The sequence below is a fragment of the Mycobacterium sp. SMC-8 genome, from assembly GCF_025263565.1.
Lineage (GTDB): Bacteria > Actinomycetota > Actinomycetes > Mycobacteriales > Mycobacteriaceae > Mycobacterium.
The window spans coordinates 6,134,168-6,190,001 of record NZ_CP079865.1 but is presented as its reverse complement, the minus strand read 5'-3'; the positions used below and the strand labels follow the sequence as shown (position 1 = coordinate 6,190,001).

Annotated in this window: 55 protein-coding genes, 1 tRNA gene and 4 pseudogenes (2 of these 60 cut by a window edge); 33 read left to right on the top strand and 27 right to left on the bottom strand. The window is 68.2% G+C overall.

The window, feature by feature from the left end; all coding sequences use genetic code 11:
- The 3 genes from KXD97_RS29725 to KXD97_RS29715 all read right to left on the bottom strand — a co-directional run.
- Positions 1–1,076, bottom strand: the 5' portion of a protein-coding gene (locus tag KXD97_RS29725; protein ID WP_260754601.1) for a neutral zinc metallopeptidase. It extends 382 nt beyond the left edge of the window; only the first 1,076 of its 1,458 coding nucleotides appear in the window; the start codon lies at positions 1,074–1,076; the stop codon falls past the left edge of the window.
- 102 nt (positions 1,077–1,178) lie between these two features.
- Positions 1,179–3,179 carry an ATP-dependent DNA helicase gene (locus KXD97_RS29720; RefSeq protein ID WP_260754600.1) on the bottom strand — a complete coding sequence of 667 codons (2,001 nt, stop codon included), beginning with the start codon at positions 3,177–3,179 and terminating at the stop codon, positions 1,179–1,181.
- 6 nt (positions 3,180–3,185) lie between these two features.
- Positions 3,186–4,586, bottom strand: a complete 1,401-nt coding sequence (locus KXD97_RS29715; protein WP_396884601.1) for a nicotinate phosphoribosyltransferase — start codon at positions 4,584–4,586, stop codon at positions 3,186–3,188.
- Here KXD97_RS29715 and clpS point away from each other — a divergent pair.
- From clpS to rdgB, 11 genes are read left to right on the top strand one after another with little or no spacing between them, the layout of a single operon-like run.
- Positions 4,585–4,899 (top strand): ATP-dependent Clp protease adapter ClpS, encoded by a 315-nt coding sequence (gene clpS, locus KXD97_RS29710; RefSeq protein ID WP_260754599.1) that lies wholly within the window; start codon positions 4,585–4,587, stop codon positions 4,897–4,899. The genes KXD97_RS29715 and clpS overlap by 2 nt on opposite strands.
- A 7-nt stretch (positions 4,900–4,906) precedes the next feature.
- Positions 4,907–5,491, top strand: a complete 585-nt coding sequence (locus KXD97_RS29705) for a DUF2017 domain-containing protein (RefSeq protein WP_260754598.1) — start codon at positions 4,907–4,909, stop codon at positions 5,489–5,491.
- Entirely contained in the window at positions 5,492–6,514 is a 1,023-nt protein-coding gene (locus tag KXD97_RS29700; protein WP_260754597.1) for a P1 family peptidase, read from the top strand.
- The gene (locus KXD97_RS29695) at positions 6,489–6,959 is read left to right on the top strand and encodes a Mov34/MPN/PAD-1 family protein (RefSeq protein WP_396884600.1); all 471 of its coding nucleotides are present in this window, start codon (positions 6,489–6,491) and stop codon (positions 6,957–6,959) included. The genes KXD97_RS29700 and KXD97_RS29695 overlap by 26 nt, the downstream gene beginning before the upstream one ends.
- A gap of 23 nt (positions 6,960–6,982) precedes the next feature.
- Positions 6,983–7,255, top strand: a complete 273-nt coding sequence (locus KXD97_RS29690) for a MoaD/ThiS family protein (RefSeq protein WP_260754596.1) — start codon at positions 6,983–6,985, stop codon at positions 7,253–7,255.
- Between the two features lie 9 nt (positions 7,256–7,264).
- Complete coding sequence (locus KXD97_RS29685; RefSeq protein ID WP_260754595.1) at positions 7,265–8,227, top strand: PLP-dependent cysteine synthase family protein; 963 nt, start codon at positions 7,265–7,267, stop codon at positions 8,225–8,227.
- A complete protein-coding gene (locus tag KXD97_RS29680; protein ID WP_260754594.1) occupies positions 8,218–8,904 on the top strand; it encodes a rhomboid family intramembrane serine protease in 687 nt (228 codons plus the stop codon). The genes KXD97_RS29685 and KXD97_RS29680 overlap by 10 nt, the downstream gene beginning before the upstream one ends.
- On the top strand, positions 8,901–9,734 hold the full coding sequence (murI, locus tag KXD97_RS29675; protein WP_260754593.1) for a glutamate racemase: 834 nt from the start codon (positions 8,901–8,903) through the stop codon (positions 9,732–9,734). The genes KXD97_RS29680 and murI overlap by 4 nt, the downstream gene beginning before the upstream one ends.
- Before the next feature lie 58 nt (positions 9,735–9,792).
- Positions 9,793–10,566 (top strand): cyclic nucleotide-degrading phosphodiesterase, encoded by a 774-nt coding sequence (locus tag KXD97_RS29670; protein WP_260754592.1) that lies wholly within the window; start codon positions 9,793–9,795, stop codon positions 10,564–10,566.
- A gap of 26 nt (positions 10,567–10,592) precedes the next feature.
- On the top strand, positions 10,593–11,372 hold the full coding sequence (gene rph / locus KXD97_RS29665; protein WP_260754591.1) for a ribonuclease PH: 780 nt from the start codon (positions 10,593–10,595) through the stop codon (positions 11,370–11,372).
- Between the two features lie 5 nt (positions 11,373–11,377).
- Positions 11,378–11,983: an RdgB/HAM1 family non-canonical purine NTP pyrophosphatase gene (gene rdgB, locus KXD97_RS29660; protein ID WP_396884599.1), complete on the top strand. Its 606-nt coding sequence runs from the start codon at positions 11,378–11,380 to the stop codon at positions 11,981–11,983.
- On the opposite strand, the pseudogene KXD97_RS29655 reads toward rdgB, so the two are convergent.
- The 5 genes and pseudogenes from KXD97_RS29655 to KXD97_RS33420 form a co-directional block, all read right to left on the bottom strand.
- Positions 11,980–13,116, bottom strand: a pseudogene (locus KXD97_RS29655) (acyltransferase family protein); the annotation flags it as partial. The gene rdgB and the pseudogene KXD97_RS29655 overlap by 4 nt on opposite strands.
- Positions 13,117–13,155: 39 nt before the next feature.
- Positions 13,156–13,500, bottom strand: a complete 345-nt coding sequence (locus tag KXD97_RS29650) for a DUF3817 domain-containing protein (RefSeq protein WP_260754590.1) — start codon at positions 13,498–13,500, stop codon at positions 13,156–13,158.
- Positions 13,497–13,889: a hypothetical protein gene (locus KXD97_RS29645; RefSeq protein ID WP_260754589.1), complete on the bottom strand. Its 393-nt coding sequence runs from the start codon at positions 13,887–13,889 to the stop codon at positions 13,497–13,499. Before KXD97_RS29645 ends, KXD97_RS29650 begins: the two co-directional genes overlap by 4 nt.
- The gene (locus KXD97_RS29640; protein WP_260754588.1) at positions 13,870–14,172 is read right to left on the bottom strand and encodes a hypothetical protein; all 303 of its coding nucleotides are present in this window, start codon (positions 14,170–14,172) and stop codon (positions 13,870–13,872) included. The genes KXD97_RS29645 and KXD97_RS29640 overlap by 20 nt, the downstream gene beginning before the upstream one ends.
- Positions 14,121–14,645 carry a helix-turn-helix domain-containing protein gene (locus KXD97_RS33420; RefSeq protein ID WP_396884598.1) on the bottom strand — a complete coding sequence of 175 codons (525 nt, stop codon included), beginning with the start codon at positions 14,643–14,645 and terminating at the stop codon, positions 14,121–14,123. The genes KXD97_RS29640 and KXD97_RS33420 overlap by 52 nt, the downstream gene beginning before the upstream one ends.
- 87 nt (positions 14,646–14,732) lie before the next feature.
- On the opposite strand from KXD97_RS33420, the gene KXD97_RS29635 reads away from it, so the two are divergent.
- Positions 14,733–14,815 (top strand) — tRNA-Leu (locus KXD97_RS29635).
- A 296-nt stretch (positions 14,816–15,111) separates the two neighbouring features.
- Here KXD97_RS29635 and KXD97_RS29630 read toward each other — a convergent pair.
- Positions 15,112–15,363 (bottom strand): hypothetical protein, encoded by a 252-nt coding sequence (locus KXD97_RS29630; RefSeq protein WP_260754587.1) that lies wholly within the window; start codon positions 15,361–15,363, stop codon positions 15,112–15,114.
- A 207-nt stretch (positions 15,364–15,570) separates the two neighbouring features.
- Between KXD97_RS29630 and KXD97_RS29625 the strand changes: the two genes are divergently transcribed.
- Positions 15,571–16,443, top strand: a complete 873-nt coding sequence (locus KXD97_RS29625) for an alpha/beta fold hydrolase (RefSeq protein WP_260758210.1) — start codon at positions 15,571–15,573, stop codon at positions 16,441–16,443.
- Here the strand turns inward: KXD97_RS29625 and KXD97_RS29620 are convergent, their stop codons facing one another.
- Positions 16,444–16,716: a WhiB family transcriptional regulator gene (locus KXD97_RS29620; protein ID WP_260754586.1), complete on the bottom strand. Its 273-nt coding sequence runs from the start codon at positions 16,714–16,716 to the stop codon at positions 16,444–16,446.
- A 210-nt stretch (positions 16,717–16,926) separates the two neighbouring features.
- On the opposite strand from KXD97_RS29620, the gene KXD97_RS29615 reads away from it, so the two are divergent.
- Entirely contained in the window at positions 16,927–17,445 is a 519-nt protein-coding gene (locus KXD97_RS29615; protein WP_396884597.1) for a TetR/AcrR family transcriptional regulator, read from the top strand.
- A gap of 3 nt (positions 17,446–17,448) precedes the next feature.
- On the opposite strand, the gene KXD97_RS29610 is transcribed toward KXD97_RS29615, so the two are convergent.
- Positions 17,449–18,300, bottom strand: coding sequence for a helix-turn-helix transcriptional regulator (locus tag KXD97_RS29610; RefSeq protein ID WP_260754585.1), 852 nt, complete (start codon positions 18,298–18,300; stop codon positions 17,449–17,451).
- Positions 18,301–18,350: 50 nt separating this feature from the next.
- On the opposite strand from KXD97_RS29610, the gene KXD97_RS29605 reads away from it, so the two are divergent.
- Positions 18,351–19,613, top strand: a complete 1,263-nt coding sequence (locus KXD97_RS29605) for an amidohydrolase family protein (RefSeq protein WP_260754584.1) — start codon at positions 18,351–18,353, stop codon at positions 19,611–19,613.
- Position 19,614: 1 nt separating this feature from the next.
- Here the strand turns inward: KXD97_RS29605 and KXD97_RS29600 are convergent, their stop codons facing one another.
- Positions 19,615–21,438, bottom strand: a complete 1,824-nt coding sequence (locus KXD97_RS29600; RefSeq protein ID WP_260754583.1) for a sulfatase-like hydrolase/transferase — start codon at positions 21,436–21,438, stop codon at positions 19,615–19,617.
- A complete protein-coding gene (locus tag KXD97_RS29595; RefSeq protein ID WP_260754582.1) occupies positions 21,435–21,881 on the bottom strand; it encodes an SRPBCC family protein in 447 nt (148 codons plus the stop codon). Before KXD97_RS29595 ends, KXD97_RS29600 begins: the two co-directional genes overlap by 4 nt.
- Positions 21,882–21,985: 104 nt before the next feature.
- Here KXD97_RS29595 and KXD97_RS29590 point away from each other — a divergent pair, with 104 nt between their 5' ends.
- Entirely contained in the window at positions 21,986–23,242 is a 1,257-nt protein-coding gene (locus KXD97_RS29590; RefSeq protein WP_260754581.1) for a trans-acting enoyl reductase family protein, read from the top strand.
- A gap of 3 nt (positions 23,243–23,245) precedes the next feature.
- Here KXD97_RS29590 and KXD97_RS29585 read toward each other — a convergent pair whose 3' ends face one another.
- The 4 genes from KXD97_RS29585 to KXD97_RS29570 are packed head-to-tail and all read right to left on the bottom strand — an operon-like array spanning position 23,246 to position 30,412.
- Positions 23,246–25,291 carry an FAD-dependent oxidoreductase gene (locus tag KXD97_RS29585; RefSeq protein ID WP_313901331.1) on the bottom strand — a complete coding sequence of 682 codons (2,046 nt, stop codon included), beginning with the start codon at positions 25,289–25,291 and terminating at the stop codon, positions 23,246–23,248.
- Complete coding sequence (locus KXD97_RS29580) at positions 25,288–28,476, bottom strand: adenylate/guanylate cyclase domain-containing protein (protein ID WP_260754579.1); 3,189 nt, start codon at positions 28,474–28,476, stop codon at positions 25,288–25,290. The genes KXD97_RS29585 and KXD97_RS29580 overlap by 4 nt, the downstream gene beginning before the upstream one ends.
- Entirely contained in the window at positions 28,473–29,012 is a 540-nt protein-coding gene (locus tag KXD97_RS29575) for a hypothetical protein (RefSeq protein WP_260754577.1), read from the bottom strand. Before KXD97_RS29575 ends, KXD97_RS29580 begins: the two co-directional genes overlap by 4 nt.
- Positions 29,009–30,412 (bottom strand): hypothetical protein, encoded by a 1,404-nt coding sequence (locus KXD97_RS29570; protein ID WP_260754576.1) that lies wholly within the window; start codon positions 30,410–30,412, stop codon positions 29,009–29,011. Before KXD97_RS29570 ends, KXD97_RS29575 begins: the two co-directional genes overlap by 4 nt.
- Positions 30,413–30,494: 82 nt before the next feature.
- Between KXD97_RS29570 and KXD97_RS29565 the strand changes: the two genes are divergently transcribed.
- Entirely contained in the window at positions 30,495–31,184 is a 690-nt protein-coding gene (locus tag KXD97_RS29565; RefSeq protein WP_260754574.1) for a hypothetical protein, read from the top strand.
- Positions 31,181–32,233 carry a polyprenyl synthetase family protein gene (locus tag KXD97_RS29560; protein WP_260754573.1) on the top strand — a complete coding sequence of 351 codons (1,053 nt, stop codon included), beginning with the start codon at positions 31,181–31,183 and terminating at the stop codon, positions 32,231–32,233. Before KXD97_RS29565 ends, KXD97_RS29560 begins: the two co-directional genes overlap by 4 nt.
- A 10-nt stretch (positions 32,234–32,243) precedes the next feature.
- Here KXD97_RS29560 and KXD97_RS29555 read toward each other — a convergent pair whose 3' ends face one another.
- Positions 32,244–32,807 (bottom strand): TetR/AcrR family transcriptional regulator, encoded by a 564-nt coding sequence (locus KXD97_RS29555; protein WP_260754572.1) that lies wholly within the window; start codon positions 32,805–32,807, stop codon positions 32,244–32,246.
- A 100-nt stretch (positions 32,808–32,907) separates the two neighbouring features.
- Here KXD97_RS29555 and KXD97_RS33415 point away from each other — a divergent pair.
- The 4 genes and pseudogenes from KXD97_RS33415 to KXD97_RS29535 all read left to right on the top strand — a co-directional run.
- A pseudogene (locus KXD97_RS33415) lies at positions 32,908–33,039 on the top strand (NAD-dependent epimerase/dehydratase family protein); the annotation flags it as partial.
- Positions 33,040–33,212: 173 nt separating this feature from the next.
- Positions 33,213–35,435 carry an acyl-CoA dehydrogenase gene (locus KXD97_RS29545; protein WP_260754571.1) on the top strand — a complete coding sequence of 741 codons (2,223 nt, stop codon included), beginning with the start codon at positions 33,213–33,215 and terminating at the stop codon, positions 35,433–35,435.
- A gap of 36 nt (positions 35,436–35,471) precedes the next feature.
- Complete coding sequence (locus tag KXD97_RS29540; protein WP_260754569.1) at positions 35,472–36,680, top strand: thiolase family protein; 1,209 nt, start codon at positions 35,472–35,474, stop codon at positions 36,678–36,680.
- A 2-nt stretch (positions 36,681–36,682) separates the two neighbouring features.
- Entirely contained in the window at positions 36,683–37,105 is a 423-nt protein-coding gene (locus KXD97_RS29535) for a Zn-ribbon domain-containing OB-fold protein (protein WP_260754568.1), read from the top strand.
- A gap of 62 nt (positions 37,106–37,167) precedes the next feature.
- On the opposite strand, the gene KXD97_RS29530 is transcribed toward KXD97_RS29535, so the two are convergent.
- The 4 genes from KXD97_RS29530 to KXD97_RS29515 all read right to left on the bottom strand — a co-directional run bounded on the left by KXD97_RS29530 (position 37,168) and on the right by KXD97_RS29515 (position 41,422).
- Positions 37,168–38,634 carry an adenylate/guanylate cyclase domain-containing protein gene (locus tag KXD97_RS29530; protein WP_260754567.1) on the bottom strand — a complete coding sequence of 489 codons (1,467 nt, stop codon included), beginning with the start codon at positions 38,632–38,634 and terminating at the stop codon, positions 37,168–37,170.
- A 96-nt stretch (positions 38,635–38,730) separates the two neighbouring features.
- Complete coding sequence (locus KXD97_RS29525; RefSeq protein ID WP_260754566.1) at positions 38,731–39,033, bottom strand: hypothetical protein; 303 nt, start codon at positions 39,031–39,033, stop codon at positions 38,731–38,733.
- 11 nt (positions 39,034–39,044) lie between these two features.
- On the bottom strand, positions 39,045–40,556 hold the full coding sequence (locus KXD97_RS29520) for a class I adenylate-forming enzyme family protein (protein ID WP_260754565.1): 1,512 nt from the start codon (positions 40,554–40,556) through the stop codon (positions 39,045–39,047).
- The gene (locus KXD97_RS29515) at positions 40,553–41,422 is read right to left on the bottom strand and encodes an NAD(P)-dependent oxidoreductase (protein WP_260754563.1); all 870 of its coding nucleotides are present in this window, start codon (positions 41,420–41,422) and stop codon (positions 40,553–40,555) included. Before KXD97_RS29515 ends, KXD97_RS29520 begins: the two co-directional genes overlap by 4 nt.
- 172 nt (positions 41,423–41,594) lie before the next feature.
- On the opposite strand from KXD97_RS29515, the gene KXD97_RS29510 reads away from it, so the two are divergent.
- The 4 genes from KXD97_RS29510 to KXD97_RS29495 all read left to right on the top strand — a co-directional run bounded on the left by KXD97_RS29510 (position 41,595) and on the right by KXD97_RS29495 (position 45,768).
- The gene (locus KXD97_RS29510) at positions 41,595–43,184 is read left to right on the top strand and encodes a methylmalonyl-CoA mutase family protein (RefSeq protein ID WP_260754562.1); all 1,590 of its coding nucleotides are present in this window, start codon (positions 41,595–41,597) and stop codon (positions 43,182–43,184) included.
- Positions 43,184–43,585 carry a cobalamin B12-binding domain-containing protein gene (locus tag KXD97_RS29505; RefSeq protein WP_260754560.1) on the top strand — a complete coding sequence of 134 codons (402 nt, stop codon included), beginning with the start codon at positions 43,184–43,186 and terminating at the stop codon, positions 43,583–43,585. The genes KXD97_RS29510 and KXD97_RS29505 overlap by 1 nt, the downstream gene beginning before the upstream one ends.
- 118 nt (positions 43,586–43,703) lie before the next feature.
- Positions 43,704–44,660 (top strand): LLM class F420-dependent oxidoreductase, encoded by a 957-nt coding sequence (locus tag KXD97_RS29500; RefSeq protein ID WP_260754559.1) that lies wholly within the window; start codon positions 43,704–43,706, stop codon positions 44,658–44,660.
- A 28-nt stretch (positions 44,661–44,688) separates the two neighbouring features.
- Positions 44,689–45,768, top strand: coding sequence for a CaiB/BaiF CoA-transferase family protein (locus tag KXD97_RS29495; protein ID WP_260754558.1), 1,080 nt, complete (start codon positions 44,689–44,691; stop codon positions 45,766–45,768).
- On the opposite strand, the gene KXD97_RS29490 is transcribed toward KXD97_RS29495, so the two are convergent.
- Positions 45,756–46,076, bottom strand: coding sequence for a 2Fe-2S iron-sulfur cluster-binding protein (locus KXD97_RS29490; protein ID WP_260754556.1), 321 nt, complete (start codon positions 46,074–46,076; stop codon positions 45,756–45,758). The two genes, KXD97_RS29495 and KXD97_RS29490, sit on opposite strands and share 13 nt — an antisense overlap.
- A gap of 114 nt (positions 46,077–46,190) precedes the next feature.
- Between KXD97_RS29490 and KXD97_RS29485 the strand changes: the two genes are divergently transcribed.
- The 4 genes from KXD97_RS29485 to KXD97_RS29470 are packed head-to-tail and all read left to right on the top strand — an operon-like array spanning position 46,191 to position 50,294.
- Positions 46,191–47,624 (top strand): class I adenylate-forming enzyme family protein, encoded by a 1,434-nt coding sequence (locus KXD97_RS29485; RefSeq protein WP_260754555.1) that lies wholly within the window; start codon positions 46,191–46,193, stop codon positions 47,622–47,624.
- Positions 47,602–48,417, top strand: coding sequence for an acyl-CoA dehydrogenase family protein (locus KXD97_RS29480; RefSeq protein WP_260754554.1), 816 nt, complete (start codon positions 47,602–47,604; stop codon positions 48,415–48,417). The genes KXD97_RS29485 and KXD97_RS29480 overlap by 23 nt, the downstream gene beginning before the upstream one ends.
- On the top strand, positions 48,404–49,498 hold the full coding sequence (locus KXD97_RS29475; protein ID WP_260754553.1) for an acyl-CoA dehydrogenase family protein: 1,095 nt from the start codon (positions 48,404–48,406) through the stop codon (positions 49,496–49,498). Before KXD97_RS29480 ends, KXD97_RS29475 begins: the two co-directional genes overlap by 14 nt.
- Positions 49,499–49,529: 31 nt before the next feature.
- Entirely contained in the window at positions 49,530–50,294 is a 765-nt protein-coding gene (locus tag KXD97_RS29470; protein WP_260754552.1) for an enoyl-CoA hydratase/isomerase family protein, read from the top strand.
- A 320-nt stretch (positions 50,295–50,614) separates the two neighbouring features.
- On the opposite strand, the gene KXD97_RS29465 is transcribed toward KXD97_RS29470, so the two are convergent.
- On the bottom strand, positions 50,615–51,355 hold the full coding sequence (locus tag KXD97_RS29465) for an SDR family oxidoreductase (RefSeq protein WP_260754551.1): 741 nt from the start codon (positions 51,353–51,355) through the stop codon (positions 50,615–50,617).
- Between the two features lie 19 nt (positions 51,356–51,374).
- Complete coding sequence (locus KXD97_RS29460) at positions 51,375–52,139, bottom strand: SDR family NAD(P)-dependent oxidoreductase (protein ID WP_260754550.1); 765 nt, start codon at positions 52,137–52,139, stop codon at positions 51,375–51,377.
- Between the two features lie 104 nt (positions 52,140–52,243).
- On the opposite strand from KXD97_RS29460, the pseudogene KXD97_RS29455 reads away from it, so the two are divergent.
- The 3 genes and pseudogenes from KXD97_RS29455 to KXD97_RS29445 all read left to right on the top strand — a co-directional run.
- Positions 52,244–52,771: pseudogene (locus KXD97_RS29455) on the top strand (AAA family ATPase); the annotation flags it as partial.
- 119 nt (positions 52,772–52,890) lie between these two features.
- Positions 52,891–54,285 carry an IS1380 family transposase gene (locus KXD97_RS29450; protein WP_260753034.1) on the top strand — a complete coding sequence of 465 codons (1,395 nt, stop codon included), beginning with the start codon at positions 52,891–52,893 and terminating at the stop codon, positions 54,283–54,285.
- Positions 54,286–54,441: 156 nt separating this feature from the next.
- Positions 54,442–54,795 (top strand): annotated as a pseudogene (locus tag KXD97_RS29445) (methylmalonyl Co-A mutase-associated GTPase MeaB); the annotation flags it as partial.
- Between the two features lie 18 nt (positions 54,796–54,813).
- Here the strand turns inward: KXD97_RS29445 and KXD97_RS29440 are convergent.
- Positions 54,814–55,026, bottom strand: coding sequence for a hypothetical protein (locus KXD97_RS29440; RefSeq protein WP_260754549.1), 213 nt, complete (start codon positions 55,024–55,026; stop codon positions 54,814–54,816).
- 44 nt (positions 55,027–55,070) lie between these two features.
- Positions 55,071–55,834: the final stretch of an FAD-dependent oxidoreductase gene (locus tag KXD97_RS29435; RefSeq protein WP_260754548.1), read on the bottom strand. The gene runs 850 nt beyond the window's last position; 764 of the gene's 1,614 nt are visible here — the last part of the coding sequence; its start codon lies off the right edge, out of view — the gene reads right to left on this strand; its stop codon occupies positions 55,071–55,073.

Genomic DNA, 55,834 nt, shown 5'->3' with positions numbered 1-55,834 from the left:
CCCATCTCCTCGAGCGCGGGCAGATCGACGACGATCGTGTTGGTCGCCGGGCAGAAGGACGCGGGCGGGCTCGGCCGGGCGTCCGGACAGCTGCGCGCGGCCTCGGCGTCGAAGCTCAGCGTGGGAGGGTTCTTGGGCGAGAACAGGATTCCCATCGCATCGACGATCGAGCGGGCAGAATCCTCGGTGACCGGCAACTCGCCCGTCTGGTCCTCGGGCAGCAGCACCGGCAGGTCTCCGCGCCGCTGGTCGATCTCGGCCAGATCGATGCCCGCGCACGCCGACGGGCCGTCGGTGAAGCCGAACTGGAACGCCGACAACCGCTCGAATGCCGAACCGTGCTCGTCGACACCGGCATCGGGATCGCCCTCGGTCAGCAGCGGATCGCGGACGGAGATGACGCCGGCGAGTACGTTGTTGAGGCCCTCGCCGGTGCTCAGCGTGAACCGCGGTGAGGAGTCCTCGGCGACCCAGCGCATATAGGCGCCGGAGAAGCAGTCGGCCTGTTGCTCGGCGACCAGCGTCGGCGTGTCCTTCTTCGTCAGGCCGGCCAACCGCGAGACGGCGTGCCCGTACTCGTGCGCGAGAACCATCAGCACGCCGATGTCCCCGTGTGCGCGCTGCAGTCCGGGCAGCAACTCGCCACGGTCCCAACCGATGGTCCGGTCGGCGTAGCAGTAGCCGGCGTTGACCAGACCGTAGGTGTCCTCGCCGCAGAACTCGCCGTCAAACCCGTTGGCGTCCCACGAGATCAGTTCGGCGACCGGGCGGAACCTCTCGTCGAAGGTCTCCTCGTAGGCCCTCGCCCAGTAGTCTTCGATGTCGCTGATCGCGTTCGCGGCGAGCTCATCCATCGCGCCACCGTCAGTGTCGCGGACATCGCGTGCGGGGCCTTCGGCGCCGGGGCGCAACCCGGTCGGGCCGTCGGTGGCCGGCATCCCCGCCACCCGGAACGGGTCGTCGAACACGGACACCGGGCTGCCCGCCAGCGTGGTGGAGCAGGCGACGGCGGCCAGGACCGCGCAGCCGGTGACCGCGATGCCGAACAGTGCGCGCGGCCTTCTCGACGGGCTCATGGACGCCGCCTTTCCCTCGTGGCCGCAGCGGCGTGACTCCGGCGGCCGAACGTTGTCGACAGGATAGTGAATTCGCGCCGCCGACTGCGGGTATCGCGGAGGTCAGCGCGGGCCGCGAAGACGCTGCAGCGCCGCCCGCACCGCTGCGCCGTCGGTCGTCGCCCAGAACGGCGGCAGCGATGCGCGCAGGAATCCGCTGTAGCGGGCGGTGGCCATCCGGGAATCCAGCACGGCCACCACGCCGCGGTCGTCCATGCCGCGCAGCAATCTTCCGGCGCCCTGGGCGAGCAGCAGCGCCGCATGGCTGGCCGCGACCGCCATGAAACCGTTGCCGCCGCGCGCGGCCACCCTGCGCTGCCTCGCGGTGAGCAGCGGATCGTCTGGGCGGGGAAACGGGATGCGGTCGATGAGCACCAGCGACAACGAGGGCCCCGGCACGTCGACGCCCTGCCAGAGCGACAGCGTGCCGAACAGTGAGGTCTGCTCGTCGTCGGCGAAACGCTGGACCAGTGCCGACGTGTTGTCATCGCCCTGGCACAGCACGGGGGTGTCGAGTCGCTCGCGCATCACCTCCGCCGCCGACTTGGCGGCGCGCATCGACGAGAACAACCCCAACGTGCGGCCGTCGGCGGCCTCGATCAGCGCGCAGATCTCGTCGAGTTGTTCCGCGGATCCGGCGCCGTCACGGCCGGGCGGCGGCAGGTGCGCGGCGACGTAGAGGATGCCCGACTTCGCATGGTCGAACGGCGACCCGACGTCCAGACCGCGCCAGCGCACGGCGCTGCTCTGCTGACCGGGCTCGCGGTCGGCGCCGCCGGACAGACCCCATGCGGCGGCCATCGCATCGAAACTGCCCCCGATGGTCAGCGTCGCGGAGGTCAACACCGCTGTCGAATGCCCGAACAGCCTGCTTCGCAACAGCCCGGCCACCGAGAGCGGCGCAACCCGCAGCACCGCGCGGCTGCCGGACCTGGCGTCGTCGATGTGGTCGAGCCACACCACGTCGGTGCGGTCGGAAATGGCCGGCACGAACGAGTCGAGGATCCGGGCGGCGGTGTCGCTGACATCCGACAGCGCGGTGGCCGCCTCGGCGCGCGCCGACGCCGTCTTCGGATCGTTGGGCGCGGTGTCGACCGCGGTGCGTGCCGCGTGCGCGGCGTCGCGCAGAGCGGCCAGGTAGCTTCCCAACTCCTCGTCGAGAACGTCGATCCGGCCGGGACGGGCCTCGAAAACCGCCGACGAGAACGTCGTCGACGCGGCCTCCAGCCGTTCGGCGAGTTCGGGCGTCACCACCCGCGCGGCCCGCCGGTGCGCGATTCCCAGCAGCGTGGCCGACAGTTCGGCGGTGGCGACCCCGGTGACGCGGTCGACCAGTTCGTGCGCCTCGTCGATGACGAGCAACTCGTGTTCGGGCAGCACGTTGGCATCACCGATGGCGTCGATGGCCAGCAGCGCGTGGTTGGTCACCACGACGTCGGCCTCACCGGCCCGGCCGCGCGCCCGTTCGGCGAAACAGTCTGTGCCGAACGGGCACCGCGACACCCCGATGCATTCGCGTGCCGACACGCTGACGTGCGACCAGGACCGGTCCGCAACACCGGGTTTGAGTTCGTCACGGTCCCCGGTGTCCGTCGTCTCCGACCACTCGGTGAGCCGTTTCACGTCGCGGCCCAGCGCGCTGCTCGCCACCGGGGAGAACAGTTCCTCCTGCGGGATGTCGTCCGGTTCGCTGCCCGTGGATCCGTTGTGAATCTTGTTCAGGCACAGGTAGTTTCCGCGACCTTTTAACAGCGCGAAGGTCGGCCGGCGGGGCAGCGCCGCGGCCAGCGAGTCGACGAGCCGGGGGAGGTCGCGGTCGACCAGCTGGCGCTGCAGCGCGATCGTGGCCGTCGAGACCACCACAGGGCGGTTCTCCGCCACCGCGTGCGCGACGGAAGGCACCAGATACGCCAGCGACTTACCCGTGCCGGTGCCGGCCTGGACGGCGAGATGCTCCCCGGTGTCGAACGCACGCGCGACCGCTTCGGCCATCGCGATCTGGCCGTCGCGGGTGGCGCCGCCCAGCGCGGCGACGGCCGTGGCCAGCAGACCGGTGACCTCCACCGGGGTCTACTTCCGTCCGGGCGGGGGAGCGACCATCCGGGTCGGGATCGCGGGATCGCCGCTCGACAGGCTCAGACCGTCCCACGGCAGGCTGAGCAGGCCGTCGGCGACGCGGGCGCGGGCGGCGTCCAGCCCCAGGTCGGCGACCGGCTCGCCGTGGCGCACCAGCGGCACTGTCAGCTCGCGGATGTGCAGGTCTTCCGGGTCCGGAGGGGCACCGCCGGCGGGATAGACCACCTCTTCGACGATGGTGCCCGACCTCTTGACGAGCCGGCACGCCCGCTTGCGCCCGCCGTGGGACTCCTTGTGGCTGCTGCGCTTCTCGACCGGGATCCCGTCGACTTCGACAAGCTTGTAGACCATGCCGGCAGTCGGGGCGCCCGACCCGGTGACCACCGAGGTTCCCACGCCGTAGACGTCCACCGGTTCGGCGCGCAGCGCGGCGATCGCGAATTCGTCGAGATCACCCGACACCACGATGCGCGTCTCGGCCGCTCCGAGGCCGTCCAGCTGATCGCGGACCTGACGGGCCAGCACGCCGAGGTCGCCGGAGTCGATGCGCACCGCGCCCAGACGGGTGCCCGCGACCTCGATCGCGTGCGCCACACCTGCGGTGATGTCGTAGGTGTCGACGAGCAGGGTGGTACCCGCGCCCAGCGCCTCGATCTGCGCGCGGAACGCGGCCTTCTCCCAGTCCGCCGGGGTCCCGTCCCTGGTGGTGTGCAGCAGGGTGAAGGCGTGCGCGCTGGTGCCCAGCGCCGGCACGCTGTGGCGCCGCTGGGCCTCCAGGTTCGACGACCCGGCGAACCCCGCCAGGTAGGCCGCGCGCGCGGCGGCGACGGCGCCCTGTTCGTGGGTGCGTCGCGAGCCCATCTCGATCAGCGGCCGACCCGCCGCGGCGCTGACCATCCGCGCCGCCGCGGACGCCACCGCGCTGTCGTAGTTGAAGATCGACAAGGCGAGCGTCTCGAGCAGCACGCATTCGCCGAAGGTGCCGTGCACCGACAGCACCGGTGAGCCGGGGAAGTACAGTTCACCCTCCGGGTAGCCGTCCACGTCGCCGGTGAAGCGGTAACCGGCGAGATAGTCCAGGGTGGTGTCGTCGACGACGTCCTGCAGGAGACTCAACGCCGCTGTGTCGAACCTGAACGCCTGCAACGCATCCACGAACCGCGCCGTACCGGCGTTGACGCCGTAGCGTCGCCCGCCGGGAAGGCGGCGGGCGAACACCTCGAAGGTGCTGTGCCTGCCCGCCGTCCCGTCCCGCAACGCGGCCGCGAGCATCGTCAGTTCGTATTTGTCCGTGAGCAGCGCCGTAGACGTGTGCGACAGGTCCGTGGGCGAGAAGGTCACCGGCTCACCGTATCGGTTCGAGGCCGGTCCGGAGCCCCGGTATCCTGGCCCCATGGTGACTCCGGCGAAGGCACGACCGGGTACCCGCGAAGACCGTGACGCACGCGTGGACCGGGAGACGGACGCGGCCGCCGACGTGCCGTGGGTGACCATCGTCTGGGACGACCCGGTGAACCTGATGACCTACGTGACCTACGTCTTCCAGAAACTCTTCGGCTACAGCGAGCCGCACGCCACCAAGTTGATGCTGCAGGTGCACAACGAGGGCAGGGCCGTGGTGTCGGCAGGCAGCCGGGAATCCATGGAAGCCGATGTGACCAGGCTCCACGCCGCCGGGCTGTGGGCGACACTGCAACAGGACCGCTGAAGACACTGTGCGTAAATGGAAGCGGGTCGAGGGCGCCGACGGCCCGCGGTTCCGGTCGGCGCTGGCCGCACACGAGGCCGAGCTGCTGAGTAGTCTGGTCACCTCGCTGCTGGGCATGCTCGACACCCGGGAAGCGTCCGCCCCGGTCGACGAACTCGCCGAGATCACCGGAATCAGGACCGGCAATTCCGTTCCGCCGCAAGACGATACGCTCAAGAGGCTGCTGCCGGACTTCTACCGGCCGGCCACCGACCACCCGGCCGGATCGGGTGCCGCGGAAAGCCTCAACAGCGCACTGCGCAGCCTGCACGAGCCCGCCATCATCGAGGCCAAACGCGAAGCGGCGCAACGCCTGCTGGACACCGTTCCCGCCGGTGGCGGCAAACTCGAGTTGTCCGAGGCCGACGCGCAGGCGTGGGCGTCGGCGGTCAACGACGTGCGGCTGGCGCTCGGAACCATGCTCGACGTCGGTTCCGACATCCCCGACCGGTTGCCCGCCGACCATCCGATGGCCGGTCACCTCGACGTGTACCAGTGGCTGACGGTGTTGCAGGAGTACCTGGTGATCTGCCTGATGGATCGGTCCCGCTAGATGAGCGGATCGATCACCGACGTCGGGGGTATCCGCGTGGGGCACCATCACCGGATCGACGAGGACGCGCAGCTGGGCTCGGGCTGGGCGACCGGCACCACCGTGGTGCTCACCCCGCCGGGCACGGTCGGCGCCGTCGACGGCCGGGGTGGGGCGCCGGGTACCCGAGAGACCGATCTGCTCGATCCGAGCAACTCGGTGCGGCACGTCGACGCGGTGGTGCTGACCGGAGGGAGTGCGTTCGGACTCGCCGCCGCCGACGGCGTGATGACCTGGCTGGAGGAGCAGAACCGCGGTGTGGCTCTCGACGGCGGCGTGGTCCCGATCGTGCCGTCCGCGGTGATCTTCGACCTCCCGGTCGGAGGTTGGCGGTGCCGACCCGACGCGGGCTTCGGCTATCGGGCCGCCGCCGCGGCGGGCACCGAGGTGGGGATCGGAACCGTGGGCGCCGGCGTCGGTGCGCGCGCCGGAGTCCTCAAGGGTGGCGTCGGTACGGCGTCGGTCACCCTGGAATCCGGCGTGACCGTCGGCGCGCTCGTCGTGGTCAACTCCGCGGGCGATGTCGTCGACCCCGCCACCGGGCTGCCCTGGCTGGCCGCCCACGTCGAGCACTTCGGGCTCGTCGCCCCGCCCGAGAACGAACTGGCGGCCTACGCCGACCGCCACGGCGAGCTGAGTCCGCTCAACACCACCATCGCCGTGGTCGCGACCGACGCGGCGCTGAGCAAGGCGGCCTGCCGCCGGGTTGCGGTGGCGGCTCAGGACGGGCTGGCCCGCACCATCAACCCGTGCCACACCCCGCTGGACGGTGACACGGTGTTCGCGCTGGCCACCGGCGCGGTGGAGGTGAATCCCGACCCGACGACGCCGGCGTCGATGACCCCGGAGCTCCCGCTGGTCACTGCGGTCGGCGCCGCCGCGGCCGAGGTGCTGGCCCGCGCGGTGTTGGTCGGGGTGCTGGCCGCCGACGCGCTCGCCGGAATACCGACCTACCGTCATGTGTTGCCGGGAGCGTTCGAGTGACCGGGAGCGTTCGAGTGAAAGGAAGAGCCGCGTGCTGACGATCCGTGCTGACCTGGTCGAGGCCATGGTCAGCCACGCCCGCGCCGATCATCCCGACGAAGCCTGCGGCGTCATCGCGGGCCCCGAGGGTTCCGATCGTCCTGAGCGGTTCATCGCGATGGTCAACGCGGAGCGCTCGCCGACGTTCTACCGGTTCGACTCCGGTGAGCAACTCAAGGTGTGGCGCGCCATGGAGCAGGCGGACGAGGTTCCCGTGGTGATTTACCACTCGCACACCGCCACCGAGGCCTACCCGAGCCGGACCGACATCTCCTACGCGTCCGAACCCGACGCCCACTACGTCCTGGTGTCCACCCGCGACCCCGACCGCCACGAGTTGCGCAGCTACCGCATTGTGGACGGCGTCGTCGCCGAAGAGCCCGTCACCATCGTCGAGCAGTACTGAAGACAACCCGAAGGAGTCCTTCCATGGCCATCTCTGTGTCCATCCCCACGATCCTGCGCACCCACACCGGCGGCGAGAAGCGCGTCTCCGCCTCAGGGGACACCCTGCAGGCCGTGATCGCCGACCTCGAGGCGAACTACTCCGGCATCTCGGAACGGCTCGTCGATAACGGCAAGCTGCACCGCTTCGTCAACATCTACGTCAACGACGAGGACGTGCGTTTCTCCGGCGGTCTGGACACGGCGATCTCCGACGGTGACTCGGTCACCATCCTGCCCGCCGTCGCGGGAGGTTGAGCCGGCCCGATGACCCGTTACAACTCGCTGCTCGAAGCGCTGGGGGGCACGCCGCTGGTCGGGCTGCAGCGGCTCTCGCCGGCCTGGGACGGTTCGCCCCACGTGCGGCTGTGGGCCAAACTTGAGGACCGCAACCCGACAGGTTCGATCAAAGACCGGCCGGCGCTGCGGATGATCGAGGACGCCGAACGCGAAGGCCGGCTCACGCCCGGGGCCACGATCCTGGAACCGACGAGCGGCAACACCGGGATCTCACTGGCCATGGCGGCGTTGCTGAAGGGCTACCAGATGGTCTGCGTGATGCCGGAGAACACGTCGATCGAGCGGCGGCAACTGCTCGAGCTCTACGGCGCACGGATCATCTACTCGCCGGCCGAGGGTGGCTCCAACACCGCGGTGGCGCACGCCAAAGAGCTTGCGGCCGAACACCCTTCGTGGGTGATGCTCTACCAGTACGGCAACCCGTCCAACGCGGCCGCGCACTACGACGGCACCGGGCCTGAGCTGCTGGCCGATCTGCCCGAGATCACCCACTTCGTCGGTGGCCTGGGCACGACGGGCACGCTGATGGGCACCGGCCGGTTCCTTCGTGAACACGTGCCAGGGGTGCAGATCGTCGCCGCCGAACCCCGCTACGGCGAAGGTGTGTACGCGCTGCGCAACATCGACGAGGGCTTCATCCCGGAACTGTACGACCCCGATGTGCTGACCACCCGCTTCGCGGTGGGCGCCTATGACGCCGTGCGCCGCACCCGGGAACTGGTGCAGACCGAGGGAATCTTCGCCGGCATCTCCACCGGTGCGATCCTGCACGCGGCGCTGGGCATGGCGGCCACGGCGGTCAAGGCCGGGGAGCGCGCCGACATCGCATTCACCGTCTGTGACGCCGGCTGGAAGTATCTGTCCACCGGTGCCTACGCCGGTAGCCTGGACGACGCGGAGGACGCGTTGGAAGGGCAGCTTTGGGCGTGACGGGAACCGGTGGATACCCCGCTCTCCCCGCGGAGCCGAAGAAGCGGCCCGCGTGGGTGGTCGGCGGGCTCACCGTCGTGTCGTTCGTCGTGCTGCTCTGGGTCATCGAGCTGTTCGATTCGTTGACCGGACACCGCTTGGACAGCAACGGGATTCGCCCGCTGGAGACCGACGGGTTGACCGGCATCCTGTTCGCCCCGCTGCTGCACTCCAACTGGGAGCATCTGATGGCCAACACCGGCCCGGCGCTGGTGCTCGGCTTCCTGATGACCCTGGCCGGTCTGTCGCGGTTTGTGTATGCCACCGCGATCGTCTGGATCGTCGGCGGTATCGGCACCTGGCTGATCGGCAACGTCGGCGCCCCCACCTACAACGGAATGGTCGTCGAGACCAACCACATCGGCGCGTCCGGCCTGATCTTCGGATGGCTGACCTTTCTGATCGTGTTCGGCTTCTTCACGCGCAACGTGTGGGAGATCGTGGTCGGGGTGGTGGTGCTGTTCATCTACGGCAGCATCCTGCTCGGCGTGCTGCCCGGCACCTTCGGCGTCTCCTGGCAGGGGCACCTGTGCGGCGCGGCCGCCGGCGTGCTGGCGGCCTACCTGCTGTCCGGTCCCGAACGCCGGGCGCGTCAGTCCCGCAGGCCCGGCCCGGCTCCGCTGTATCCGACCCGATGACGTCACAGCAGGCGCCGATAGGGATCTTCGACTCCGGGGTGGGAGGCCTCACGGTCGCCCGCGCGGTGATCGACCAGCTGCCCGACGAGGACATCATCTACATCGGCGACACCGGCAACGGACCGTACGGACCGCTGACCATCCCCGAGATCCGCGCCCATGCGCTGGCCGTCGGCGACGACCTCGCCGCGCGGGGCGTCAAGGCGCTGGTGATCGCCTGCAACTCGGCGTCCTCGGCGTGCCTGCGTGACGCACGGGAACGCTACGCGCCGATCCCGGTGGTCGAGGTGATCCTGCCCGCGGTGCGGCGCGCGGTCGCCACCACCCGCAACGGCCGGATCGGAGTCATCGGCACGGCAGCGACCATCGCGTCGGGCGCCTACCAGGACACCTTCGCGGCGGCCCGCGACATCGAGGTGTTCGGGGTGGCCTGCCCCCGCTTCGTCGACTTCGTCGAGCGGGGGGTGACCAGCGGACGTCAGGTGCTCGGTCTCGCCGAGGGATACCTGGAGCCGCTGCAGCGGGCCGGGGTCGACACGCTGGTGCTCGGCTGCACGCACTATCCGATGCTGTCGGGTCTGATCCAGCTGGCGATGGGCGACCACGTCACGCTGGTGTCCAGCGCCGAGGAGACCGCCAAGGATCTGCTGCGCGTGCTGACCGAGCAGGAGTTGCTGAAACCGCATCCGGTCGACCCGGCGGTGGGTCCGCGCCGGCAATTCGAAGCGACCGGGGACCCGGGCGCGTTCACCGCGCTGGCGACACGGTTCCTCGGTCCCAGCCTTGACGGGGTCCGGCCTGTTCAGCGTCACGCCGGCGCCCGAACATGACGTTCGTCGCCCAAAGCGGCGATGTTTTCGTCATGGCGATCCCGGGCATGGCAAGCTAGTGAGCGTGCGAATCACCGTACTCGGTTGCTCCGGCAGTGTGGTCGGTCCTGATTCGCCCGCGTCGGGATATCTCGTCACCGCGCCCGACACGCCGCCGTTGGTTCTCGATTTCGGTGGCGGTGTCCTCGGAGCGCTGCAGCGTCACGCGGATCCGAACGCCGTCCACGTGTTGCTGTCACATCTGCATGCCGACCACTGTCTGGATTTGCCCGGATTGTTCGTCTGGCGGCGCTATCACCCGACGCCGGCGCAGGAACGCGGCTTCGTCTACGGCCCCGCCAACACCTGGGCCCGCCTCGGTGCGGCGTCGTCGCCCGAGGACGGCGAGATCGACGACTTCAGCGACATCTTCGAGATCCGGCACTGGGTCGACAACCAGGCCGTGGATATCGGCGCGCTGACCGTGCTGCCGCGCCTGGTCTGCCACCCGACGGAGTCCTACGGCATGCGTATCACTGATCTGTCCGGTGCGACGCTGGTCTACAGCGGCGACACCGGTTACTGCGATGCGCTGATCGACCTGGCCCGCGGCGCCGACGTGTTCCTGTGCGAGGCGTCCTGGACCGACTCGCCGGACCGTCCGCCGCGGCTGCACCTGTCCGGCGCCGAAGCCGGCCGCGCGGCGGCCCGCGCCGGTGTGTCCGAACTCCTGCTCACCCACATTCCGCCGTGGACGTCGCGCGAGGACGTGATCAGCGAGGCCAAGGCGGAGTTCGACGGCCCAGTGCACGCGGTGGTCTCCAACGAGACCTTCGAGGTCGCGCGCTCCTGATCGGAGCGTCCGGCTAGGGTTGGCCCGTGTCCAGACGAGAAGACGGTCGACTCGACGACGAATTGCGCCCGGTCACCATCACCCGGGGTTTCACCAACCATCCCGCCGGTTCGGTGCTGGTCGAGTTCGGAGACACCCGAGTGATGTGCACGGCCAGCGTCACCGAGGGGGTGCCGCGCTGGCGCAAGGGTTCCGGGCAGGGCTGGCTGACCGCCGAGTACGCCATGCTGCCCGCCGCGACGCATGAGCGTTCCGATCGCGAGTCGGTGAAGGGACGAGTGGGTGGCCGCACGCAGGAGATCAGCCGGCTGGTCGGCCGATCCCTGCGCGCCTGCATCGACCTGGCCGCGCTCGGCGAGAACACCATCGCGATCGACTGCGACGTGTTGCAGGCCGACGGCGGCACCCGCACCGCAGCCATCACCGGCGCATACGTCGCGCTGTCGGATGCCGTCACCTACCTGGCCGCCGCAGGCAAGCTGCCCGATCCGCGGCCGCTGTCCTGCGCGATCGCCGCGGTCAGTGTCGGGGTGGTGGACGGCCGCATCCGCGTCGACCTGCCCTACACCGAGGATTCGCGCGCCGAGGTCGACATGAATGTCGTCGCCACCGACACCGGCACGCTTGTGGAGATCCAGGGCACAGGTGAGGGCGCGACGTTCCCGCGGTCGACGCTGGACAAGATGCTCGATGTCGCGATGGTGGCCTGCGATCAGCTGTTCGCGATCCAGCGCAGCGCGCTCGAGCAGCCCTATCCGGGAGTGCTGCCGGAGTCCGGTCCCTCGAAGAAGGCGTTCGGAAGCTGACCCGGGTGCCTCGGGTCCTGGTCGCCTCCCGCAACCCCAAGAAGCTCGCCGAGCTGCGCCGCGTGCTCGACGGCGCCGGTGTGGAGCTGACTCTGTTGTCGCTCGATGATGTCGTGCCGTTCGACGAGGCACCAGAAACCGGGGCGACGTTCGAGGAGAACGCGTTGGCCAAGGCGCGGGACGCATTCGCCGCGACCGGCATACCCGCGGTCGCCGACGATTCCGGGCTGGAGGTCGACGCGCTCAACGGGATGCCGGGCGTGCTCAGCGCGCGCTGGTCGGGACGACACGGCGACGATCCGGCCAATACTGCACTGCTGCTCGGTCAGCTCGCCGACGTACCCGAGGAGCGCCGTGGCGCGGCGTTCGTGTCGGCGTGCGCGCTGGTCTCCGGTCCCGGGAAGAACGAGTCGGTAGTGGTGCGCGGCGAGTGGCGCGGCAGCATCGTCCGGGAGCCGCGCGGCGACGGAGGGTTCGGTTACGACCCGGTATTCCTTCCCGCCGGTTCGGCGAGGACCGCGGCCGAGCTGAGCCCCGCGGAGAAGGACGCGGCGTCGCACCGCGGCCGTGCACTGGCCGCGCTGCTGCCGTCGCTGCGTTCTCTGGTCTGAGGCCGGGTGACCCGGTGCAGCAGCCAGGCCACCGGGATGGTCAGCGCCAGCGTCGCCGCGAACAAGCCGGGCATCGACCCGGTGAACAGCGGCCAGCCCAGCACCAGATGCATTGTCAGTGCCATCACCACGACGTGGACCAGGAAGATCTCGTAGGAGATCTCACCGAGCCACACCATCGGCCTGCCGGCCAGCACCCGCGCGTAGGAGTCATGATGGCCGAGCGCGACCGGCGCCACGACCAGCGTCGCGATCACCGCGTACAGCATGGACCTCACGATCGGCGCCGAGGCCGGATCAGGTCCCGACAGCGTGCCCCCGAGTGACGTCGACACCAGCAGGAACAACACGAACGCGACAGGTATCGCGACGATCGCGGCGCAGCGCGCGCCGATCGCCTCCAGCACCGCCAGCGCCATTCCTCCGGCGAACCAGGCCAGATGCGCCGGCAACCACATCCCCGCCGAGTTCGGCAGGACGTCGGTGACCGTGACCACCGCCAGCCACACCGGTGTCACCGCCGCGAGCAGTGCGAGTCCGGCGAGCGTCCGCGCGGGTCGCCACTGCCCGCGGCCGAGGATCCGCAGCACCAGGTACGCCAGCGCCGGGAGCGCGAGGTAGAACGACGCCTCGACGGCCAGACTCCACATTTGCGACAGCCCGGGATGCAGCAGCGTCACCAGATAGTCATCGCTGTAGATCTGGGTGAAGGTCACATAGCGCAGCAACCCCTGCCAGGTCTGCCCGGGGTTGGGGCCCGGCGCGAACACGGTATAGATCTCGAAGACCGCGACCACCGTGACCACGTAGGCGGGCACGATGCGGCGCCACCGGTTTCGGGTGTAGCGGCGCAGCGAGGGCGGGGGCCGACGGTCGGCGGCCGCGCGCACCCAGGGCCGGAACAGCAGGAAACCCGACAGCACGAAGAAGATCGCGACGCCGATCTCCAGGCGCCCGTACATGGCGCCGAGGTAGCCGTGCGTGAGGTAGCCGGTCGCGAACGCCGCGTGCGTGCTGACGACCAGCAATGCCGCGACCGCACGCAGACCGGTGAGGGCAGGATCGCGGGACGACGCGTGGTGATGCCGGCCCGCCGGGGCGGCGCCACAGCGCACGCCGGGGCTGGCTGACACCGCATCGAGTGTAGCTATCGATGCGTGGGCAAACGCCGGTCAGAGACCGAACTGTGCCTTGATGTTCTGGGTCTGGAAGTGCTCGACAATGATGCCGACGAGCGGGACGGTGCCGGCGAGCAGGATGCCGACGGTCTTGGCGATCGGCCAGCGCACCTTCACGGCGAGGTTCGCGGTGAACAGCAGGTAGACGAAGTACACCCAGCCGTGGACCACCGCGATCCAGCCCAGCGAGTCGTCGTTGAATGCGTACTTCATCACCATCTCGTAGCAGAGCGCGATCAGCCAGAGACCGGTGGCCCAGGCCAGGACACGGTATCCGGTGAGGGCCTTACGGATGGCCTCGACGGGGACGATGGGCGTGGGGGATTCGGGTGCGGTCACGTACCGGTTCCTCTTGTCTGCTGCGTCTGGTCTTCGGCATCGGCTTTCGCCAACTCTGCCAGGTAGGCGTTGTACTCGCGCAATGTCGCGTCGTCATCTGCCCCGCTCGACGCCTTCGGACGCTCGGGCAGCAGGCCGGCGGGAATCTCGGTGACGGTATCGCTCGGGTGCGGCTCGGGTGGGGCCTGCTCGTAGCGGACGAATTTGAAGTATGCGTACACGCAGAACCCCGCGAACAACGGCCACTGCAACGCGTAGCCGAGATTCTGGAAGCTGCCCGATGTCGACTCGTAGCGGGTCCATTGCCACCACGCCAGGGCGAGGCAGCCCGCGGCGGCGGCGACCATCAACAGGATGAGCGCCGGCCTCCTACGCCGTGTAGTGGACACCGTTCAACGGTACCGCGACATCCTTGGGTCCGATGAACTCGTCCATGCGGGCCGTCGCGGCTTTGCGGTAAATCGAGACGGTGTACTTGTCCGACCGCCGCCAGGTGATGCCCAGTCTGTCGAGCGCAGCAGTGAAGAGTCCGATGATGTCCTCGGACCGGTTGCTGAAGTGGTACCGGACACTGAGCACGCCGCGGTCGTTGGCGACGACGCGGCAGCCGTCGCTGTGGATCAGCCCCATGACGAACTCCTCGGTCTCGCGGTCGACGATCTCCTGCTGCACCGCTCGAGCGCGATCTTCCGGTGGTGCTTGCGGCCGGGGCCGTGTTGAGGAAACAGGCACGGCCAATGTTTGGAGCACTGATACACGTCCGCACAGCCGCTTCTCCGCCAATAGACTCCGGCACGCTGCCGGGGAAACAACGCGTCGATCGCTTGGCGGCACCGGTCGATGATGCTCGGATATCGCTTGTCGCATGTGACGCGCAGGGTGTAGCTGCGTGCCGCTTTGGAAATGCACCCATCGCCCAAATAAAGACCTAGGAGATAGGCGTAGGGCTTGCCCGGCAGACTTGGCAGGTCGTGCTCGACTCCGCACGCCGACCGTCCCGCCCGTGGCCGGTCGCTGGATGGCGGTCTACGACGCCACTCCCACACGGTTTTTCGCGGGATGCCGGTCAGTCTTGCTATCTCGCAATCGTTCTTGCCCGTCGCGATCAGTCGCTGGACTTCTTCGAATTCTTCCCTTGATCTCATGTCGCCCCCTGGTCTTGCTGTTTGAGGTCAAGGTAGGGACGTTGTCCGACAGGTTCCCTTACACGGCGCGCTAGACTCGGCGGGCTTGCGCGAGTGTCGGAACTGGCAGACGAGATGGATTTAGGTTCCATTGCCCTACGGGCGTGGGGGTTCGAGTCCCCCCTCGCGCACTCAAGTCCCCTCTCGCGCCCTCAACTCGCCACCGCGTGTTGCGCGAGCGACAAGAGGGCGTCATGAAGCATCGGGGGAGACGTCGCCGTGGTTGAGAACGACGAACGGCCCGCCTACTGGTGAGGACGGGCCGTCGCATGTGATCGATGGTCCGGAAATACGCTGCGAGGATCGCCTCGTCCCGGCTCTGCGCAACTGCCGGTCTATGGCCAAAACGCGCCGCTTCGCGGGTTCGCTGCAGGTGTACCCCGCGGCCGCCAAAGAGGGCCCGGAACGTTCGCCGACCGGAGGAAGATCAGGCAGACGCTTCGACCGCGGCCGGCGCGGCGTCGCCCGCCTGATTCTTGAAGCACAGGATGCTCGCGGTGAAGCTGACGACCGCGATGGCCCCGGCGAAGACCGCGATCACGGTCTCCGAGAGTCCCCAGCTGGCGACGGCAAAGGCCAGCGAGATGATCGCGGTGATGATCAGGAAGAGGCCCGTGGTGGCGACGGTCTCGTTGAATGGATCGTCCGAACTGGGGGTGCCTCCGGCCCTGTCGGCCATGACTTCTCCTTCTCGACCTCGACGCGCTCGACTGGGCCGATAATTACCCCGCCGCGAGGCCGCGAAACCTCTTTCGCTTCGCCACCACTCTGGTGATGCTGCTCACCTTCTGATGCCGCGGGTCGGGATGCGCACGACAGGGCGTGCCGGCGCGGATCCTCTGCGACCATGGCGAGTATTACGTCACGGATGGGGGACATACGCCTGATGACCGATTTGAAGTACCTGGATCTGCACGGTGATCGCGTCGCGTACCGGGACGTCGGTCGCGGCGAGGAGACCTTGCTGCTGCTGCACGGCATGGCCGGCAGCTCCGACACCTGGCGCGCGGTCCTGCCCCAGCTCGCGAAGCGGTACCGCGTGATCGCCCCGGATCTTCTCGGTCACGGTCAGTCCGCCAAGCCGCGCAGCGACTACTCCTTGGGCGCGTTCGCCGTGGGGCTTCGGGACCTGCTCGACGAACTCGGCGTCACGCAGGTCACCGTCGTGGGTCAGTCACTTGGCGGCGGGGTGGCCATGCAGTTCGTCTACCAGCACCCCGACTACTGCCGACGGCTGGTGCTCATCAGCAGCGGCGGCCTCGGCCAGGACGTGGGCTGGACGTTGCGCCTGCTGTCGGCGCCGGGCGCCGAACTGCTCCTGCCGGTCATCGCCCCCTCGCCCGTGGTGCGACTCGGCAACAAGGTCCGTAGCTGGTTCTCCGCCGCGAACATCCAGTCACCCCGGGGAGCTGAGATGTGGAGCGCCTACTCGTCTCTGTCTGATCCACAGACCCGGCAGGCGTTCCTGCGCACGCTGCGGTCCGTCGTGGATTACCGCGGTCAAGCCGTGAGCGCGTTGAACCGCCTGCACCTGACCTCGGAACTGCCGCTGATGGTGATCTGGGGCGATCAGGACCACATCATTCCCGTCGAACACGGCTATGAGCTCGACCGGCTGCGGCCGGGCTGTCGACTGGAGGTCCTCCCCGGCGTCGGTCACTTTCCCCACGTCGAGAAACCGACCGACGTGGTGGATCTGCTGGAGGACTTCATCTCGTCGTCGGGGCAGTCCTCGGCCGTCGCCACGCAGAACCGCTGATCACCGCTTCGTGGCCGAGAACCCGTTGCGTTCGGCCAGCGAACGCAGTTGTCTGAGGGCGAATTGCCGGTTCCGGCCGCCCTCCGGGAGCACGATCCCCGCCCACAGGCCCACGGCCCCCGGCGTCACACACGCGTCGCGCGCACACTGCCAGCGTCGCGGGCAAGCGCGGCACAACGACTTGGCCCCTTCGTCCGCGGTGACCATCCATCGGTCCGGATCGCGCGTGCAGGGCGCGGTCCACGCTTCCTCGTCGACTCGTATCGAGCTCATGGACACCTGCCCTTCCTTTCCGTTCTCACTCAATACGTTTGTACCGTAAAAGCAATACCGCCGTATTGTCGAGTTCGCTGGTGACGGTGTTGTCTACGGTGAACACTGTGGTGTCAGAGGTGGGTCGGACCGGCGCAGACGAGCCGCGCAACGTGGAGAAGATCCGCGCCGCGGCGCAGTCTCGCAGCAAACGGCGCCGCCGGGACCACGATGCGGGGTGTGGCTGCGGCGGCCGGAGTGTCGCTGGGCCTGGTGCAGCATCATTTCGCCACGAAAGCCGGCTTGATCAGCGCTGTCGACGATTACGTGCTGGCGCTGATCGGGGAGACCTTCAGCCGGCCCCTATCGGAGCCGCCCGCGGACTCCGTCGCCGAGATTGGCAGCAGAATCAGCTCGCTCTTCAGTGGGAACCCCGAGGTCGCCGCCTACCTCGGGCGTGCCCTCGTCGACGGAAGCCCCGTCGGCGCGAAGATCTTCGACACACTCTTCAGCGCCGGCGTGGCGCGGTGGCAGCAACGCAAGGATCGCGGTGAGCTTCGTCCGGATGTCGACGTCACGTGGGCGGCGATCAACGGCCTGGTACTCGCCCTCGGCGCGATCAGCCTCCACTCACATCTCGACCGGCATCTGGCGGAACCGCTGATCTCGCCGAACCAGCTTCTGCGGTGGCAGGCCGCCGTGGACTCGCTGTTGCGCGAAGGACTGTTCCGACGTCCCGAGGCCGACTGATCTTCAGGAGGTGTCGGCGACTCTCCGGCGGTATGCCGACGGCGTTTCTCCGCAGAACTGGGTGAAGGCGCGGGTGAAGGAGCTGACGCTGTCGAAGCCGACCGCGGTCGCCGTCTCCTGCACGCTCTGCGCCGGCCCGGCCAGCAGAGCCATCGCGCGCAGCATTCGGGCATGTAAAAGATAAGTGCGCCAAGGTAATCCGAGCGAGTCTGCGAACAGCCGACGCAGGGTGCGCTCCGAGACCGACACTGCGCGGCTGACGTCTTCGCTCGTCGCGGTGTCGAGGTGGTTCTTGGTGTACTCCATGGCCGCCGCGACGATCGGATGGTCCGACGTGGGCAGGCTCAGTGGCGCCTCGTGGTCGAGCGCCTCGCCGACCAACGCCGCCAGGGTCCGGAAGAAGCCGTCGGAAACGGCTTCGTCTTCTGCGGCCCCTCCGCGCCTGTCGATGGGCCAGCGCAGCCCGTAGATCATCATCTCGCGGATCAACGGCGACACCGCCAGGATCCGGGCCCGGTCGCCGCCGTCAGGGATCAGGGTGCGGTCGAACATCACCGCCACCGTCTTCACGTCGGGGTTCATCACCGCCTGGTGCTCCAGCCCGGCCGGGATCCAGGCCGCCTGCTGAGGCGGAAGCAGGTAATGCGCCGAGTCGGTCTCCACCTCGACGACGCCATGCAACGCGTACTCGATCTGGTGCACGTCATGGGAGTGCCACCCGGTGATCAGGGCATCGCCCTCGTACAGATAGCTGCCACCCAGTGCCCGGCCGCCACGACGGAGATCGATCACGCGGCGCCGCACCACATTGGCCGATTCGGGCAAGAGTCTGTCCGAAGACGCAGAGACGGTCACGCCTTCAGACGGTACTACTGGAGCTATACGCGCAGATGTGAGGAGCGACAGTGCACAAAGACGACCTGATACTGGTGAGCATCGACGACCACGTGGTGGAGCCGCCGGACATGTTTCTGCGTCACGTGCCGGAGAAGTACAAGCAGGAGGCGCCGATCGTCGTCACCGACGAGAAGGGCGTCGATCAGTGGATGTACCAGGGCAGGCCACAGGGAGTCAGCGGCCTCAACGCTGTGGTGTCATGGCCGGCCGAGGAGTGGGGCCGTGACCCGGCCGGGTTCGCGGAAATGCGTCCCGGCGTGTACGACGTGCACGAACGGGTGCGCGACATGAACCGCAACGGGATCCTCGCCTCGATGTGCTTCCCGACGTTCACGGGCTTCTCCGCGCGCCACCTGAACATGCACCGCGAAGAGGCCACGCTGGTGATGGTCTCGGCCTACAACGACTGGCACATCGACGAATGGGCCGGTTCGTACCCCGATCGCTTCATCCCGATCGCGATCCTGCCCACGTGGAACCCCGAGGCAATGTGCAACGAGATCCGCCGCGTCGCCGCCAAGGGCTGCCGCGCGGTGACCATGCCGGAACTGCCGCACCTCGAAGGGCTTCCGAGCTACCACGATGACGACTACTGGGGCCCGGTGTTCCGCACCCTCTCCGAAGAGAACGTGGTGATGTGCCTGCACATCGGCACCGGCTTCGGAGCCATCAGCATGGCGCCCAACGCCCCGATCGACAATCTCATCATCCTGGCCACCCAGGTCTCGGCGATGTGCGCACAGGACCTGTTGTGGGGCCCGGCGATGCGCAACTACCCGGACCTGAAGTTCGCCTTCTCCGAAGGTGGCATCGGCTGGATCCCGTTCTACCTCGACCGCAGCGACCGGCACTACACCAACCAGAAGTGGCTGCGCCGGGACTTCGGCGACAAGCTGCCCAGCGAGGTGTTCCGCGAGCATTCACTGGCCTGCTACGTCACCGACAAGACGTCGCTGAAGCTGCGTCACGAGATCGGCATCGACATCATCGCGTGGGAGTGCGACTATCCGCACTCGGACTGCTTCTGGCCTGACGCGCCGGAGCAGGTGCTCGCCGAACTGAACGCCGCGGGCGCCTCGGATTCCGACATCAACAAGATCACGTGGGAGAACTCCTGCCGATTCTTCGGCTGGGACCCGTTCAAGCTGACACCGAAGGAGCAGGCCACCGCGGGCGCCTTGCGCGCCAAGGCCGCCGACGTCGACGTGTCCATCCGGCCGCGGGCCGAGTGGGCGCGGCTCTACAACGAAAAGCAGTTCGCTCGGACGTGATTCACCGGCGCAGCCGTCGCAACGCGCGCGCCGGTGTCCACGGGGCCCGTTGCGGCGGCTGTCGCCGGACGTAGGGCCAGGGCTCATTGCGCTCCGGAATCGATTCGGCGCGAATCTGTTTCAGTCGCGCGCGCAGGTGGGCGCGCAGCTCGTGCAATTCGGGATCGGTCCACCGGTTGTGTTCCTCGACCGGGTCGTCGGTGAGGTTGTAGAGCTCCCATTGGTCGTCGAGCGGGTCGGTTCGATAGGCGGGTCCGCCCATGCCGTCGGCGGCGAGATGACGAACCCCCGGCTCGGTCCACGTGCCCGGGTCGTCGAACGACCGCACCAGTTTCCACAGATGCCCGCGCTCGGGCGCGGGCGCCTCTTCCTCGACCCTCACCACCAGCCCTTCGAAATTGGCGGCCGTATGGGCTGGGATCCGGATACGCAGCGGCGCAGGGACATTCGAGGTCAGCTTCAAGGCGCGGGCCAGCCCCGAGGCGCCGGTGTCACCCTCCAGCATGTTGTCGCGCGTCATCAGATACACCGCGCGGTGGTCGTCGGGCCGGTCACCGTCGACGACGGGCATGAGGTCGCGGCCGGGCAGGGGATGAACCTCGGAGAACGACTCCATCAGGAGGGCGGCGGCCGCCTCCACGTCGACGCCGGCCGCCGAGAGCACGGTCGGAACGAGATCGACGTGCGACGTCGGCGCGGTGATGCTCCGCGCGATGGTGGCGCGGCTGCCGACCCGGGCGATGACGAACGGAACCCGGGTCGCCTCGTCGTAGAGGTTGAACCACTTCTGGTGCAGCCCACCGTGCGCGCCCAGCAGATCACCGTGATCGGCGGTACGAATCAGCACGGTGTCGTCGGGTCCGGCTCCGGTCCCGCCCTCGGTGACGGCGCGGCGCACCCGGTCGATCGGGGTGTCCACTTCGGCGTGCAACCGGTAGTAGAGGTCCCGGTAGCGCTGGGCGTTGCGTCGGTAGGTCCGCTCGATGGACCGTGCCGGACCGTAGCCGGAGTAGTACGCCTCGCGGAACGCGATCTGGGCGGCGGGCTTGCCGGACAGATCCTCGTCCGCGGTGGGCGCGGCCGGCACCGGAGGAGGGTCCAGCGGCGATGCGGGCAGCGGGTTGCGGCGTGCCCAGGCCGGAAAGAGGACGATGTCATGCGGATTGACGAAGCTGGCCACCACGAGAAACGGTCGCAGAGCGGCGGGGTCACCCGCGCGGCGTCGCGCGTAGCGGTCTTCGAGCCAGGCCACCACCCGGTCGGCGATCAACGGATCACGGCGGATGCCCGCGTTGGACAGCTTGGCACCATGCGGTTCCGGGCCCACCCAGCCCGAAAACCCGTACGCGTCCAGCGGATCGGCATCCAGGTAGCGGCGCACCGCGGCCTGGTCGACCGCCCCGTCGTCGTCGTTGGTGGCCAGCGACTTGCCGGTCTGCGGGTCGGTGAGGTCGGCGTGCGAGATGTGCCACTTGCCGTCATAGTGGGTGTCATAACCAGCGGCACGCAGCCAGTGCCCGAGGGTGGGCACTTCACCGGGGCGTAGCCATCTGAGCCGCGAATCATCATGGGCCTTCCCGATGCCGTCGGTCTGCGTCACGCCGTGCAGATCGGGATACTGGCCGGTGAAGATGGTAGGCCGGGACGGCACGCAGGCCAGTGAGCCCGTGTAGTGGCGCGTGAAGCTGACCCCGTTGTCGTGAAACCATTTTCGGCCGCTCAACGTCCGGTCACGCCACATACGGAGGTCGTCGGGCTCGTACGGCGGGACCGCACGCTCTTCGTCGGTCATGATGACGACGATGTCGGGCCGTTCGGAGGTCATGCCGTTCCTTCCACGGTGTTCACCAGCGAGTCGAGCAGCCTGCTCGAGTTCCGTGCCATCAACCCCGCGAAAGCGCGTTCGGCGACGGGACGCCACAGGGGATGCGACGACCGGATCGTGCTCGTCAGGGTCACCGTAGTCGCGTCCCCGGGCCCGCGCGCCACGTTCCAGCGGTTGGTCACCGAGAAACCCTTCGGCACACCGGCGACCCGGTAGGCGAGGACATGTGGGGCGTCGAATTCCACGATCGTCTCGACGAAGGTCTGGCGGCCGCGCTGAACTCGGCGGGCCAGCCCGACAGGTCCCGAACCCTCGTCGCCGTTGAGCAGGCAGCAATGGTCGACGTCGTCGGCCCATGTGGCCAGCGCGCCGAAATCGGCGAGCAACCCCCACACCTCCTCGGGGGCGGAGGGAACGCAACGACGGCGGCTGATGTCGGCCATGGGCCCATCCAAGTCGGTCGCGCCCTCGGATGGGCGAAGACGCACCGGAACTCGGCGTCACGAGTCCCCGGCGGCGGCAGCACCGCTGCGGTAGCGTCGCCACCATGCGGGCCGGCCGCGACCTCGACATCGTGCTCTTCGGGGCCACCGGGTCCGTCGGCACGCTGACGGCCCGATACCTCGCCGCCGCCTGGCCGGACGCGCGCATCGGTCTGGCGGGCCGGTCGGAGCAGCGGTTGGGCGCGTTGCGGGAAGCGCTGGGGGCGCCGGCCGCGGACTGGCCCCTGCTGCGCACCGACCTGACCGATCCGGCACGGCTCGCCCAGATCGTGGTCAGGTCGGGGCTGGTCGTCAGCACGGTCGGCCCGTACGGTCGTCTCGGTCTGCCGCTGGTTCAAGCGTGCGCCTCGACAGGCACCGACTACGTCGACGTGGCCGGCGAGATCCCGTTCGTCCGCACCAGCATCGACCGCTGTCACCGGGCGGCGGCGGGCACCGGCGCCCGGATCGTGCATTCGTGCGGCTTCGACTCGGTCCCGTCGGACTTGACCGTCTACGCGCTGCACCGTCAGCTGACCGCCGACGGCGGCGGCGAGCTGGGCGACACCACGTGCGTATTGAGGTCGGCGAACTACGCCGCCGGATTCTCGCGGGGGAGCGTGGAAACCATGCTGTCCCTGATGCGCGCGGGCTCCGGTGACCCTGACATGCGGCAACTCCTCGACGATCCGTACAGCCTGAGCCCCAACCGTTCTGCCGAGCCTGATCTGGGCCCGCAGCCCGATCTGTCGTTGCAGCGGGGGGAGGAGCTCGCGCCCGAACTGGCGGGACTGTGGACCAGCGGATATCTGATGGCGCTCTACAACACCCGGTGCGTGCGCCGCAGCAATGCCTTGCTGAACTGGAGGTACGGGCGGCGGTTCCGCTACCGCGAGGCCGCCAGCATGGGCTGCTCGGCGGCGGCGCCGGTGATGGCGCTGATGACCAATGCGACCATCAGCGCCGCGGCCACACTCGGCGGCCCGTACTTGCAGATGATCCCTCCCGGCGTTCTGGAAGCCATGACCTCACGGACGACGGTCGGTTCGCGTGACGACACGGGCACCGGCCACTACCGAGTCGAGACGTACGCCGTCACCAGCGACGGCAGGCGGTATGTGGCCCGGATGGGCCAGCGCGCCGATCCCGGATATGCCTCCACTGCAGTGCTGTTGGGAGAGGGCGCGCTCGCACTCGCCTTCGAGCGGGACCGGCTGCCGGACCGCGCCGGGGTGCTGACGCCGGCCTCGGCGATGGGCGAGGTGCTGGCTGCGCGGCTGCGCGCGGCCGGGGTGACGTTCGACGTCGCGCGGCTGGACTGAGCGTCAGGGCATGAAGAACCCGCGGATACGGTGCCGCTGGCCGCGGCCGAGAAGCGCGTTGGCGGCTTGCAGGCCCGAGATGACCGCCGCTTCGATGCATCCGGCGTTCAGACCGGTATCGGTCCAGTCGCCGGCGAGGACGAGGTTGTCGTAGCCGCTCTCGTCGGAACGGAGCCGATATCTGTCGGAACCGGGGACAGACAGCACATATCGATCCGACGGGTCGATGTTGACGCTGACGTGCTGGGTCTGCAGAGCCTCGATGCCGCACAGCCCGTCATTGCCGGCAAGCAGATGCCAGGCGAAGCCGTCGGCGGTGGCCGCGCCCGGAAGGTACAACCCGACATGGCTGTCCAGATAACCGACGGCGCCGTCGAGGGTCTGCCGCCGGCACTGGGCGACGTAATCTGCCGGTTCAACAGTGTTGGGCCACACAGTGTTCAGCGCACCGCAGAAGTAGGCCACGGTTCCGGGGCGGTCGTGGTCGGGCCACTGTTCGGCCCACAGCGTCTGCGGCATCGACGCCCAGGTGTCGAATGGCGCGACGTAGCCGCTGGTGGTGACACCGGGAAGGTCCCACCCGAGAGCCGCCTCCTCGGGCCGCAGCCACAGCTGGAATGCCTGCGTGGCGACGGTGCGCACATGCGTGGTCATGTCACGCCACTGCGGGTTGTCCGCGACGAGCTCGGCCGCCACGAGTTCGACCATTCCGAGTGAGACGGCAAGCACGACCGAGTCGAACTCGACACCCCGGCGCAGCACCCGGACTTCGACATCGGCTCGCTCGCAGAAGTGGGACTCGGCATCTTCGAGGCGCGCACCGCCGTCGAGCTGTCGCGCCAGCGGACGGGCCGGGAACACCGGCAGGCCCCCGACCCTGGTGAGCGGTTCGTATTCGGTGACACCCCCGGCCAACCGGGCCTGCCGCCCCACCGTCACCGCCTCGACGGCCTGCCGCGATCCGTCCAGGTGAAGGGAGTCGACGCGGTGGAAAAACTCGAACCGCACTCCGCGCCGCCGCAGCACCTGGTACATGGGGGCGATGACGATGTCGCCCATACCGGCGGTCATCTTCCAGAAGAACGCCCCCTTGTACCGGAACAGCGCGATGCCGGTCAGCAGGACGGCGACACCGGCGGCCAGTGCGGGCCGTCCGACGTCGCCGTCCTCGTAGCCGAAGACGATGTCGTACAGTCCGCGCACGAGGGGGAAATCGACGACACCCGGGTGTGCGCCGTGCCGGGTGATCCACGTGCAGAAATCCTCGTCGTTGATGGTGCGGAATCCCTTCGGGTCGGTTACGAGACCGTCGGCGATGATGCCGTGCACCACGGCGGTCTCCATCGAGACCAGCAGTAACAGCCGACGGGTCTCGAGAGGCTGGTCGTGGTCGAGAGCGTCGGCGATCACGTCCTGGGCGCGAAGCAGGATGTCGGCGGGCACGGTCAGCGGTGCCGGCGGCTTGATCAGACCCGTCAGGACCACGGTCGCCACGCTGCGGATCGCCTCGAGCTGTCGTGTCAGCTCTGCGGTGGGTGACGACGCATCGGCCGACGTGGTGAGCGAGTCGACGAAGGCGACGACGAGCGCCATGGCGCGCAGCGCGAAGTCGACAGCAGTGAACTCGGTGCCGGTCGAGTCCGGTTCGCCAGGTAGTTCGCTGTCGGCGGCGAGCCGGCCGGGCCACACCAGCCAGCGCTCGCCCGACCGCTCGGCGATACCCAACGAGTGCGCCGGCACCAAGGCATCGTCCCAGGACTGGATAGGCGAGTTCGGATCCGTTGTGGCGCGGTCGAGTTCGGCGTAGCACTCCCGTAGTACCACAAAGGCGTTCTCATAGCATCCCAGCCACACGTGCAGGCCGTGCTCTTCGATACGGCCGTGCACACCGCGGCTCGATGCCGCCTTTCCGCCGAGCCGCCACCCCCGCTGATACACCGTGATGGACTCGAAACGGTCCCGCCACCCGGGTTCGCTGAGCCGCCATGCTGCGGTCAGGCCCGCCATGCCGCCGCCGAGGACGGCGACCCGTTGCCGCTTCCGGGTCACCGTAGCAGCGTTCGGGCACGCGAGACCTCCGGCAGTGCCGAATCTTCCGGCAGCCGCTGGAGCGCATCGCGCAGCGCATGCCGGGCGGCATCGCCCGTGAGGACGAAATCGTCGATGGCAGAGCGTAGTCCGAGAAGATGGGACCCTTGTCTACGGGCCAGCTCAAGCGAGGAGCGCAGCTGTTCATGCCGTGCCTGCTGGTCGGGGAATGTCTGCGCGCGAAGCCGCAGCAGTTCGGCGTCGTAGAACTGAATCCAGGTGTCCTGCCCCATCTTCAGCGAGACATCGAGGCATTCACGGGCCTCGTCCAGATCACCGACAGCGATCAGCAGCCGGGCGAGCACGGCATCGGACATTGCGAGGAATGTCATCACCTCGAAGGCCCGCCACGTCCGGACGACCGTCCGCATTGTCTCGATGTGAGGTTCCAGGACGGCGCGATCGGTCCGGCCGTCGGCGAGCGCGGCCATCGCGAGTCCGGAACTCTGTTGGCTCCATCCGACCATCACCCATTCGTCGAAGTCGTATTGCTTTGCCAGGGAGACGAGTCCGGAGGCGAGGTCGGCGCAGACAGCGGGCTGGCCGGACTCAGATCGCACCAGCGCCTCGATGGATCGTCCGTAGCACAAACTGAAGGCGCCCTTCGGGAATCCGACCGCCAAGCTGCGCGCTTCCATGAGTTTCAAAGCGTCCTCGGCGCCGTCCAGATCGCCCTGGACGAACCGCACGAAGGCGAGGAACGAGTACATGCCACCGATCGGATCGTTCGGGCCATAGTAGGTGAACGAGGACTGCGCCGACGAGTCCAGGACAGAGGCCGCCGCCTTCTCCAGCATGTCCCGCGCACCGTGGAAATCGCCACGGAAACCGGCCAAGATTCCCATGGTGGTGGCCATCCCCGGTGCGGCTTTCGGTGACTTGTCCACCTTGGCCTGCAGCGTCTCGGCGAGTTGGGTGCTACGGCGCAGGTCCCCCCGGGCCGTGTAGTAGATCCACAACGCATTCAACGTGGCGTAGAGCTCAGGTGACGGATCCGGACCGATGAGCTCCAGACAACGCTCGAACTCGGCGACCGCCTCCGGGCTGGAATGACCCTGTGCCGCGGACGCGAGATGGCCTGACTCCAAACGAAGTTCGATCTCACGGTGATCCCGGGCCGGGCCAGGTTTGTCCATGGCGACATCGGCCAATGCCTTGGCCAGATGGGCCCGCGCCTCGGTCAGCGCGCCGCGCCGGCGGGCGTCGGTCGACGCGTGCTCGTACGCGGTGGCCGCCTCACCGTATCGTGCCGCCGACTCGTAATGCTGGGCGAGCAAGGACCATTCGGGGTCGGCGCGATCGGCGCCGGCGACGAGGGCGTCGGCGATGCGGCTGTGCAGTCGGCGGCGCACGGTCGGGGGAGACACCTCGACCGCCACCTCGCGCAGCAGTTCGTGACGAAAGCGCCAGCTCTCCTTGTCGACAGGTTCGACCACCCTGGCTTGTGCCAGGCCGGTCAGAGTCGCCTCGATCGCGTCGAGGTCGAGCCCCAGCACCCGGGATAACAGCCCCCGATCGAACCTGCTGCCGATCAGCGCGGCAGCGCCCACGAAGCGCAATGCGTCGGGATCGGTGTGCAGGCGGGCGAAGAGGGCTTCATAGAGTGTGTCGGGAACCGCAGTCGCCCGGATGTCGCCCCTGGGCTGATCCTTCAGACGCGCGACGACCTCTTCGATGTAGAGCGGGATGCCGTCGCAGCGCGCGCGGACCGCCCGGCGCGCGTCGCCGGACAGTTCGGGGTGCAGCTTGCCGACCAGTTCGTCGGCCTCGGCCTCGTCGAGCGGTTGCACCGAGAACTCGGTGACGCGGTCACCGAGTGGTGGCAGGGTGCGGCCGGTGATGACCACCATCAGCTTTCCGGTCTCGATGCCGAGCAACGTCTTCAGGACGGCAACGGTGTCGGGGTCGAACCAGTGCACGTCGTCGGCAAGGACGAGGGCCGGGCCGGAATCGATGCAGGCGCGCAGATAATCCTGGACTGCACCGGCGATGCGCGCCGACAACTTCGCACCCTCGGATTGGACGGCCTGGTACCCGCTCTCGGCCCGGATGCCCAACACGGGTGCCAGCAGCGGGACGACCGTCTCGGGGCTCAACGACCGCTGCAGCACCTCGTTCTCCAAGGCGCGCAGCCGTTGGGCGGGGTTGCTTTCGCGCTGGATCCCGCAGCGGCGCTCCAGAAGTCGCCGCACCGGTCGCAGACCGACATCGGCGTGGAACGGGGATCCGAACAACCCGAGCACCACCGCGCCGTCCCGCGCAGCCATCTCGACCGCGGCGTAGGCCAGTCGCGTCTTGCCCACACCCCCCTCACCCTGGAACGCGACCCCGGGCGTGCCGAGCGTGTGGTGCCGGGCCAGCTGCCAACACGACCGCAAATGCTCCAGTTCGGGCTCGCGGCCGACGAGCGGCCCTGTGGTGCTGACGAGCACGTCGCGTTCCCCGGTGACGCGGAACGTCGTGATGGGCTCGGGCACGCCCTTCACGGCCTGCGCCGCGCGCACATCCGTGTGGAAGGTGTCACGGACGACGAGTTCGATCGACTCGGACACCGCGACCGAGCCGGGATCGGCCACGCTGCACACCCGCGCGGCGAAATTCGCCCCAAGACCGTAGATGTCGTCCTGGACGGTGTCGAGGTACACCAGCCCGCGGTGGATGCCCACCCGCACGCTGATGCCGAATCCGAACCGGCGCCGCACCCGCTCGCTGAGTTCGGCTATCGCACGGACAATGTCCAGGCCGGCGTACACCGCGCGATGCGCGTCGTTCTCGTGGGCCTTCGGATGCCCGAAGAGTGCGAGCAGACCATCGCCCTTGACGGACGCGATGTGGCCTTCGTAGTGGTCGACGAGGCGGACGACCTCCTCGCGGTAGCGCCCGATCACCGTGCGGTACACCTCGGGTTCGACGCGGGTGGACAACGCCGTCGAGTCGACCAGGTCGGCGAACATGATGGTCAGCCTGCGCATCTCACCCTGCTCATCGGGTGCGGTGAGCAGATCCTCGGCCTCCTGGTTATCCCCGTCCACGGCCAGAACCTGGTCGGCGAGTGCGTCGGCGGTCCGCCGGTCGCCACGGTTGATCGCCTGTACCGCCCTGGTCAACAGATCGTCGATCGGGGTGTGGACGTCGTCGTCGCTCACAGCCCGACGGTGACCGACACCTCGTCGGGCACCAAATCCTGGGGCGACAGGTTCGTCGCGCCGGCCGAACTGCTCAGCCGCACGGTGCCCGCGTAGTTCGAGCCGATGAACCTGTGGTCAACGAGGACGATCCGGAACTTGTCGATCCCTGCGGGCAGGAACGGCGGGTCGAAGGCCACGGCGGGGGGCTGGACCGTGACCTTGGGCAGGCCGACCCGGACCAGCGGTCCGACGAATTCCAGGGTGCGCGGGAATGTCCTTGGTGCGACGGTGATCTCCTCAGAGGGCAGCGGTGGGCCCAGCGTCGAGGGCACCGGAAGGCAGGCGCCGCCCTTGATGAGGGTCTCCAGAAATGCCACATATGCCTTGACCCACGCGTCGATCAGACCGTGTACCAGACCGATCCGGCCGTCGATGCCCAGCCCTTCGGCCGAGTCGCTCTGTTCGGCGGCGGTGTTCCAGAGCCGGCTGGTGTCCTCGATGAGCTTCTGCGTCGTCGCCCTGTTTGCGTCGATGGGATTGGTCGGGCCGGTCATTTCGCGCCTCCCTTCGGCTTCGACAGGGCCAGCATGATCCGCCACGGCTCGCTGGCGATGCGCGCGCCGACCTCGGCGCTGTACTGCGCCAGGTCCGCCAGGGTGAGCTGACCCGACATCCATTTGTCGGTCACGTCGAGATGTCTGGTGGTCATGTCCTCGACGCACTGGACGGCCATCGTGATGACAGTCGATGCCGCCGAGTTGTCCGGGGGTTGCGCAGGCGAGGACTGCGCTGCGTTGTCGGGGATCTCGGGGGCGTCGAGCCACGGCCAGCGGTACTCGCCCTTTTCCGGCGGACGCTTCGCCGACCCGAAAAGCATTTCCATTGTGGCGTAAGCATATCCGAATATGCAGACGAACCGCCCCTGGGTGAAGGCGCGCATACCCTCGATACGCACCACCTTGCGGGTGCGCACCGCCACCGGCGGCACGTCGGGGTTGCCCTGGGGGGCCCACATGTTGATGTAGCCGCGGTCGATCGTGATGCGGCCGTCGCTGTCCGGATCCGGAAGGGGGTCGTTGAGGTCGTAGTCCAAACGCGCGCTGTGGCTGCCGGGCAGATCCACCGTGGTCTTGAAGAACTTCAGCATGGTGTGAAGCTGGATGCCGATCGGCGGCGGGAACGCACAGATCCCCACTGTCTCCAGCACCCGCCGCCAACCGTCGGGACGCAGATTCCGGTACTCCATGTGGCAGAAGAATGCGGGGTAGTTCTCGTCCCAATTCCGCGGATCGGCAACGCCTTTGACCTGATTGAGGGATACCTCCTGGGAGGTGAAATCCGTGTCGACGACGATCGCGTCCCGCCCGCCGATCGACACCACCGACGGCCGGCAGAGCGGCACCGCGGCGGCGTCGGCGGAGAGCACCCCCAGCGCGACGAGCTGCTGCGCGACGTCGTCCCAATCCTGCCATCCGGTGAACTGCTGGTCGAAAAGACCGATGATCGTTTGCAGTTCGTCCCCTTCGTGCTGGAGCGCCTGAGGGTCGGCCGGACGTTGCGAGCCGGATGGTTCGGGAAACGTCGGACCGAGCAACGAGATCAGAGCACTCCTGGCCGGCCCGGTGGTGGGGTCGTCGAACGGCAGCACGACACCGTCGGGGACGTTGCTGGTCAGGTGAATCACCGCGCCCAGGGCATAGATCAATCGCGCCTGCTCCGGCACGGTCGGTGTGGAGTCCGTCTCCTGCAGTGCCAGGATCGCGTTGGTGGGATCGGCGTCGACCTGCGGGGCGCCGGGGAGCATGAACGCGAGCAGTTCCCGGTACCACTCCGGGGTCGACGAGCTGCCGGGGAGGAATCGGTCGGCAATCTCGGCGACGCTCGGGTCGCCGGTCCGGACGGTCGCGGTGTCCAGAGATCCTTGCAATTCGAGTATCGCGCGCAGTACCGACATGCCCCCTCCTGCTGTCGTATGCGCAGCTAGCATACCGTCATAGAGGCGTTGGCGCGCGTTAAATTCGAGGGAGGCGAAGCGCATGGACGCAGGGGGCGGAGGCAGATCCAGCAACGAACTCCCGTGGGCAGCGGTATTTGATTCCGCAGCAAACCTACGGGCGCTCAGCGCAATTCAGGCCGACGGCTTCCGCGCTGCGAGCGAACTCGTCGACCGGTTCGTCAGGATGGCCTCAGCCGGCATCGGTGCCTACGGTCAACCGGGCCAACCGGTGACCCCGTCGGGCGGTCACGATCAGACGGACCTGTTCGGGGCCACCGGACTGGAGCCGTTCGTGGCATCGTGGTGGGCCATGGTCGACCAGTTCCTCAAACTGCCTGTACAGCAGCGCGAGCAACCGTCCGCCCCGGCCGAACCCACGCTCGATCTGGCGACGGCGACGGCGTCGGGATGCGTGCAGCTGACAGCGGCACCGACCGGTGTAGCAACCGCAGAGCTGTGGTTGCGTAACAGCGGTTCCGTTGATTTGGGAAAGATCAGGCTGCGATGCGGAGGGCTGCTGGCGGACCACGGTGGGACCATCGGTTCCGAGGTGGCGGGGTTCGAGCCCGAGATCGTACCGATGCCGGGGCGTAGCAGTCGGGGGATCACCGTGCAATTCGAGCTGCCACGGCACACCGCTGCGGGCACCTACCGCGGCATGATTCTGGTCGACGGGCACCCCGGCGTGTGGCTGCCGCTGGTTCTGGTGCTCGGGCAGGGTGCGTCGTGACCGGCACCGTCGATCGGAACGAATTGGTCGGTGAGGTCGACGATCACCTGCGTAGCGTGGCCAAGACCGTCCGCCGGGGGATGCTCGATGCGATTCCCGACGGAGAGCCGGTGGAGTGGCTGTATGCGCCGATGCGCGAGTATCCGTCGCGCCCCGGCAAGGCGCTTCGGCCGGCGCTGTGTCTGGCGGCGAGTCGCGCGTTCGGGGCCGGACCGGATGCCGTGCTGGACATCGCGATCGCGATCGAATTGCTGCACAATGCGTTCCTGGTGCACGACGACATCGCCGACGGCAGTCAGATGCGCCGTGGCAGACCGACGCTGGCCGCGGCGCACGGCATCGCCGCGGCGCTCAATGCCGGCGACGGTCTCGCGGTGGTGGCGAGCCAGGTGCTCCGAAGGGCGACAAGGCAACTCGACGACGAACTGGCCGATCTGGTGTGGCACGAGTTCGACACCATGGCGATGCGCACGCTGGAGGGGCAGGCCATCGAAGTCGGTTGGCAGCTCGATCGGGTCGAGGATCTCGGTCCGGCCGACTACCTAGACCTGATCATGCGGAAAACATGTTGGTACACCACGATTCACCCGCTACGCGTCGGAGCTCTGGTCGGCTCAGGGGGAACCGCGGACCTGGCAGCGTTGGTGGGCTTCGGGTTTCACTTCGGTGCGGCGTTTCAGATCCGTGACGACCTGCTCAACCTCGTCGGCGACGAACGAACGTACGGCAAGGAGATCCTGGGCGACCTGTACGAGGGCAAACGGACCCTGCCGCTGATGCACCTGGTGTCGGCGGCCACCGGCACCGACCGAGAAGTGCTGGCCGACTATCTGCGCCGCGGGCGGACGCAGCGCACCCAGGAGATGGTGACCGAGGTGCGTCGACTGATGGACGACTACGGCAGCATCGAGTACACCCGCGAGTACGCCGAGGGCATCCTGCTCGTCGCGGAGGACTACTTCGAGCACGCCTTCACGGCGGCGGTGCCGGGACCCGACCTGGAGTTCCTGCGCTCGCTGGTCCCGTATGTGTGGGCGCGGTGGCGCTGAGCCCTCAACGTCAACTGCCGAGTACGGTGCGGGTGATCGACTCGGCGCGTCCCGGCGAGAACGCGCGGCCTTCGCCGAGGATCGCGTAGACGATGCCGCCGACGATCGCGTCGGTGGCATCCTGGGCCGCAGCGCTCGTGAAACCGGCCTCCGTCAATCGGTTTCGCACGGTGTCGTGCAGCGGGCGACTGAAGCCGGCGTGCAGGCGTGTCGCGGTGTCGGGGTTCTCCATCCCGGCGGCGGTCAAGATTCGCAGCATCGCGTGGCCGCGTTGAGTGGTCAACGCCGTCGCGAGCGCGGTCGACCACGCGCAGACATCGGCGGTCACGTCGTCGGTGCGACCGATGGGGCGCAGGATCCGGTCGGCGTCTTCGAGGATGACGTCGGCGACCAGGGCGTGCCTGCTCGACCACCAACGGTAGATCGTCTGCTTGCCGACACCCGCCCGGGTGGCCACCGCCTCGATGCTGAGCTTGTCGAAACCCCGTTCCATCAGCAGCTTGCGGGTGGCGGTCATGATGGCCACCCGGGACTTCTCGCTGCGCCGCCGGGGCGCCGCGGTCTCGGTGGCCATCAGGAGCGTCCGTCCGGCTTTACACACTGTGGCATCGCCCGTAGTGTGCCACAAGACGAGACGTTGCGTCTCGTTTAAGGAGATGTGGAGGAGCCGGACGATGGCGGGAACCAAGCTGGTGATCGGCGCCAGCGGATTCCTCGGCTCCCATGTCGTCAAGCAACTGGTGGCCGACGGCGAGCCCGACGTGCAGGTGATGATCCGCACCACCAGTTCCACCCGCGGGATCGACGGCCATCCGGTGCGCACGCCGCTGAACATCCGGTTGTTGCACATCATGTCCCCGATGGACCATTTCAAGGCGGTCCGGGAGCTCGGCGGGCAGCCGCGGCCCAGCTCGGAAGCCGTCGAAGCGGCCGCGCGCTTCTTCCGAGACCGGCCCCGTCGCGTAGCCGAAGGAGCGCGATGACCATCGGCCTGACACCGGAGCAGGAACAGCTCGGCGCTGCCGTCGCCCAGTTCGCCGCCCGCCACGCGCCGGTCGACAAGACCCGCGAGTCCTTCGAGGCGCTCGCCGCCGGGGAGCTGCCACCGTGGTGGGAACAGTTCGTCGGCAATGGTTTCCACGCCGTCCACCTGCCCGAAGAGGTGGGCGGCCAGGGCGGCACGCTGACCGACACCGCCTGCGTGATCGAGGCGGCGGCCGCGGCGCTGTTGCCGGGGCCGGTGCTGGCCACGGTGTCCACCAGCGCGGTCGCGCTGCTGGCCGACGACACACCGGCACGGCAGGCCCTGATCGGGGCCCTCGCCGATGGTGCGTCCGGCGCGGTGATCCTGGCCGGCGACAACGGTTTCCGCGCCGTGCCGGGCGCAAACGGCTGGCGGATCGACGGCCGTTCTACGCCGATCGCGGGGGCCTGCGCGGCGCGGATCCTTCTGGTGTCGGCCGACACCGGTGAGGGCACCGCGTGGTTCGCGATCGATCCGGCGGGACCGGGGGTCTCGGTCGAGAGCCGCGTCGCGACCGACCGGACTGTGGACGTGGGGGTGGTGCGGCTCGACGGCCACCGCTGCACCGACGACGCGGCGCTGAGCGGCATCGACGACGTCCGGGCGCGGTGTATGACGGTCGCGCTGGCAGCCGCTGCCGCTTCCGGCGTACTCCGCTGGTGTGTGCAGGCCGTCACCGATCATCTGCGCACCCGGGAGCAGTTCGGCAGGCCGATCGGGACTTTCCAGGCCCTCCAGCACCAGGCGGCGATGCTGTTGGTCAACAGCGAGCTGGCGAGTTCGGCGGCGTGGGACGCAGTCCGGTCGGCATCGGAGGACCCGGCGCAGCACCGCATCGCGGCGTGGGGTTCGGCGCTGATGGCGATCACGCCGGCACCCGAACTGGCCCTCGACGCCCTGACGATGTTCGGCGCGATCGGATACACCTGGGAGCACGACCTTCACCTGTACTGGCGCAAGGCGACGAGCCTGGCCGCGTCGATCGGTCCCTCCGGCCGGTACGCCGAGTCGCTCGGCGAACTCACCCGCACACACGGACGCGACGTCTCGGTGAAGCTCGGCGACGTCGACCTCGAGTTCCGCCGCGGCGTGGCAGCGGTGCTGGACGAGGCGAGGACCCTGCGCAACGACCGTCCGGGGCGCCAAGGCGACTATGAGAACCTCGCGACCGGACCCCAGCGGACACTGCTGGCCGAAGCGGGTCTGATCGCGCCGCACTGGCCGCGGCCGTGGGGGGTGGAGGCCACGCAGCTGCAGCTGTTGATCATCGACGAGGAGTTCGCCAAACGGCCCGACCTGGTGAGGCCCTCACTGGGGATCTCCGAATGGATCCTGCCGACACTGATCAGCTCGGCACCCGAACACATCCAGGAGCGGTTCATCCCGCCAACCCAGCGGGGGGAGCTCGGCTGGTGCCAGTTGTTCAGCGAGCCCGGGGCGGGTTCCGACCTCGCTTCGCTGACTACGCGCGCGACCAAGGTCGACGGCGGCTGGCGGATCAACGGCCACAAGATCTGGACGTCGTCGGCGCACACCGCCGACTTCGGGGCGTTACTCGCCCGCACCGACCCGGATGTCGCCAAGCACCGGGGAATCGGTTACTTCATCGTCGACATGAATTCCGAAGGCGTTGACCTGCAACCGATCCGGCAGGCCACCGGTGAGTCTCACTTCAACGAGGTGTTCCTCGCCGACGTGTTCGTCCCGGACGAAATGCTGCTGGGCGAGCCGACCGACGGGTGGAACCTGGCGATCGCGACGATGGCGCAGGAGCGGGTCGCGATCAGCGGCTACGTCAACTTCGACCGGGCCAGCATCCTTCGCGCACTGGCCGCCGAGGAGCGCGCCGACCGCAGCCGGGTGCTGGCCGCGCTGGGCGAGGCCGACGCGTACGCCAACGCGATCAAGGTGCTCGCACTGCGCGAGGTGATGCGCCTGCTCGACGGGCAGGCCGCCGGACCGGCATCGAGCATCGCCAAGGTCGCCATGAACGTGATGCTGCGACGCATCTTCAAGGCCACGCTCGAGCTCGCCGCACCGGCGGCACTCGTCGAAGACTCCGAGCCGGCGATCGTCGAACCCTACTTCCACCTGCCGGCGGAACTGATCGGCGGCGGGACGAAGGAGATCCAGCTCAACATCATCGCCCAGATGATCCTCGGACTGCCTCGCGCGTGAGTGCGACGCGGGGCTACGGAGCGACAGGAGATACCCATGGGTCTGCGCGGTGAGGCCGCGATCGTCGGTTACGTGGAGCTGCCCCCGGAACGGCTGAACAATGCCACCCCGGCGCCTTTCACCCTGGAGCAGTGGGCGGAACTCGGCGCCGCGGCGCTCGACGATGCCGGGCTGCCCGGTGAGTCGGTCGACGGCCTGGTCACCACACACCTGAGCGAGTCGGAGATCTTCGTTCCATCGACGGTGGCCGAATACCTGGGCGTCCGAGCCAATTTCGCCGAGATGGTGGACCTGGGCGGCGCCAGTGCGGTGGGCATTGTCTGGCGCGCTGCCGCGGCGATCGAACTCGGGATCTGCGACGTGGTGCTGTGTGCGATCCCGGCGCGTTACCTGACAGCGACATCGGAGAGAAAACCCCGACCGCTGGTCGACGCCATGTTCTTCGGAGCGTCGAGCAACCAGTTCGGTTCTCCGCAGGCCGAATTCGAGATCCCGTACGGCAATCTGGGCCAGAACGGGCCGTACGGCCAGGTCGCCCAGCGTTATGCCTCGGTGTACGGCTACGACGAGCGGGCGATGGCCAAGATCGTGGTGGACCAACGCTTCAACGCAAACCACACCGAAGGGGCCATCTGGAAGGACAAACCGCTCACGATCGAGGACGTGCTCGCCAGCCCGGTCATCGCCGACCCGCTGCACATGCTCGAGATCGTGATGCCCTGCCTGGGTGGTGCGGCGGTGGTGGTGGCCAGCGCCGACGTCGCCGCCCGCGCGAAGAACCGGCCGGTGTGGATCAAGGGTTTCGGCGAGCAGGTGCCCTACAAGACGCCCACCTACGCCGCGGATCTGCTGCAGACGCCGATCGCCCGGGCCGCAGAGACGGCGTTCGCGATGTCGGGCCTCACCCGCGAGCAGATGAACATGGTGTCGATCTACGACTGCTACACGATCACTGTGTTGCTGAGTCTGGAAGATGCCGGCTTCTGTGGGAAGGGCAAGGGCATGGAGTTCGTCTCCCAGTGCGACCTGACCTTCCGCGGCGACTTTCCGCTGAACACCGCAGGCGGTCAGCTCGGGTTCGGGCAGGCGGGCAATGCGGGGGGAATGCACCATGTGTGCGACGCGGCCCGCCAGATCATGGGCCGGGCCGGGGAGGCGCAGGTGCCTGATTGCCACCGTGCGTTCGTCTCGGGCAACGGCGGCATCCTGTCCGAACAGACCACACTCGTGCTGGAGGGGGACTAGCCATGAGCACACCGACCTTCGAACGGCCGATGCCGGTCAAAACGCCTACCACTGCGCCGTTCTGGGATGCCCTCGCCGAGCATCGGGTGGTGATTCAGTACTCGCCGTCGTCGCAGTCCTACGTCTTCTATCCCCGGGTGCGCGCCCCCAGGACGCTGGCGAACGACCTGGAGTGGCACGAGATCTCGGGCATGGGCACGCTGTACTCGTTCACCGTGGCCCGCCGCCCCGTCGGCCCTCACTTCGTCGATGCGGTGCCTCAGTTGCTCGCCATCGTGGAGTGGGACGAGGGACCGCGGTTCTCCACCGAGCTGGTCGATGTCGAGCCGAAGGACATCGTGATCGGCATGCGGGTCAAGCCGGTCTTCTGCGACTACCCCGAGCATGACGTGACGATGTTGAGGTACACGCCGGCCGATCGGTGAGATTCGCGGCGAGGCCGCTGGTCGGCCCGGTGTGAGCGCCGCTACGGATCTCGACGCGGGACCTAACCTCCACCCGGGGTGTGGATCTCGGTCGGGTCGCGGCGTCCGCGCAGCGTGACCTGCCCACATGGGACCCACCGGGCCTGCTCGGACTCGTTCGCGCGGGTCAGTGCCGCACCCGAGGACAGGGTTCGGCGCTCGAATTCCTTGGCATGGTCGGCCAGCCGGGCGGCCTCGTTGACGGCGTCACCCACCACGGTGTACTCGTAGCGGTTCCTGGCCCCGATATTGCCGGCGAACACCGGTCCCGCCGACACGCCGATACCGAAATCCACTGCCAGTCGCCGCAACTGAGCGGCCAACGCGCGGGCGGTCGCCAGCGCAGCCGAGCACGGGTCGTCGATGCGCAGCGGGGCGCCGAACACCGCCAGCGCGGCGTCACCCTGAAACTTGTTGACCAGACCGTGCCGTCCGTCGACCTCGGCGACGACGATCTGGAAGAAATCGTTGAGGATGTCGGCGACTTCGTGGGGGCTGCGCTCGGTGGCCAGCTGCGTGCTGCCGACCAGATCGATGAACAACACCGCGACCTCGCGCTCGTCGCCGGTGGATGTGTCGCTGCGGGTGCCGGCCTGCTCGAACGCCCGCCGGGCCACTTCCTCGCCGACGTGGCGGCCGAACAGGTCGCGCAGCCTGTCGCGTTCCCGCAGACCGGCGACCATGCGGTTGAACCCGCTCTGCAGCCGCCCGATCTCGGACCACTCGTACACGTCGATGCTGCGATCGAGTTCGCCTTTCTCGACGTCGGCCATCGCCTCGGCCACCTCGTGGAGCGGATCCGAGATGGATATCGACACCAGGATCATCGAGCGTAGACCGAGCACGACCGCGACCAGAGCGAGTATCAGCAGCGCGAGCTCGATCGGGGACGACGCGTTGAGCAACCAGTTCTGGGACTGCAGGATCAGCAGCACCGCGATGGCCGAGCCGGGCAGTGCGGTACAGGCCAGCCACATCAGCAGCAGGCGGGCCCGCACGCCCGGCGCGGCCGGCCGTTTGGCGTCGGCGGGCACGGCCGCCAGCAGGGGCCGCAGAGTCCGCAACGTGAACAGGAACCCGGTGGTGACGGTGGCGATCGCGCCGAACAACAGCGCGGTGGTGAGCACCACGAACACCGTCGCCGGTGCGTGCACGTTAAGCGGTACCAGGATGGCCGCGGTGAGCAGCCACGGCGACAACGTGATGACCGCCTGACGGCGCATGATCTTGGCCGTGGTCCGGATCTCGCCGGGCGTGGGCCGGCGGCCGGAGCTCAGCCAGCGCAGGGACGGACGGAGGATCAGGACCGCGCCCAGCGCCACCGTGACGGTGCCGATCAGGCCGACCACCGAGAAGGTGATCACGTTGCCGGTGGTGATGACACGACGGCCGGCGAGCGCTACCACGATCGCGAGGACCTCGGCGACGGTCAGCAGGTATGCCGACGTGAGCCCCGCGGCGTACCTGGTGAGCAGGCGGCGTGGCCTCACCCGCCGAAGGTATCAGTCGCGTGCAATCAGATACGCGGCGATGGCATGGCTCGACCTCGTCGCGGTGACACCCGCGAACGCCCCCGGGCTTCCTGGTCAGTCGCTGGCGGGTAGCGGCTTGGCCTCCTTGAGCGCCAACGGGGTCGCGCCGATGCTCAGCGTGCCCTTGCCGGCTTTCGTCACGAGCACCTCGGCGCCGCTGTCGTCGACGTAGCGCTTGCCCATCAGATTGCCGTCGGCCAGTTCGCCGTCCAGCGACAGACTCTCGTCGACACTGTCGCCCACGGGCACCATCGGGGCGCCGCCGGCGCGCAGGTCGTCGAGACTGTCGCTGCTGCGGACCACGATCACCTGGGTGTCGCAGACCTGGCTCTGCAGTCGGGTGCCGTTCTTGATCATGCAGGGGCTCCTTATGTCGCGGCCGGCTGTGCCGGCGATGGGTCCTGGTTCAGTTCGTCGACGAGTTCGCGGCGCAGCACCTTGCCGGTCGCGTTGGTGGGCAGTTCGTCCCGGAACACCACCCGGTCGGGGGTGCGGGATCCGCGCAACTGCGCCCGCACGTGGCCACGCAGATCCTCGACGTCGGGTACGGTCCCCGGTTCCGCGACCACGACGGCGACGATGATCTGGCCCCACTGGGGGTCATCGGCACCGACCACGGCACAGTCTCGCACGTGCGGGTGCTCCACGAGCACGTCTTCGATCTCGGCGGGGGCGATGTTCTCGCCGCCGCGGATGATCGTGTCATCGGACCGGCCACCGATGAACAGGTAGCCCTCCTCGTCGAGGTAGGCCACGTCCTTGGTGGGGAACCAGCCCTGCTCGTCGAGCACCGAACCGATGTCGGTGTACCTGCCAGACACCTGCTCGCCGCGGACGAACAGTTCGCCGGACTGGTTCGGTCCCAGTACCGTGCCATCGTCGGCGCGGACCTGCACCTCGATGCCGGGCACCGGCCGACCGACCGAACCGAGCCGCCGGGTGGCCGCCTCGTCGGAGGCCGCCAGGGCCTCGCGGTGATCGTCGGGGGTCAGCACCGCGATGGTCGAGCTGGTCTCGGTCAGACCGTAGGCGTTGACGAACCCGACGCCGGGGAGCAACGACAACGCTTTGCGCACCAACGGCAACGGCACCTTCGATCCGCCGTAGGCCAAGGTGCGCAGGGTCGGCAGCGAGGTGCCCCGCGCCTCCAGCACCGAGACGATCCGGTCGAGCATCGTCGGCACGACGGTCGCGGAGGTGACGCCCTCGTCGGCGACCAGCCGCACCCACGTCTCGGCGTCGAAGTGCCTCAGATACACCATCTTCCGTCCGGCGTACAGATTCGACAGCGCGGCACTGACACCGGCGATGTGGTAGGGCGGGACGCAGATCAGCGCGGCATCGTCCGGCTCGGCCGACGCGAATTCCACCGTCCCCATGATGTAGCTCGTGAGGTTCGTGTGGGTCAGTTCGACAGCCTTCGGCTTCGACGTCGTCCCCGAGGTGAACAGCACGACACCGACCGCGTCGGGGTCGGCGAACTCGGCCGCGGGATCCGCGGTCCGAGCTCCGGCGAGGAACTCCGCCGAACCGATCGTCCGATAGCCGTCGCCGACCGCATCGCGGTATTCGTCGTCGACGACGACAAGGGGATCGGGCAGCCGGTCGAGCAGCGCACGCAACCCATCGGCCGACAGCCGGTAGTTCAGCGGCGTCACGGGTGTCGCGGCGCGGGCCGAGGCGAACAACAGCAGCGGCAGCATCGCGCCGCCGGTGCCGATGTAGGCGACATGCTGGGCGCCCGACCCCGCGATCACCCCGGCGCCGCCGTCAGCGAGGGTGCTGAGTTCGGCGGTGGTGAGCCGGAGTTCGTCGGAGACCAGGGCGGTCCGGTCCGGGTCGGCGTCGGTGGCCATCTCCAGCAGCAGCGAGATGCTCATGAGGCTCGCCCGTCGACGAAGATGTCGAGGATCGGGTCGTCGCCGCCGCCGTAACGCGACAGGTCGGCCACACCGGACTCGACCAGGACAGCGGCGTCGATGTAGCACTGCCCGTTCACCTGCGCCGGTGGCCGCGACAGGATCTGCACGGCGGCGTCGGCCATGATGTCGGGGCTGCGGGAGGCTTTGACGAGATCATCACCGTCGGCGAGGTTGCTCACCGCCGAGGTCGCGATGTAGGTCTCGGGCCACAGGCAGCTGAAACCGATGCCGCTGTCTGCGTACTCACTGGCCCAGCCCAGCGACAGCAGGGTCATGCCGTACTTGGACAACGTGTAGGACGGGTGTGCACCGAGCCAGTGCGGGTTCATGTTCATCGGCGGCGCCAGGGTGAGCACGTGCGCGCCGGTCGCCGATTTCCGCAGATGGGGCAGCGCGCCCTTCGTCAACAGAAACGTGCCGCGGACGTTGATGTCCATCATCAGGTCGAACTTCTTGGCCGACAGCGCCTCGGTCGGTTCGGTGGCGATCGCACTGGCGTTGTTGACGACGATGTCGACCCCGCCGAAGCGTTCGACCGCGGTCGCGATCGCACGCGCCACGTCTTCTTCCTTGCGGACGTCACCGACCACCGCGACACCCTTGCCGCCCGCAGCTTCGACGTCGGCGACGGCGGTGTGCACGGTTCCCGGAAGCTTGGGGTGCGGCTCGGCGGTCTTGGCCAGCAGCACGACGTTGGCGCCGCGCCTCGCTGCAGCGAGGGCGATGGCGAGGCCGATTCCGCGACTGCCGCCCGAGACCACGACGGTCCGGTCGGCGAACGTGGTGTCGCCGGTCCCGCCGGTCGCGTTGGACTCTCCAGACAAAGGGGCCTCCTCATCAACGCCCGATAGCGTCGTTCTCATTTTAGGCGAATCCCATAATCGCCGTGTTCCCGGGTTTGATGCGGGTCTTTGGCGGGTCGGCACGCACTGCGGCGTGCGGCTTTCCCTCAGGCGGTATTGGCATTCTCATTTTTTGCAAGTACGTTATCCATCGATGAGTGACCAAGTCCACCCTCTGGTAGCGACCCCGTCGGGGATCCCGCTGGAACCCGTGTACGGACCGGGCGATCGTGCGGCCGACCCCCCACCGCCGGGGCAGTATCCATTCACGCGCGGAAACTTCGCGTCCGGGTATCGCGGCAAGACCTGGACCTTCCGGCAGTACTCCGGTTTCGGCACCGCCGAGGAGTCCAACCGCAGGTACCGCTACCTGCTCGATCAGGGCGGTACCGGGCTCTCGGTGGCGCTGGATCTGCCCACGCAGTGCGGTTACGACTCCGACGACGAGGAGTACGGCGAGGAGGTCGGCCGGGTCGGCGTGGCCGTGGACACCCTCGCCGACGCCGAGATCCTGTTCGACGGGATTCCGCTGGACAAGATCAGCACGAGCTTCACGATCAACGGCACGGCGGCCATCCTGTTGGCGTTCTACGTCGCCGCCGCCGAGAAGAAGGGTGTGCCGCGGGAGAAGCTCACCGGCACGATCCAGAACGACATCCTCAAGGAGTACGCCTCGCGCGGCACCTGGATCTGGCCGCCGGAGCCGTCCCTGCGATTGATCGCGGACACCATCGAATTCTGTGCGGCCGAGGTGCCGAGGTTCAACGCGATCTCGGTGGCCGGTGCGCACTTCCGTGATGCCGGCGCCAACGCGGTGCAGGAGATGGCGTTCACCCTCGCCGACGGCGTCACCTACTGCGACACCGTGGTCGAGCGTGGCCGGATGACCATCGACAAGTTCGCCCCGCAGATCTCGTTCTTCTTCTACACCCACGGTGACTTCTTCGAGGAGATCGCGAAGTACCGCGCCGGGCGCCGGCGATGGGCGACGATCGTGCGGGAGCGTTACGGGGCCACCACGGACAAGGCGTCGATGTTCCGGTTCGGCTGTGTGGCCGGTGGGGCGTCGCTGTATGCCCCGCAGGCGCAGAACAACCTGGTGCGCGTGGCCTACGAGGCGATGGCCGCGGTGCTCGGCGGTGTGCAGTCGATGTTCACCGCGGCGTGGGACGAGCCGTTCGCCCTGCCCTCGGAGGAGTCGGCGACCCTGGCGCTGCGCACCCAACAGATCCTGGCGTACGAGACCGGCGTGACGAAGGTGGCCGACCCGTTGGGCGGCTCCTATTTCGTCGAGGCCCTCACCGACGCCACCGAGGAGAAGATCGTCGAGATCATGCACGACCTCGAGACACACGGCGGCATGGTCCGCTGCATCGAGGACGGCTACCTGCAAGGCTTGATCGCCGACGAAGCGTTCAAGATCCACCAGGAGGTGGAATCGGGTGAGCGGCCCGTGGTCGGGGTGAACCGATTCGTCGTCGACGAGCCGCCGCCGGACCTGGCCACCTATGAGCTCGACGCCGAGGGCCGCGACAAGCAGTTGCGGCGGCTGGCGAAGGTCAAGGCCGACCGCGACGACGTCGCCGTCAAGGAGGCGCTCACGGCGCTGGCCCGGGCCGCAGAAGGCGACGACAACCTGATGCACAAGCTGATCAACTGCGCGAACGCGTATTGCACGGTGGGAGAGATGGTGTCGACGTTGAAGTCGGTGTGGGGCGAGTTCCAGCAGCCGGTGGTGTTCTGATGTCAACACGTGTGCTGGTAGCCAAGCCGGGTCTGGACGGCCACGACAGGGGAGCCAAGATCGTCGCCCGCACGCTGCGTGATGCGGGCTTTGAGGTGATCTACACCGGGATCCGGCAGCGCATCGAGGACATCGTTTCCATCGCATTGCAGGAAGACGTTGCGCTGGTTGGTCTTTCGATCCTCTCGGGAGCCCACGTCGCGCTGACCGCTCGCACGGTGGAGGCGCTGCGCGCCGCCGACGCTGCAGACATCGCCGTCGTCGTCGGTGGCACCATCCCGCAGGGCGACGTCCAGAAACTCCTCGACGCCGGCGCCGCCGCGGTGTTCCCGACCGGGACGCCGCTGGAGGACCTGGTGCGTGATGTGCGGGCGCTGACGGAGAGAGTGGAGCACACATGAGGCCGGGTGGAGCGAGGGTGCGCACAGAGCGCCCTTTCGGCAGATATCGCGATCTCAGCGCACTTTCGCCGGAGGAGGCACGTTCAATCAGGCCGGGCGGGCGAAGCGGGGGTGGGCAATGAGACTCGGAGTGATGATCGGGGCCGAGCGCGGCGACATGGCGCGCAAAGTCAGCAAGCTGGTGTCCGACATCGAGTGGGCCGAGTCGGCGGGCCTGGACACCGCGTGGATGCCGCAGGTGCCCAACGACTTCGACTGCCTGACGATGGTCGCCCTGATGGCGGCGCACACCTCGCGGATCGAACTCGGCACCGCTGTCGTGCCGCTGCAGGCACAGCATCCGATCGCCCTTGCCCGGCAGGCGCTTTCGGTGCATGCGATGGCGAACGGGCGGCTTGCCCTCGGTGTCGGGCCGTCGCATCACTGGATCGTGCGCGACATGCTGGGCCTCCCGTACGACAAGCCGGCCGCCTACACCCGTGACTACCTCGAGGTGCTCAGCGCCGCGCTCGCCGGACCGGGTGATGTCGACGTCGAGAACGACACGTTCACCGTGCACAATCCGACGGTTCTCGGTGCCGAGCAACCGCTTCCGGTGCTGGTGGCCGCGCTGGGACCGGTGATGCTGCAGATCGCGGGGGAGCGCGCCGACGGCACCGTGCTGTGGATGGCCGACGAGAAGGCAATCGGCGAGCACATCGCGCCGAAGATCATCAAGGCCGCCGCCGAGGCGGGGCGCCCAGCGCCGCGAATCGTCGCCGGCATCCCGGTGTGCCTGTGTGCGAACTCCGAGGTCGACGCCGCCAAGGAGCGGGCCAACCGGATCCTCGCCGAGGCGGAGACCTCGCCGAACTACCAGCGGTTGCTGGATCGTGGCGACGCCCGCAACGTCGGCGATCTGTGCGCGGCCGGTGACGAAGAGTCGATCCTGGCGCGGTTCAAGCAGTTCGCCGATGCGGGGGTCACCGACCTGTCGGTGCGGTTGCTGCCGATCGGGGAGACCCGCGACGAGCTGGTCGCGTCGAAGTACCGCACCCGCGAGGTGATCGGCGAGCTCGCCAAGCGCGTGCGATGATCGCCGGCGTGAAAAGCGAGGTAGTGCGATGAGCGCCGGCCCGCCGGGCCCGGTAGGCGGCGCGCCGCTGGCCGGCATTCGGATCATCGAGGTCGGCGTCATGCTGGCCGGACCGTACGCGACGATGATGCTCGCCGACCTGGGTGCCGAGGTGATCAAGGTCGAGCCGCCCGGCGGCGAGATCTCCCGGCAGGTCAGCGACAGCTACTTCGCGAGCCTGAACCGCAACAAGCAGAGCGTGGTCCTCGACCTGAGATCGGCCGAGGGGCGTGCCCGTCTGGGCGAGCTGGTGGCGGATGCCCACGCGCTGCTGGTGAACATGAAGCCCTCGGCCATCCGGCGGCTGGGGCTGACCTATGAGGCGCTCAAGGAGTTTAACGAGCGCATCGTGTGCGTCGCGATGACCGGCTTCGGCCTCGACGGCGGGGACGATCCGGCGTTCGACTATGTCATCCAGGCGGCAACCGGGGTGGCTGCGATGACGGGAGACCCGCAGGGGCCTCCGACGCTGCCGGGGTATTCGTCGGCCGACAACTCCACCGGTCTGACCGCAGCGCTGGGGCTTCTCGCCCAGATCGTGTCCGGTCGGGGTGGGCAGGTCGACGTGTCCTTGCAGGACGTGATGCTCTCGCAGCTGAACTACCGCGCCGCGGCGTACCTCAACGAGGGCGTGGAGCCGCAACGGTATCCGTACGGGGCACACTCGTATTACGTTCCGGCGCAGTTGTTTCCGACCGCAGATGGCTACCTGGCACTGTTCATCACCCACGACGCGTTCTGGGCGGCCTTTGCGGGCGAGGCGGGAATCGAAGGTTTTTCCACCATGGCCGAACGCGCGGCTCGCCGCGACGAGGTGTTGGAGCTGGTAGGGGCGGTGTTGCAGACCGACTCCGCGGTGAACTGGCAACAGCGCCTGCAGCCGCTGGGTATTCCGGTCGCCGCGGTGCGCACGCTGCCCGAGGCGCTGGCCGCCACGCCGCACGCGGTGGTCACCGCGGGCGAGTTCCGCCAAGTCGGCAGCCCGATCCACATCGCCGGGTACGCCCCCCAGTACCGGCCGGCGCCCCGGCTCGACGAGCATCGTGCCGTGCCGGCTCACTCGTCGTAGCTGACCCTCACATCGGGGGTGTCCGGCACCGCCTGGCAGGTCAGGACGTATCCCTCGGCGACCTCGTCCTCGGTCAGCGCGTCGTTGACCCGCATCGTCGCCGTCCCGTCGGTCAGCAACGCCATGCAGGTTCCGCAGTTGCCCGCCTCGCACGAGAACGGCGGTCCCATGCCGGCGCGACGCGCGCTCTCCAGCAGCGTCTCGTCGGGCCGGTGCGCCACCGATGCGGTGGTGCCGTCCAACGTGATGGTGATGGTGCCTGCATCGGTGACGGCGGACCCCGCTGCGGGTGTCTGCGGGTCGGTCATGGAACCCTCTTTCGACATTGTCATTCTGATAATAGGAGAATAGTATTCTCCTGGACAAGCGGTAATCCTCTCGCAACCATCATCCAACACTGTGTCGGAAGGGGCGCGCGCGACGTGAGTGAGCCCTGGGCGCTCGCCTTCGAGGATCGGCAGTACACGCGCGCCGATCTCGACGCCCTGGCTGCCGGTATGGCCGCGGAGTTGCAGCAGCGGGGGGTGGTCGCGGGATCACGGGTGGCACTGATGTCATCGAACCGCCCGGAGTTCGTGGCGGCCCTGCACGCGATCTGGCGTCTCGGCGGGGCTGCGGTGCTGCTGAGTCCGGCCTGGAAGCGGACCGAGGTCGACCACGCGCTGTCGCTCACCGAACCGACGCACGCGGTCGGTGATCACCCCGTCCTCGCCGAGGCCATGCCGATGCTGCCTCTCGACCAGGAGATCCCCCCGGCGGAACATGAGGCGCTCGAGCCCGACCCGGCCGCCGACGCGGTGCTGGTCTTCAGCTCCGGGACCACGGGCATGCCCAAGGCGGTCCGGCACACGCATGCGTCCCTGGCTGTCGCGGTGCGGCACTGGCGGTCCGGCCTGGGGCTGACGTCCGCGGACCGCATGCAGGTCATGACGCCGCCCTCCCACATCCTGGGGCTGCTCAACATCCTGATGGCGCTCGACACCGGCGCCTGGATCCGGTTGCACCGCCGCTTCGACATCGACGCCATGCTCAGGCACATCGAATCCGACCGCATCACCGTTGAGATGGCGGTGGCGCCGATCGCGCTGGCTCTGTCGGCACATCCGGAGCTCGAAAAGCACGATCTCACCTCGCTGCGCTGCATCATGTGGTGCGCCACCCCGGTGACCAGCAGCGTCGCCGTTGCCGTCACGCAACGCACCGGGGTGTCCTGGGTGACGGCCTACGGCGCCAGTGAGCTGCCGGTGATCTCTTGCAACGACCTGCAGCAGCCGCGGCTGGACACCGTTGGCCGCGCGGTGGACGGCGTCGATCTCCGGATTGTGTCGCTGGAGACGGGGGAGGTGTTGGGGCCGGACGCCGAGGGAGAGATCCAGGTGCGGTCCGACTCCGCGATGGCCGGTTATCTGCCCGACGAATGGACCGGCCACGCGTTCACCGACGGCTGGTATCGCACCGGTGACGTCGGAACGCTCGACGCCGACGGCTGGCTGCGGATCACCGATCGCGCCAAGGAGATGATCAAGGTCCGCGGTTTCCAGGTCGCGCCCGCGGAGGTCGAGGCCGTGCTGCACGGACATCCGGCCGTCGACGACTGCGCGGTGTTCGGGGTCCCGGCAGGCGATGGCGAGGCGATCGTCGCCGCCGTGACGGCGCGCGGACCGGTGGACACCGGCGAGCTCGCGGCCCTGGTCGGCGAGCGGCTGGCCTCCTACAAGCGACCGAGCCGTGTGGTCGTCGTCGACGAGATCCCGCGCCTGCCTTCGGGCAAGGTGCTTCGGCGAGTTTTACGGGAGCGGGCGATGAGCGCCCGCGCGAAGAGCGGAGAATTCTGTGGACGTCCGTCTGACCAGTGAGCAGCAACAGCTGCGTGATGCCGCCGCGGAGGTGTCGGCTGATCTCGGGCCGGGGTCGGTCGCCGACCTCGACGACTCGGGACGCATCGCGCGGCTGGAGAAGGCCGTCGACGCCACCGGTTTCCGCACGCTGCGCTCCGACGGCGCCTCCGCGATCGAGGTCGCGATCGTGGCCGAGGAGTTCGGCCGGGGGCTGGTCGACGTGCCCTACCTCGGGCCGGTGCTGGCCGACGACCTGCAGCGCCGACTGGGCCGGCCGGTGGCGTCCACCGAGGCCGTGCCGCAGACCGTGGATCTGACGAAAAGCCTTGCCGGCGTGGTCGAATCGCCGGCCGAGCTGGCCGACCTCTCCGACGACGATGCGGGCCGGTGGTATGCGCTCGCGTTGGCGTCGACCACTGCCGACATCCTGGGGGCGGCGCGGGGCACCCACGCGCTGGCCACCGAGTACGCCAAGGTGCGCGCGCAGTACGGTGCGACGATCGGTTCCTACCAGGCCGTCGCGCACCTGCTCGCCGAGAGCCTGGCGCTGATCGAGGGATCGATCAGCGTGGCCCGGCATGCCGCGTGGGCGGTCGACGAACTGCCGGTGCGGGAAGCGATCGAGGCTGCCCGGGTCGCGAAGATCTACTGTGCGCGGGCGGCGATGACGGTGTGCGAGACGTCGATCCAGGTACACGGCGGCATCGGCAACACCTGGGAATGCCTGGCGCACGTTTATCTGCGCCGTGTGCTGGCCGCGACCGAGGCCTGGCCTGCGAAGCTGGAGGAGCTGACCATTGGACTTTCGTGATTCCCCCGACGAGGCCGCGTTTCGCGAGCGCCTGAGCGCCTGGCTGGCCGAGCAGAAGGGCAGGTTTCCGACCTCCGGCGACGCGTACTGGGCGAAGGCGGGCGAGTGGCATCAGGCGCTGTTCCAGGCCGGCTTCTTCGGCACATCATGGCCGAAGGCGTACGGCGGCCAGGATCTGCCGCCGGTGTACGACGTGATCGTCGACGAGGAGATCGCCAAGGCCGGCGCCCCGGCGCGGCCCAGCCTCGGCTATCTCGTCGTCGGCCTGAGCCACCATGGCAGCGAGGAACTGCGCCGGCGGTTCCTGCCCGGCATGATCAACGGCACCGAGCGCTGGTGCCAGGGCTTCTCCGAGCCCGGTGCGGGGTCGGACTTGGCGTCACTGACCACGACCGCGGTTCGGGACGGTGACGAGTACGTCATCCACGGGCACAAGATCTGGACCAGCTACTCTGACGTCGCCGACTGGTGCCTGGTGCTTGCGCGCACCGACAAGGACGTGCCGAAACATCGCGGCATCTCGGCGTTCATCGTCAGCATGCACCAGCCCGGAATCGAGCAGCGGCCGCTGAAGATGATCAGCGGCGTCACCAAGGAATTCGGCCAGGTGAGCTTCGACGGCGCCCGGGTGCCCGCCGAGAACATGGTCGGCGCACCCGGCGAGGGCTGGAAGCTGGCGATGACGGTGGTCAGCCACGAGCGCGAGCCGTCGACGCTCGGTTTCTCCGCCCGCTATGGAAAGACGGTGCGGCAGATGGCATCTCGGGTCGACGGTGAACCGAACGAAGAGCTGCTGTGGGCGTGGGTGCAGACCGAGATGCTGCGTCTGCACGTGCGGCGGCGGCTCTCCGAACAGCTGGACGGGATCACCCACGGCCCGCAGGGGTCGCTGGACAAGTTGTTGATGACGTGGACCGAGCAGTCGGTCGGGCATGCGGCGCTGGCGACGGTCGGCACCGCCGACGAGGAACTGTTCGGGGCCTACATGTACAGCCGGGCGCAAAGTGTCATGGGAGGCACATCGCAGATTCAGAAGAACATCATCGCGCAACGCATTCTCGGACTGGGAGCCTCCGGCTGATGAGCGCCGGCGCGAAGAAAGAAGGTAGCTGATGTATTCCATGCCAGACGAAATCAAGGTCGAGGCCGACGGCGCCCTGCGCATCATCACGCTGAACCGACCCGACGACCTCAACGCGGTCAACGACAACCTGCACGTCGGCCTGGCCAAGATCTGGGAGGAACTCAACGAGGACGCCGGTGCGCGTGCGGCCGTCATCACCGGTGCGGGACGGGCGTTTTCGGCCGGCGGCGACTTCAACTACCTCGACGAGTTGCGCAACGACGAAGCCCTGCGTCAGAAGACGATCAAGCACGGTCGTGATCTGGTGATCGGTATGGTGCGCTGCCGCATCCCGGTGATCGCCGCGGTGAACGGGCCGGCCGTCGGGCTGGGCTGCAGCCTGGCGGCGCTGTCCGACGTCGTTTACATCGCCGAGAACGCGTTCTTCGCCGATCCGCACGTGTCGATCGGACTGGTGGCCGCCGACGGTGGCCCGCTGGTGTGGGGTTCACAGATCAGCCTGCTGCAGGCCAAGGAGTTCGCGCTGACCGGTGTGCGGATCAAGGCTCAGCGCGCGGTCGAGCTCGGGTTGGCCAATCACGTGGTGGAGGATCCGCTCGCCGAGGCGATCACGTGCGCAAACAAGATGATCGAGCTGCCGCAGCAGGCGGTCGAGGCGACCAAGCGGCTGATGAACATGCAGTTGGAGAAGTCGGTGATGGCGTCGTTGGATTACGCCAACCTGGCCGAGTACGTGTCGTTCGGCACGACGGACTTCAACAAGATCGTCGACGGCCTGATCGCCAAAAAGTAGGCGCTTCCTGCCGCGAGCGTGCGTGTCTGCGGCCAACACGCCGCACTCCGAACCGATTTCACGCACGCTCGCCGGGCATGGTGCGCACGCTCGCGGGATCGCACGCGCGGATTGCGCAGCCCAACCGAGTGAGTAGCCGAACGAGCGAGTAGGCCAACCGAGCGAGTAGGCCAACCGGCGCGCGGAGTGGGCGAACCAAGCGTGCGGATCGTGCGGCCCGAGCGTGCGCGAAGTTCGTCCAGGACGCGGCGTGTCGGGCGCAGACACGCCCGCTCGCGCGGAGGGGCTGGGGCGGAGACAGGCTCGCTTGCCCGCTCGCGCTACGGGGTGAGCTCTTCGGAGCGCTGGATGGTGCCGGTGATGCCCGAAGCATCCTGTCCGGCAAGAAAAACCGCGGCATCGGCCATGGCCTCGGGCGGTTCGACCATCTCGGGCGGGATCTGCATTCCCGCCCCGCCGGCCTGCCAGCCTTCGGTGAGCACCACCCGTGACGGACTCAGGCAGTTCACTGCGATGTTGTCCGGTTTCAGATCGGCCGCCAGGCCGAGATACAGCCGTTCGACCGCGGCTTTGGACACCCAGTAGGCGTTCGCACCGTGATCGGTCATGGCGACCCCGGTGGTCGTCACAGCGATGAGCGAACCCCGGCCGCGCACCCGGATGTGGGGGATGGCCGCCTTGGTGACCAGGAAGACGCCGGTGGTGTTGACGTCGAGGCACAGCTGCCACCGTTTCAGCGGGGTGGTTTCGATGGGCCCGAGCCACAGCACGCCGGCATTGGCGACCAGGATGTCGATTCCGCCGAACTCGACCACCGTCGCGGTGATCGCGGTGTTGACGGACTCCTCGTCGGTGACGTCGCACGGTACCGGCAGCGCCCGCCCGCCGTCGTCCGAAATCCGCTGTGCGACAGACCCGATTGTTCCCGGCAGCTTTCCCTCCTGCTCCGAGCGGGCGGCCACTGCCACCGACGCACCCGCCCGCGCCAGCGCGGCGGCCACGGTGGCGCCGATGCCGCGGCTCGCGCCCGCGACGAACGCGACCTTTCCCTGCAGCGTCACCCGTCGGTCACTTCCCGCGTCATTTCGGGGGGAATCGCAGTGCCCCGTCGAGCCGAATCACCTCACCGTTGAGGTAGTCGTTCTCGACGATGCTCTGCGCCAGCTGCGCGTATTCGGTGGACCGGCCCATACGCTTCGGGAACGGCACCTGCGGTCCCCAGTACTGCTCGAGCTGATCGGCCGCGTTGCCGTAGGCCGGGGTGTTGATGGTTCCGGGGGCGATCGTCACCACGCGAATCCCCAACGGGGACAGGTCGCGAGCAGCGACCAGCGTCATCCCGATCACCCCGCCCTTGGCCGCCGAATACGGCAGCTGTCCGATCTGTCCCTCGTAGCCTGCCACCGAGGCGGTGTTGACGATGACACCCCGTCCACCCTCGTCGAGCGGTTCGGTCTTGGCGATCGCCGCCGCCGAGAGCCGCATGATGTTGAACACGGCGGTGAGGTAGAACTTGATGGTTGTCTCGAAAGCGTCCAAGCCCAGCGGGGATCCGTCTTTGCCGACGAGCCGTCCGCCGCCGGCGGGTCCACCGTGGGTGTCCACCGAAATGCGCAGCGGCCCGAGAGCTTCAGCTTCGGCGATCGCGGCAAGCACCGACTCCTCGGAGGTCGCGTCGGTGCGCACGTAACGCACGCCGAGCTCGGACTCCAGCTGTTTGCCCTTGTCGTCGGCCAGGTCGGCGACGACCACTTTCGCGCCCGCTCCGTGCAGTCGCCGCACCGTCGCCTCACCGAGACCACCGGCTCCTCCGACGACCAGTGCCGAGTTCCCCGCGATGTCCATGCGTATCCTCCCTGGAACTATCACTCTCAGCTTAGGAGAATAGCATTCTCGGAAGCGGAACGGTCCCTCGCGTAGCGAGAAATCGCCTGCGTAAGGTGTCTGGGGTGACGATCGACGACCTCATCGCCGCGGCGCGCGGGGGTTCAGCGCGCGCCACCGGCCGGCTGCTCAGCTACGTGGAGAGTCCGCGCCGGGATGACGTGCTCGCCGCACTCGGGGAGGTTCGCCCGGCCCGTGTCGTCGGCATCACCGGTCCACCGGGCGCGGGCAAGTCCACCACCGTCGGCGCGCTCGTCGGTGCCTATCGGGCCGACGGTAGGCGAGTGGCGGTGCTGGCCGTCGATCCGTCCTCGCCGTATAGCGGCGGCGCCCTGCTGGGTGATCGCATCCGGATGGCGGCCCACATCAACGATCCCGACGTGCTGATCCGATCGGTGGCCACCCGGGGGCACCTCGGGGGTCTGGCCGCCGCGGTGCCCGCGGCGATCACGCTCGTGTCAGCACTGCACTTCGATGTCGTCATTCTGGAGACCGTCGGCGTCGGACAGTCCGAGATCGAGATCGCCGCGGTGGCCGATCCCACCGTGGTGGTCCTCAACCCGGGAGCCGGGGACGCTGTGCAGGCCGCTAAGCCTTGATCCACCGATCGAATAGGAGTTGGGGCGGGTTGTAAAAACGAAATGCCCTGTCGCGGTGAAAGAATGGGATTTGTCTAGGATCACATTCGGTCAGAACGAAGGGCATCTCGTAGATGCAACTATCTCACACTCGTCCTGTGGCGTCAGCCCGCTTTGATGACCCCAATCTGGTGTCGTGTGCCGGGCTGGTCCCGATGGCCGCTCTGGCTCATCAGTGCGGGTTGAGCAGCCTGGCTGATGAGCACATCACGGTGCCGACCGACAAGGGCGCCAACGCCGGGGCGAAAGTCTTGTCGCTGGTCGCGGGCATGGTAGCTGGGGCTGACAGCATCGATGACATGGCCTTGCTGCGCCACGGCGCGATGGGCACCGTGTTCGACCGCCCGTACGCCCCGTCGACGCTGGGATCGTTCCTGCGCGAATTCAGCTTCGGTCATGTCCGCCAACTCGACGCCGTGGCGGCGCGGTTGCTGGCCGGTCTGCACGAACGCACTCCGGTGCTGGCCGGTGTTGACGGTCCGGTGTGTGTTGATCTCGATGACACCATCATCGAAGTGCACGGCTACACCAAACAGGGATCTGGTTACGGATACTCCGGGGTCCGTGGGTTAAATGCGCTGATCGCCACGCTCACCACTGAGCATGGTGCACCGATCATCTGCGGCCAACGCCTACGCAAAGGCGCCTGCGGATCAGCACGTGGAGCTGCCCGCATCGTCGGCGACACGCTGGCCACCGTGACACGACTGCGCTCTTCGGCGGCAGCCACCCGGCCGCTGCTGCGAGCCGACTCGGCGTTCTACGGCTACCCAACCGTGGCGGCTGCTCTGCGCGGTGGTGCCGACGTGTCGATCACCGTGCGCCTGGACCCAAAAGTCAAAGTCGCCATCGCCGCCATACCCGAGGACGCCTGGATCCCGATCCAGTACACCGACGCGATCTACGACGAGAACACCCAGCGCTGGATCTCGCGCGCCGAGGTCGCCGAGATCGACTTCACCGCGTTCAGCTCCCGCACAACCAGCGAGCAGATCCCCGGCAGGCTGGTGGTGCGGCGCATCCCCGACCTCAACCCCGCCAGCGGCGAGGGGCAGACCACCCTGTTCGACACCTGGCGCTTCCATGCCTTCTTCACCACCACCGACCTCGATACCGTCACCGCCGACAAGACCCACCGCGGCCACGCGCTCATCGAGCAGGTCCACGCCGACCTCAAAGACTCTGCTCTGGCCCATCTGCCCTCGGGGCGATTCGGCGCCAACGCCGCCTGGCTGGTGTGCGCAGCGATGGCGTTCAACCTCACCCGCGCCGCGGCCACCCTGACCGGACCAGCGCTGGCCAAAGCCCGCACCGGCACCATCCGCCGCACCCTGATCAGCGTGCCGGCACGCATCGCCTCCTCGGCCCGACGCCTGACCCTGCACCTGCCACGCAACTGGCCCTGGGAAACCGCGTGGAACACCCTGTTCCACAGTCTGTTTGGCCGAAACCGGCCACTGCTGGCCTAACAGAGCAACCCCAACCGCCCGCACGAGACGAAAGACCCACAGGAACAAGCCGATACCGAGATCGGGCCATCACACACACCCACCTCACGGCACACCCCGGGCCCAACGCACACAATCGAAATCGACTTCACACCGACAGCTCACCGGTGGATCGAGGCTAAGGCAGGCCTGCTGGAGGTTGCCGACATCGTCGCGGTGAACAAGGCCGACCGTGAGGGCGCCGACCAGACGGTACGGGACCTGCGGGCCGAAACCGACGTGCCGATCCTCAAACTCATCGCGGCCCAGGGCCGTGGGATCGACGAGCTGCTCGAGGTGATCGAAACCCACCACCGCACCGACAATCCCGGTCGGCGATCAGCCAGGGCGCGTGCCCAGATCCTCTCGCTGGCGCAGAGCCTGCTTCGTCAGCACGAGGGACTGGGCTCACTCGCTGACGCGGTGGCCGACGGTCGCACCGACCCGTACACGGCGGCAGCGCAACTCATCGTCACCGACACCATGCGCTGAGCTATTCCGGGAGCTCGATCAGCCGCTTGGTGTACCGCAGGAGTTCGCGTCGTGGCATCGACGTTCGACTGCCTCGTCGATGACCTGGGTGTGTAACAGTTCGCGGGCGCGGATCGCGGACTGCTCGGCCTCGGCGGCCTCCAGCGCCGGCTCCAGCCGGGCCAGTGCGGCGTCGAGCACCCGGGTCTGCGCGGCGGTGCGCGCGCTGAACCTTGTGCCGATGCCCGTCACCCCGCCAGGGGTAGTCGGGAGGGTAATGCGCGGGTGTGGCGCTGTCAGGACACCGACGTGCCGGTGGCGGCGGTGTATCCGGCGCGATAGCCGAACACCATGGCGGGGCCGAGGGTGCCGCCCGCACCGCCGTAGGCTTTTCCGGTGGCGCCGGCCATCGCGTTGCCTGCGGCGTACAGCCCGGTGATGGCGGTGCCGTTGACGTGCAGCACCCGCCCGTCACGGTCGGTGCGGGGCCCGCCCTTGGTGCCCATCGCGCCGACGGAGACCGGGACCGCGTAATACGGCGCCGTGTCGATCGGACCTAGCGTCTGGCCCGCCGTGGTGGCTGCCGAGGTGTCGCCCCAGTAACCGTCGTAAGCGCTTGCGCCGCGGCTGAACTCAGGATCGTGCTCGGCGGCGACGTTGGTGTTCCAGGCGGTGAGCGTGGCGGCCAGGCCGTCGGGGTCGATGCCGGTCTTCTCGCCGAGCTCCTCGAGATCGGCCGACTGGCAGAACCAGTCGGGGATCGGTCCGTCGGGGTCCACGCCGAGGAAGCCGTAGTGCTTGAGGTGGATGGAGTCGAAGACGATCCAGGCCGGATCGTTGGCATACCCGAGCTTCGGATCGAGAAAGTGGAACGGCCCGGCCATCGAGTTGTATTCGCCCGCCTCGTTGAGGAAGCGCCTGCCCGCCCGGTTGACGATGATGCTGCGCGGTCGGGTGCGCTCCAACCTGACGCTGCGGCTGCGCGGGTGCCCCTCGAAGGTGTCGCCGGGGATCTGCACGATCGGAACCCACCACGCTTCGCCCATGTTCGCCAGATCGG

What these genes read in the sequence shown, in the direction of transcription:
- clpS (WP_260754599.1), top strand. Translation starts at nt 4,585, where the DNA reads ATGGTGACTCCGGCGAAGGCACGACCGGGTACCCGCGAAGACCGTGAC.
- KXD97_RS29715 (WP_396884601.1), bottom strand. Translation starts at nt 4,586, where the DNA reads ATGGGGCCAGGATACCGGGGCTCCGGACCGGCCTCGAACCGATACGGT.
- KXD97_RS29700 (WP_260754597.1), top strand. Translation starts at nt 5,492, where the DNA reads ATGAGCGGATCGATCACCGACGTCGGGGGTATCCGCGTGGGGCACCAT.
- KXD97_RS29695 (WP_396884600.1), top strand. Translation starts at nt 6,489, where the DNA reads ATGTGTTGCCGGGAGCGTTCGAGTGACCGGGAGCGTTCGAGTGAAAGG.
- KXD97_RS29690 (WP_260754596.1), top strand. Translation starts at nt 6,983, where the DNA reads ATGGCCATCTCTGTGTCCATCCCCACGATCCTGCGCACCCACACCGGC.
- KXD97_RS29685 (WP_260754595.1), top strand. Translation starts at nt 7,265, where the DNA reads ATGACCCGTTACAACTCGCTGCTCGAAGCGCTGGGGGGCACGCCGCTG.
- murI (WP_260754593.1), top strand. Translation starts at nt 8,901, where the DNA reads ATGACGTCACAGCAGGCGCCGATAGGGATCTTCGACTCCGGGGTGGGA.
- KXD97_RS33420 (WP_396884598.1), bottom strand. Translation starts at nt 14,645, where the DNA reads ATGAGATCAAGGGAAGAATTCGAAGAAGTCCAGCGACTGATCGCGACG.
- KXD97_RS29630 (WP_260754587.1), bottom strand. Translation starts at nt 15,363, where the DNA reads ATGGCCGACAGGGCCGGAGGCACCCCCAGTTCGGACGATCCATTCAAC.
- KXD97_RS29625 (WP_260758210.1), top strand. Translation starts at nt 15,571, where the DNA reads ATGACCGATTTGAAGTACCTGGATCTGCACGGTGATCGCGTCGCGTAC.
- KXD97_RS29620 (WP_260754586.1), bottom strand. Translation starts at nt 16,716, where the DNA reads ATGAGCTCGATACGAGTCGACGAGGAAGCGTGGACCGCGCCCTGCACG.
- KXD97_RS29615 (WP_396884597.1), top strand. Translation starts at nt 16,927, where the DNA reads ATGCGGGGTGTGGCTGCGGCGGCCGGAGTGTCGCTGGGCCTGGTGCAG.
- KXD97_RS29600 (WP_260754583.1), bottom strand. Translation starts at nt 21,438, where the DNA reads ATGACCTCCGAACGGCCCGACATCGTCGTCATCATGACCGACGAAGAG.
- KXD97_RS29595 (WP_260754582.1), bottom strand. Translation starts at nt 21,881, where the DNA reads ATGGCCGACATCAGCCGCCGTCGTTGCGTTCCCTCCGCCCCCGAGGAG.
- KXD97_RS29590 (WP_260754581.1), top strand. Translation starts at nt 21,986, where the DNA reads ATGCGGGCCGGCCGCGACCTCGACATCGTGCTCTTCGGGGCCACCGGG.
- KXD97_RS29575 (WP_260754577.1), bottom strand. Translation starts at nt 29,012, where the DNA reads ATGACCGGCCCGACCAATCCCATCGACGCAAACAGGGCGACGACGCAG.
- KXD97_RS29570 (WP_260754576.1), bottom strand. Translation starts at nt 30,412, where the DNA reads ATGTCGGTACTGCGCGCGATACTCGAATTGCAAGGATCTCTGGACACC.
- KXD97_RS29565 (WP_260754574.1), top strand. Translation starts at nt 30,495, where the DNA reads ATGGACGCAGGGGGCGGAGGCAGATCCAGCAACGAACTCCCGTGGGCA.
- KXD97_RS29555 (WP_260754572.1), bottom strand. Translation starts at nt 32,807, where the DNA reads ATGGCCACCGAGACCGCGGCGCCCCGGCGGCGCAGCGAGAAGTCCCGG.
- KXD97_RS29545 (WP_260754571.1), top strand. Translation starts at nt 33,213, where the DNA reads ATGACCATCGGCCTGACACCGGAGCAGGAACAGCTCGGCGCTGCCGTC.
- KXD97_RS29540 (WP_260754569.1), top strand. Translation starts at nt 35,472, where the DNA reads ATGGGTCTGCGCGGTGAGGCCGCGATCGTCGGTTACGTGGAGCTGCCC.
- KXD97_RS29535 (WP_260754568.1), top strand. Translation starts at nt 36,683, where the DNA reads ATGAGCACACCGACCTTCGAACGGCCGATGCCGGTCAAAACGCCTACC.
- KXD97_RS29525 (WP_260754566.1), bottom strand. Translation starts at nt 39,033, where the DNA reads ATGATCAAGAACGGCACCCGACTGCAGAGCCAGGTCTGCGACACCCAG.
- KXD97_RS29520 (WP_260754565.1), bottom strand. Translation starts at nt 40,556, where the DNA reads ATGAGCATCTCGCTGCTGCTGGAGATGGCCACCGACGCCGACCCGGAC.
- KXD97_RS29510 (WP_260754562.1), top strand. Translation starts at nt 41,595, where the DNA reads ATGAGTGACCAAGTCCACCCTCTGGTAGCGACCCCGTCGGGGATCCCG.
- KXD97_RS29505 (WP_260754560.1), top strand. Translation starts at nt 43,184, where the DNA reads ATGTCAACACGTGTGCTGGTAGCCAAGCCGGGTCTGGACGGCCACGAC.
- KXD97_RS29500 (WP_260754559.1), top strand. Translation starts at nt 43,704, where the DNA reads ATGAGACTCGGAGTGATGATCGGGGCCGAGCGCGGCGACATGGCGCGC.
- KXD97_RS29495 (WP_260754558.1), top strand. Translation starts at nt 44,689, where the DNA reads ATGAGCGCCGGCCCGCCGGGCCCGGTAGGCGGCGCGCCGCTGGCCGGC.
- KXD97_RS29490 (WP_260754556.1), bottom strand. Translation starts at nt 46,076, where the DNA reads ATGACCGACCCGCAGACACCCGCAGCGGGGTCCGCCGTCACCGATGCA.
- KXD97_RS29470 (WP_260754552.1), top strand. Translation starts at nt 49,530, where the DNA reads ATGTATTCCATGCCAGACGAAATCAAGGTCGAGGCCGACGGCGCCCTG.
- KXD97_RS29460 (WP_260754550.1), bottom strand. Translation starts at nt 52,139, where the DNA reads ATGGACATCGCGGGGAACTCGGCACTGGTCGTCGGAGGAGCCGGTGGT.
- KXD97_RS29450 (WP_260753034.1), top strand. Translation starts at nt 52,891, where the DNA reads ATGCAACTATCTCACACTCGTCCTGTGGCGTCAGCCCGCTTTGATGAC.